A 55,723-nucleotide genomic window follows, 5' to 3' on the forward strand; every position below is an offset into this window, starting at 1 on the left:
CTGATCGCTAGTGAGCGTTTCCTTCTCGCTCATTCTTTTTCCTTCCCATAGCCGAGGTCACGCGCATAATCGGCGAGGAGTTCGCGCAGCTGGCGGCGTCCCCTGTGTAGGCGTGACATAACAGTTCCGATCGGCGTATCCATGATGTCGGCAATCTCCTGATAGGAGAAACCTTCAACATCCGCCAAATACACGGCAAGCCGGCGATCTTCAGGAAGCTTGGCAAGGGCATCGCGAATCTCGGAATCTGGCAGATTCTCGATCGCTTGCGCCTCGGCAGATTCCAGCCCACTGGACTGGTGTGTTGCTGCCTCGTATTCCTGCCAGTCCTCTGCCTCAGCAGCGTCTGCTTTCTTAGGCTGGCGCTGCGCCTTCCGATAATTGGAAATGAAGGTGTTGTTGAGGATCCGGTACAACCATGCCTTCAGGTTGGTGCCGGGCGTGTACTGGTGGAAAGCGGCGAATGCCTTTGCGTAGGTGTCCTGAACTAGATCTTCGGCATCCTGTGGATTTCGCGTTAGGCGCATAGCTGCACCATAGAGCTGATCAAGATAGGGCATGGCGTCACGCTGAAAGCGCTGGCCGCGCTCACTATCACTCTCAACCTGTGCAGGCTCTTGTGTTTCAGTGCTCATCAACATCTAGGGTAGCCGGTCTGTCTCGTTCACATACATAACGCAAGCACAGTTCAATCAATTCCACTCACTTTGAGTTGATTTGTGGTTATTAGGCGACATTTTCCGAAGTTTGCGGTAGTAATGGAATATGAGTATTTTGCGCGCACTTGCACGTCCACTACTGGCAACACCGTTTGCTGCTTCAGGGGTAGACGCACTCGTCAGACCCGCGGGCCATCGTGAGCGGGCGCGCGTATTGGAACCTGTAGCCGAAAAGGCTGGCCTCGAACTCACCGATCGCAATCTCGATCTTGCCACTCGCGCCATCGGCCTCACCCAAATCGTGAGTGCCGCGGGATTGGCCACGGGAAAGTTCCCGCGAGCCTGCGCTGGCGTCTTGGCTGCCATTCACATCCCACTCGCCCTCGCGAACAACCCCGTGTGGCTTCACACGGGTGATGAACGGCGCGAGGATCTCAAGGGCCTGGCAACCTCTGCTGGCCTCATCGGAGGCGCTGGGCTGGCCGCCGCCGATCTTGCAGGAAAGCCCTCCCTATCGTGGCGCCGCAACAATCGCGCCGCCACCCGCCACGAGGTTCGCGCCGCCCGCGAAAAGGAACGCGCCGCGAGCGCCAGCAAGCTCGCGAAGCTTGAGGAGCGCAACCGCGCCCTCGCCGCCAAGGCAAAGGGAAACCTCCCGTGAGTACGCCGGATTCATCCGGACAAAACCTCGCGTGGCCCGCACCCTTCCACGCGGAGCCACTGAACGCATCGGTTCGTATCCCCGGCTCGAAGTCTCTGACCAACAGGTTCATCGTGCTGGCTGCGCTGGGCGATCAACCCTCGGTTATCCGCGAGCCGCTCGTAGCCCGCGATACGATCCTCATGGCACGTGCCTTGGAGTCCATGGGAACGGGTCTGGAGTTTTACGACAATGCGCTGTTCGTTTACCCGGGTCCTCTCAAGGCAGCCTCGATTCACGCTGGCCTAGCCGGCACAATCATGCGGTTCCTGCCCGCAGTTGCCACCATCGCGAAGGGCGATGTCACCATCGATGGTGATGAAGCCGCCCGGGTGCGTCCGATGGACCCGGTGGTCCGCGCAATCAAGCAGCTGGGCGTGGAGATCGATCACGGCACGAATGCGGCCGGCGCAGCCACCCTCCCGGTCACGGTGCACGGCACTGGCACGGTGCGCGGCGGCCAGATCAACATTGATGCCTCAGAATCCTCTCAGTTCATCTCCGCCATGCTGCTGGCCGCCCCGCGCATGGCTGGCGGCCTCGAGCTGCGGCACACCGGCGGCACCGTCCCCTCCACACCTCATCTGGATATGACGGTGGACGTGCTGCGCGATGCAGGCATCGAGGTATTCACATTCCCAAGGGACGCCGGCCCCGTCCGCCCGGGCCATCCGGCCGTCCGCTGGCTCGTCCTGCCTGGCATCCCTGATGTTGGCAACGTTGAGGTGGAACCTGACCTGTCCAATGCCGGCCCGTTCCTTGCTGCAGCCATGGTCACTGGCGGATCAATCGAGATTCAGGGCTGGCCCCGCATCACCAAGCAGCCCGGCGATCAGCTCCGCACCATCCTTGCGAACATGGGCGCCTCAGTGGCGATGATGGCCGGGCGCCTGCAGGTCACGGGCCCCGATGAGATCCAGCCGATCAATCTGGACATGCACGATGTGGGCGAGCTGGTCCCCACAATCGCCGCCATCGCAGCCTTTGCCACCGGCACCTCCGTGATCCGCAACATCGGCCAGCTCCGCGGCCACGAAACGGACCGCCTGAACGCACTCACAACCGAGTTCGAACGGCTCGGCGGCAAGGCGTGGACCGCCGGGGATGATCTGTTCATCGAACCCTGCCCGCTCCACGGCGCCACGCTCCACACCTACGAGGATCACCGGATGGCAACGTTTGCCGCCATCATCGGACTTCGCGTTCCGGACGTCCACATCCAGAACATTGATACCACGGCCAAAACCCTGCCCCAGTTCCCGCAGATGTGGGCTGATTTGGCGGACGGCATCCCGGTGGTGCGCGCCGAAACGGCCAGTCTCCGGCTCGCTGGCGATGGGACAGGCGTTTGACGCGCGATATCGGAACGGATGATCCGCGCGTGCGGGTTCGTCCCGGCCGCGCCTCACGCCCCCGCACGAAGATCCGCCCGGACTATTCGGATCGTCCGCTCGCTCAGGTGATCACAGTAGATCGTGGCCGGTTCCGCCTCATCATGGAGGAGAACGGCATTGAGGTGAACGCTGTCAAGGCCCGCGAGCTTGGCCGCCGCGCCTTGGTTGTGGGCGATCGTGTGCGCGTGACAGGGGATATTTCTGGCGCGAAGGATACGTTGGCGCGCGTCGTCGTCGTCGAAAAAAGAACGTCCGAACTGCGCCGATCCACTGAAGAGGGCGATGGCCGCGATCGCGTGGTGGTTGCCAACGCGGATCAGCTCGCGGTGGTTGCTGCCCTCGCCGATCCGGGTCCTAAGCCGGGTATGATCGATCGCTGCCTCGTGGCCGCCTACGTGGCCGGCATGGACGCTCTGCTCGTCCTCACGAAGGGCGATTTGGCGGGACCGGAGGATCTGGTGGCCCGGTATGCTCCGCTCGGCCTCCCGTTCTACGTCACGTCACTTCCGGATGTTTTCGACGACGGCGAATCCTCCCCCGCCACCTCCCCCCAGCCGGATAACTCGGTCTCTCTGGAGCTTCGCGAGGCCCTGACTGAACACGAAACCGTGCTTGTTGGCCACTCGGGGGTTGGAAAATCAACGCTCATCAATGCACTGGTTCCGCAGGCAAATCGCACAACCGGGCACGTCAATGAGGTGACGGGCAAGGGCCGCCACACCTCAACCTCCGCCGTATCGTTTGGCCTGCCTGAGGGTGGGCGCATTATCGATACTCCCGGCATTCGCAGTTTTGGGCTGGCACATGTGGGTGCCGCCGATCTCCTAGCCTCCTTTTCGGACCTCAACGCGATCGCGGATGATTGCCCGCGCGGCTGCCCGCATACTGAGGGTGCTCTCGAATGTGCGCTGTCCGAGGTGACGGAAGAGCCCACGCTCTCCCGCGTGCAATCCTTCCGGAGGCTTCTGGATTCGATACAAACGGATTGGAGCTCATGATGAGCACACTGGCTGACGATCTACGCGTGGCATTAGATATCGCTGATCGCGTGGATGAACTGACCATGGCCCGTTTCGGGGCCAGCGATCTCGTGGTGGAGGAAAAGCCCGATCTCACGCCCGTCTCGGATGCGGACAAGGCCGCTGAGCAGCTGATCCGTGACACGCTGGCCACAGCCCGCCCCGAAGATGCCGTATATGGCGAGGAGCAGGGCGGCACGCTCTCCCACACTGGCCGGCGATGGATTCTGGATCCGATCGACGGCACCAAGAACTTCGTGCGGGGCGTGCCCGTGTGGGCCACTCTCATCGCCCTAGAAATCGATGGGGAGCTTTCCCTTGGCGTTGTCTCTGCGCCTGCCCTGGCCCGCCGCTGGTGGGGCGCCACAGGGCTTGGTGCCTTCACCTCGTTCGCAGGCGGTAGCCCCCGGGCGATACGGGTCTCGGCGGTCTCGGAGATCGGAAACGCTTCCCTGTCCTACTCCTCCCTCACCGGATGGGAAGAACGTGGGAAGCTTGACTCCTTTACCACGCTGGCCAACACGTGCTGGCGCAGCCGCGCCTACGGTGATTTCTGGAGCTACATGATGGTGGCCGAAGGAACCGTAGATATCGCCGCCGAACCCGAGCTGGAACTCTATGACATGGCGGCTCTGGTTCCCATCGTGCGCGAAGCTGGCGGAACCTTCACCTCACTCGAGGGTGGGAACGGCGCGAGCGGCACCTCGGCCATCGCCAGCAACGGACTACTACACGAAAAGGCGCGGCTGGCTCTGGCCTAGTAACGACGCGCCGCACATCACCCGTCCAAAATTGGTTGCGAACCGGCGAAGCTGCAAGAATACGTTTATGAGTGACGTGCGCGAAGTATTAACCTGGGAAACATTCGGCGAGGCATCTCGAGAGCTAGCAACGGAAGTCTGGGAATCCGGCTTCGAAGCGGACATCATCGTGTGCGTGGCGCGCGGCGGGCTGATTCCCGCCGGGGCGATCGCCTACGCGCTGGAGCAGAAGTCCATGCTGGTCCTCAACGTCGAGTTCTACACGGGCATCGGCACTACCCTGATGGACCCGCGGCTCGTGGACCCGGTTCCGGACAACCACGGCATGAGCGGCAAGAAGATCCTCATCGTTGATGACGTGGCCGATTCGGGCCGCACCCTCGAGTTCGTGCGCGGCATCTGCCAGCAGTACACCGATCAGATCAAGGTAGCCGTGCTGTACGAGAAGCCGCGCTCCACCATCCACTGCGATTACGTGTGGAAGGAAACCGCTGAGTGGATTTCCTTCCCATGGTCCTGCCTGCCCCCGGTCAACGGTGTGGGGAGCAAGGACAACTAGCCTCTCCCGCCGCTGTCAGTCCGACGTCTCCTCCGCAGAACCCTCTGCACCGGCGGATTCGGCAGAGCTGCTAACCGCCGCGACTGCTTCGGAGTGGGCGAGCCACTTGTCCGCTGTGGGGATGGAGCGGACGGCAGGAGATGCGAGTATCACGAGTCCCGCGAGAATGAAGAAGCTGCCCGCGATTGTCATCGCAACCAGCATCGAAAACTGCTGCACAAGGATTCCCATAACGGCAGGCGATATTGCGGCGGCCGTTCCGGCAAGCACGGTTTGTGCGGCACCAATCCTTCCCTGATAGTTGTTGGGGACGGACACCATGGTGACGCCCCCAACGATCGACCCGAGGAGGGGCCGACGAATCCTCCAATCGCAAGAATGATCAGCAACGCAATGAAGGAGGATGAAGCGAGTGCCGCAATAACATTTGTCCCGCCAACCCACACCGCCGCCATCGCCAAGAGCTTCCCAGCTGAGAATCTACGCACCAGTCTGGACACTAGGAACGACCCGATAATTGCCGTGATCGCTTGTCCTGCAACGACTAGACCAATCAATGCCGGTTCAGTACCTCGCGCGCTCAGTCCATAGACGACGGCGAGCGAGGCGCCGCCACCCGCGAATGCCATCACCCAGTTCATCAAGACGAGGCCGCGGACTACCTTGTGGCTGAAGATCCAGCGAATACCGGCACCCGCTTCCTTCCAGATAGAGGGACGTTGCTTTTCCCCGACCTCTTCAGGCTCTCCGTCCAAGCGAACGTTCGGCCTCAGATCAGCCTTAATCTTGACTGCAGAAACCCACTGAGTGAGGTACCCGAGAACCGTCCCAATGAACGCGAGCGGAGCCCACAGCCCGTAGAGCGCTCCGCTCAAGGGTTGCGAAACGAGCTCCAGCATCGAGTCCCGCGACTGGTTCGCCGCCATGGCCTCGGGGAAGCGCTCCTTCCCGGCGATGCGTTTGAGGCAAGCATCCGACGTGCCAGCGAGCATCCCTGCCCGCACCCCAATGAGCACCGCAACCACAATGAGAATCCACGACGGCAGAGAGTTCGCGGCCGCAATCACAGCGATGATTCCCCACACGAGTGCGCCGGTCAGCGCATTCCAGATCAGCAGCTTCCTACGGTCATATCGATCAATCATCACGCCAGAAAAGGGCACAAGTAGAACCGCAATCGCCATCGTGATGCTGTCAACGGTCCCGGCAAGAGCACTCGAACCTGTGGTGTGGACGATGAGAAGGGTCAGTGCGAAACTTCCAATGCCAGAGCCCAACGCCACGGTCGTGTCACCGGCAAACCACCAGCGATAGTCTGCGTCTGACCTGAGCTTTGGAAGTGGAATCTCGGCCACTTTGCCGCCTTTTCGCATCTGGTTACAGGCATCCGAATTCGGTGCCCACTTTTCGGTGTTTATCCAGCCTCAGTATTTACCCAATCGGGTCCGATCTAGGGGGACCAAAGTTCCCGCCCCGCCGAAAACCCTCCCCCACTACCTTTCATTCACGGACGCAACAGCCCTACTCCCATCCACGAATAGGCACTTTGCCCATCGTCCGACCACTCTCGATCAGCTCGTGCGCGTGACGCAGCACGCTGGCCGAATCGGGTGTCAGGCTTTCGATGGTCGTCGCTCGAATGCGGCCGTGGGACTCTGTGATTCCTTCGGTAGGTCCGCGAGAATGGAAGGCGAATAGGTGGAGGCGCAGTTATGGTATTTCAGGGTGAAGTACAGTCAGTCGCTGAGTTAATCGATGCTGCCGTCACTGCACCGGCCCCTACGCTGAGCAAGCATGTTGGTATCCATCACACGGCCGCTGACAACGCCGGACTGGGCCAATGACCCGTCACGCCGCACTAAGAACTGGTATCCGGCGGTTCCGATAATCTTCCGTGACGATGCTGACCGGGAAAGCCCCGCCGCTTTCCGAAAGCGCGGCATTCTCATCACCGATCGGTCGCTGGCGCGAGCATAAATTTGGGGAAACAACTCGATCAGAGCCATGTGCTCGCCCTGTTTTAAGAATTGCCCGAACGTCTCGCCAAAGTTGGCGTCTCGGCGCAGTTGTTCGTCGGCGGTAGCCGACCCTGAGGCCCATACCCAAATTATAGCGTTGCGATAGAATGCTGCTCGATCTAGCTGGAGGTGGCATCATGAAGAATCTAGTCGATGCTTTGGTAGCTTTGGGCCGGAATCTCGATCTCACAGATGACGACGTGGATGCCATCGAATCAGTGCGGGATCACACTCCGGCAGCGCCTCTGGAACTGCCATAAACAGGCATGATCGCGGTAGGCGTCTCGGACATCGCGAAGACCAGCTTGTATCAGCGCCCTGTAGCGCAACTGAGCTTGCTCGCCAAAGGCTGCCTGTGACCAGGAAAGAATCCCGGCGAGATCTTCTTTGGCAGATGATGAAATCCGAAGGACGTACTCCATCTACTCGCCTAAAACTTGGCGGCCAATACCATCAACGAACGCGTCGATATCCTCTTCTCGAACATCCACATATCGTCCCGCTGCAATGTCTTGCCATCCGATTTCCGCCGCCTCACGCAGCAATTGCAGTGCTTCGTCTGGTTCGTGCATGAGCGATCACTCCTTTTGCTTGCGCGCCACCCACACGCCAGATGCGGTATCCGATCCCGCCGAGTCTAGCAACACTGAGTCGCCACTTTAAGCGCACCTGTCAACCTTTGTGCCCTGTTCCCAAAGCTGAATCAGTAAGACAATAGATCATCGGCGCCAGTGGTCGAATGTCGTAAGGAGCAGTGGGATGAGTACGTGCAAAACATGCGTGGAGCGAGGTTTGCGCTAAGCGAGTCCCATAACCAGCCAGAACAGGAACTGCTTGACAACTGACGAGCACTAGCTCCCAACCCGCCCTCAGATTTTGTGGTGGAGGGTGCCGCTAGTGTTGGATCATGCGAATTCTTCACACGTCCGATTGGCACCTGGGCCGCAAGCTGCATGGGGCAGATCTCTCCGCGGCATCCGAGCTGTGGTGCCGTCACGTCATTGATCTGGTCCGTGAGCGCGGCATTGACGCCGTTCTCATCTCCGGGGACGTGTATGACAGGGGCGTGCCGCCCACCGAATCCGTGGAGCTCTTCGACGCCATGCTGCGCGAGTTGTCCGAACTGACCACCGTCATCCTGACATCCGGGAACCACGATTCGGCCCACAGACTGGGTTTCGGGGCTGGTTTGATGAAAGATAGCGTGCATATCCGCACTGATTCACGTAATTCGGGTACACCAGTCGAGGTCTGCGATAAGGAAGGAAATCTCGGGGCACTTGTCTACCCGATTCCGTATTTGGACCCGGACGTTGAGAGGCGCCGGCTCGCGCCGCAGATTATTGACGACGGCGGCTACCCATCCGCCGATTACCTCCCGCGCAGCCACGAAGCGGTTCTGGGCGCAGCACTCGATCTGATTGCCCGAGATATCGAGTCCGGCCCGCACGCTGGTGAGGACGTAGCCAGAATCTGCATGGCACACGCCTTCATCACGGGTGGAGAAGCCTCTATATCGGAACGCGATCTACATGTTGGCGGGGTCGATAGTGCGCCGTCGGGCCTGTTCAGGCTGGGCGCGACGGGTAGCGATCCCGGGCCGCTATCCTACGTGGCGCTCGGTCATCTGCACTCTCCGCAGGTGATCGGGCAATCCCATGACCCGCAGATGCGTTACTCCGGCTCGCCGATCGCCTTCTCATTCTCGGAGTCGCGGAAGAAGTCCTCTGTGCTGCTGGACATCACCGGAAACCGGGTGGACACCACGCTGATCGATGCGCCCGTGTGGCGGCCGGTCGTGACGATCGAGGGAACCCTCGAGGAGATTCTCAGCGAAGCCCATATCCCCGATCGGGAGAAGTTTGCTCGGATCATCGATACTGATCAGGCGCGTCCAACGGACCTGACCAGCAAGATTCGGCGAGTCTTCCCCTTCGCGCTGGATATCCAGCATCGTGCGGACGCACTGGAGAAACGGGACACGTTCACGCCCATCGCAGCACAGAAACCGATAGAAATACTGCAGGATTTCATGCGGATTGCGGGGAACCGCGAGCTGACGGGAACCGAAACGGAGCTTCTGACCAACACATGGGAGCACACCCGCCGAGCATTCGAAGGGGAATCAGCATGAGAATTCGACGCCTCGACCTTCAGGCTATCGGCCCATTCGCGGGCCAATGCTTCATCGATTTTGATCGGCTCGGCGCCAGCGGACTCTATCTGCTGGACGGGCCAACGGGTTCCGGCAAGTCCACGATCATCGACGCCATCACGTTTGCTCTGTATGGGAGCGTGGCCGGAGGGGACGATTCGAGCAACGATCGCATCCGGTCCACTCACGCCGAGCCAACCGTAGAGAGTTACGTGGATCTAGTGTTCACCGTCAGTGCTGGAACCTACCGGGTTCGCAGAACACCGAAGTGGTTTAAGCCCGGGAGGCAGAGCGCCGTCAACGCCACGGCGAAACTGTGGAAACTCGAGGATGGCGCTCTCGAATCTGGCGATATCGAGGCGGGACATGTGCTGGAGACCAAGGCGAAGGACGCAGGGACCGCCATCACGGACATCATTGGGCTCAACAAGGCACAGTTCGTTCAAACCATCGTCCTTCCGCAGGGAAAGTTCGCTGAGTTTCTCAAGCTCGGCTCGGTAGCGCGGACTAATCTCCTCGAGCAGATATTCGACACTTCGATCTATCGCGCCTTCGCTGAGGATCTGACCGCAATGGCCTCCAAAGCGGGCAAGACTATCGAAGCCAAAACCCGCGCGTTCCAGCAGGCCGCGGGAACGCTTATCAGTGTTCTGGACCCGGGGGCCGATACTGACGATGGGCCGGATCTGGAAGCAGCGATCGAATCACTGCCTAGTGCAGAGGATGCCGAGCCGCTCCTCGGAATGTTTGAGGACCGTGTTTCCGCAGCGGCGGAACGATCAAAGCGGGCTCAGAGTGTACGCAGCAGTGCCGAAGCTAAGTTGAAGGTTGCTGCCAACGCGCTCGTTGCGGAACAGGAACTCGCCACAAACCTTGAGCGGCGCACCGAGCTGATCAAACAGCAGAAAGTGCTCGATCACCAATTGGCGCGCATGCTCCGTTTTGGCCAAGATCTCGATAAAGATCGGCACGCACGCCAGATCCTGCCCTACGTGAAGGCCGCAGAGGAGGCCGCCAAGCAGAAGAGCGAGGCCACAAAGGCATTGGCGGACGCAACGAGTGCTGCCGAACACGAGGTAAACGATGAATACGCCGCCACGCTCACGCGGCATCTGAACGAGCTTCGGTCGCAAACTGGGTCCCTTCACGAGCTGGAGAGAATCGAACACTCAATCGCGAAGGATTCCGCGAAACAGCAGCAAGACTGCGAAAAGCTGGAAGATCTGAGCAAACAGGAGAAGGCAACAGCAGAAGCGGCTGGTGCCATCCCGGAAAAACTGAGAGCCACTCAAGAGGCGAAGGATCGGGCTGCCGCTCTGGCCGCAACCGTGCCTGCCGCAACCGCCGCCCTGGCCTCGGCCTCGGGCCGCGCAGAGGAGTTCGGCAAGCTTGTGAAGCTGCGCGCCGAGGTTACTAGCGCCAGTGCCGAGGCGGCCACAGCAGCCAAAGCCGTGGGTGACGCTCAGGAGGGGCTGGGCTGGGTGACGGAGATGTGGATCGCGTCCACAGCGGCCAACCTTGCTCTTGAGATGGAGGAGGGCCAGCCATGCCCGGTGTGTGGATCCACCGAGCACCCTGCTCCGGCACCACAATCTGAGGACTCGGCAAGCCGTCAGGACGTAGAGGCTGCAACCACACTGTTCAATCGAAAAAAGAGCGCGTTCGATAAGGCTACAAGCGCACTGGAGGCCCTGCGCGGGCGCGCCGCCACGATGGAAGAAATCCACGTGGGCGAAACGGAGGAATCGCTGGAGCAAGCGATCTCGGATGCCCGTGCCAGCCTCGCCGCAGCGCAGGAAGCCGAACGCGAGCAGCACACGCATAGCGCGCGTTTGACGCAACTCGCAAGCGAACAAGAGGAGCTCGCCGAACGGCTATCCACTCTCCGTTCCGGCATCGCTGCACTCAATTCCACAATCTCCTCCAGACGCGAGCAGATCGAAACCTCCATGGAACGTGTGGAGGCAGGGCGCGGGGAGCACCCGAGCGTGGCCGAGCGCTTGACGGAGCACGAGGCGCAGATAGAGGCGGCGGATACGGAACTGGCGGCCGTGCAGAAGCTGATCGCGGCTACTGAAGCCCAGGCTCAACGCGACGAAGAACTGGCCGGTACGCTGGCAAGTTCCCGGTTCACGAGCGGCCAGGAAGTCAAAGACGCACTGGTGAGTCCGGATGATGCAACGGCGTGGGAGCGCGAGATATCGGATCACCACGATCAGCAGCGCGATATCAACAACTCGCTGAAATCGGCTCCGCTGGCCGACCTCACCGGCGAGGAAATACCGAAGATTGCCGAAGCCACTGAGGCCAATAGTCAGGCAGAGGAAGCAGCACGGCAGGCACAAAGCGCTGCCGCAGATTCCGCGAGCCTCGCCACCCAGTCTCGTCTCAGATTTGAGGATGCAAAACAGAGCCATGCCACATGGGTAGCGGAGGAAGAGAAGGCGGGCCCGATCATTCGCCTCGCGGCTCTGGCCGCCGGCAACCGGCAGTTCTCCCTGACGGGAATCCCCCTTGCCACCTATGTGCTGCAGCAACGCTTCGAACAGGTGGTCCAACGCGCCAATGAGCATCTCTCTGAGATCTCTCTGGGCCGCTACGAACTCCAGACAACTGAGGAAAAGGAATCTGGCACACGCCAGCAGAAGGTCGGCCTCGGCCTACAGATACTGGATCACCAAGGCGAATCCGGCGGGGATTCCATCCGCGCCACCCGGACGCTCTCAGGCGGGGAAACCTTCTATGTGGCACTCTCGCTTGCGCTCGCTCTGGCGGACGTCGTATGCGCAGAAAATGGCGGAATTCAGCTGGACACGCTCCTGATCGATGAGGGCTTCGGTTCGCTCGACGAATCGACGCTCGATCAGGTTATGCAGGTCCTGATGGGTCTGGCTTCGGGAGGTCGCTCGGTGGGTCTGGTCAGCCACGTGTCCGAAATGAAGAAGATGGTGCCCGAACAAATCACCGTGATCCCGCAGCCGGACGGCTCCTCGAAGCTGGAGATCCGAGCCTAGTGCCGGGCTTCGGCTCGCTCAATCATCTCCCGGGCCAACAGGTCGCGTTCGGCCACGTCGTACCACATGAGGTCTTCCTCAGCCACACGTTCGAAGGCCTCATCGTCCCCGCCGCGGGCTAGTTGGACATCGGCTGCAACCTCGTCGCTATCCACGTGTATCGAATCCACTCTGTTCCACTCCAGTGGCACCTCGAGATAGCACGCCGTGGGCAACAGACCTTCCCCACCCGCTCGCGAGTGATCGGCACTAGCAGCTGCAAGCCCGCCCACTTCGGCCGCAATCACTACGCGGGCCGGCGCAGCCCCCGCATCGGCGCTGGCCAGCCGCAATGAGTCATCAGCCGCCGCGTTCATGGCCACGGCCTCCAAGTATTCGGGATCTTCGGGCCCGATTTCACGTTCGAGTTCGGGGGTTGCGGCATGCACAATCCGTGGCGTGATGGCCGCAGGCGTCAGGTCTGAACTAGTTGCTGGAATGAAAATCCTCACGCCATCATGCTAGCCGATTCGGCGGTGCCTTCCCGCGCCAGCTGACAACCTTTCGGATGGCAAACGCCCCGAGGTTCGAGTATTGTACCTACTATAGGTACAATGGAGTGACGGGAAGGAGACGATCATGGGCACCACCATCACCAGCCGCGAGTTCAACCGCGATGTCTCAGCCGCCAAGCGTGCTGCCGAACAGGGACCAGTTACGATCACCGATCATGGACGGCCCTCGCACGTGCTACTCACCGCCCGCGAGTTCGACCAGCTCTCGGGCGGGCAGGAGCCGATGGGCGATCGCCTCTGGAGGGATCAGGACCCGAGCATCGGGCTCGATCTGCCCGAACGCCGTGTAGCGCCCGAGAGACAGCTCGACCTGTGAAGTACCTGCTCGACACCAATGTTCTCAGCGACGCTCGCAGGCAGGCTTACCCCGAGTTCAACTCATGGCTGGCCACTCAACCACGGGCCGATCTGGCGATCAGCGTTGTGGTATTGCTAGAGCTCGAGCGCGGTGTCCTGCAACTAGAGCGCCGAGATCCGGTAGCCGGGGCGCACCTGCGCAGATGGTTGACCACGGACGTCCCGGCAGCCTTCGCCGGCTCGATCCTCACTATCGACGAACGCGTCGCGCGCCGAACAGCGCGCCTCCATGTACCAGATCCGATGCCCGAGATGGACGCACTCATAGCAGCCACGGCGCTGGAGCACCGCCTTACGCTCGTCACCCGCAATACCAAGGACTTCCAGCGCGCGGGCATCGACCTACTCGACCCCCGGTGGCTGTGACCAGATTGGGATGATCGGTAACATACCGTCACGCTAGCCGATTCTGCGGTGCCTGCCTGCGCCCAGCTTGGGTTGCCCAGCTGGCTCAGGCAGAGCAGGCGTCACGGGCAGAAGTTCCTTCGCCCGATCGAGTTTCCCCTTTCGGTTCGGATTTTTTCGACGACGACGAGCCTCCCTTGCCCGTCCCTCCTGCAACAGATCGGATCCGCAGGCACGGGCCACTGCCGCAATGTCGCGGAGGGCCGCGGATTTCGGTACCGCCTCGGCAAGCAGCTGGCCGGACTCCACGGCCGAGCACATGGCACCCGTATCTTCGCGCACCCACAGAATCTCCGAGGTCCCGTATTCGTGAAGGAGCTGGCTGATAGCCGCGCGGTCACGGGGCGCCCGATTGATGAGCACACGCGCATTGACGCCAAGCTCCGCGGCAACGTCGCATTGATCTAATAGGCGGCGGATGCCTAGCGCTCCGGGCTGGCCCACGAGGAGTACCTCGTCCGCTTGCTCCAGAAGGGACAGGGTGAAGCCATCGCGCTGGTTCTGATAGGCGTATTCATCGCGCTGGGCTTCAGACGCGCAGTCCACCACGCTCCAGTCCCATCCTTCGCGAAGGATCGGCCAGAATTCGGCGGCAACCGATTCGGGCAGCTCGCGCCATCGGGCCGCTGAGTTGAGCCCTGCCAAGAACTGAAATCCGGCTACCCCGGCGCATGCCCGCTCCACTAATTGGTGGCCGCGCTCGCCCGCATTCAACGCGCGGAATGCGGCCACAATCGCGGAGGTCTCTTGGCCTAGCGCGAGCATTTGGGCGACCGAGGGCTGGTAAATATCCCCGTCCACGAGCAGAGTTCGCCCAGACCCGGCAAAGGCGTTCGCGAGATCACGCGCGATGGATGACCGCCCAGGACTTCCACTGCTCCCCCACACCGCGATCACCTTGCCGCCACGTCCGGCGGTGGGCACAATCGCTGGCTGCTGTGGCTCATCCATCGGCTCCAAGGAGAGGTTGCGAATACACGCGGCAACCTCAGGTGCGAACGGCGATGCCAGTTGATCGCAGCCGCGATTGCCGTCCGTGCCTTCAGCGCCCGCAATCCCAATGATCCGCACACCGTGAGTATGTAGCTCGGCGGCAGTCACCAGATCCATATCGGATACCACCGCCACAGAACCCAGCCCAGCCGCCGCGCTTGCTAAGAGCTCCACGGTGTCAGCGCATCTTCGCGTGATGTCAATGGGTGGATCGAGCGTTGCGAAGTGCTCAATGATTTCGATTTCTAACGGGCCGCGCACGCTGAGCAGAACGGTCACTGGCCACCGCCCTGAACAAGTACTAGGCCATCCGGCGAGCCGAGGACGGCAAGCACATCGGGGACATATCGATTGTCCACTCGGATTTCCGCACTGTATTGATCGATGCGCATCGAATCGCTACTTGCGATGGACACAATAACAAGATCGCTAGCTATCCGCTCAGCCCCTGAAGCCTCGCCTCCCACCTGCTCTTGGGTCACCCGCCACAGTTCGGCGGGGCTGCCCTTGCCAAGTCCCGCGGGAGCGGGTGCCACCAGCGGAACCACGAGATGGGTATGGCCAGCGCTTACCTCATCTGGCTCCATTAGTCTGTCACTGATGAGCTCGCCCTCCCCCACAACCTGTGAGATCCGGCGGTCTTCCACTCCGTCGGATGGGCCAATGTAGGATTCACCCACATGCGCAGGAACGTCAACAACCTCTAGGTTCGCGGACGAGAGCTCGGTTCCCGGGACAATCGATTCGTTGGCACGGTATACGGCGCGGGTTTCCGGTCCCGCCATGAGAAAGCTCCCGGCCACTGCCGATGCCGCGATGAGAAGAACGCCAAGGGCAAGCCTCGGGTCTTTCCACCGCGAAAAGCTTATTCGTTGTGCTTGTGCCATTGATGATCCCGCCCCTTCGCTAGATGACAGTGATTGTCACACGCGCGAAGGCCTCTTGCAGGAACTATCCACAGGGCTGTGGATAGTCTCAATCATCCTCCCAGACGTGCCAAGATGGATGACATGGGAAAGTTTCTAACGATCGCCGATGTGGCCGAGCTACTCAACGTATCTGCCGGCCAAGTCCGCACTCTTATTCACAGTGGCGAGATTCCGGCCATCCAAGTGGGTGGCCGCGGCCAGTGGCGGATAGATGAGGTTGAGTTGGAGAAGTACATCCAAGCTGGCTATGACCTCACACGCCAACGGATCGCCGAGCAGCAGTTCTAACTCACCCAATCGCTCTCGTGAACTGGCGCCGCCGAGTCTGAAAACTCCTTGTCCTAGATTCCAAGAGAAATAGAAACTACAGAGTTCATGGTGGCACGATTCGTTATCAGATAAAGTTATATGTAGACGAAATGTACCACAGCGGAGGTGAACAGATGTCAACAGTAACTCCTAGAACGGCTGAAGAGGCTGGCTTGTCACGCAGCGGACTGTATCGTGCGTCCAGTGTGGGGCGGATGGAACGGATCGCGCGAGGCATTTACCTACCGATAGATACGCCGGCGGCGGACTGGGATTGGATCGAGGCCGCGACACGTCGCCCGGAGGCGACGATTTGCTTGTCGTCAGCTCTCGCCTACCACGAGCTGACCGATGTCATTCCTTCCGCGCTGGATGTCGCAATCCCGCGCGGAACACGAAATCCGGTGAGTACGGGTGCTATCAAGTGGCATCAGTTCGACCGGGCTACATTCAGCATCGGTAGGGAGGAAATCTCGATCCCGGGCACCGATCAGTCAATCTGGATCTACTCATCTGAGCGATCAATCGTGGACGCGTTCCGGCTGACCGGAACTGTTGGGTACGAACTGCCGCGTGAGGCACTTAAGGAATGGCTACGTCGCGGTGGCAAACCCGCCCGACTGGTGGATATCGCCTATTACCTTCCTCGGGCGAAGGCCCCCTCCTACGGACATTGGAGGCGCTCACATGACCAGAGGCGACGAGGTATTCAGGCGCGCCCGAGAACACGATCGCGGAGAAGGGTGTCACCATTCTGGAACGAGGAATAACAAGCACTCGGTGGCGTGACTACGTCGACATCGTCCAGCTCGCCGTTCGAGGTATCAATGCCGACGAATTGCTCCGCGCTGCGCGATCAGTGGCCCGCTATCGCGGCGTGATCCTCGGCCCCATCGCACCACACGTCGTCGGATATGGGAAGATCGGTCAGGCCAAGTGGGCGGCATGGCGCCGCAAGGAACATCTGGAGGCTGTCTGCGAAGCGGACCTCGACGAGCAAATAGCGCTGGTGGCCTCCTATCTGGATCCTATATTTGGCCGTGACGACGTTCCACCTCTGTCGGACACCAACTAGGCCTTAGCCAGATATGCGGTCTACCCGCCGGACTTGATCCAACCTCACCAACACGCACTCACCGTGAGCGTCGAGCTCAACCCAATCGGCACCAACTGCTTTCACCCGGCCGCGATAGGCCGCGCCTACCGTCTCCAGGCCGATCGGCCCTACACCGCCCATAGCCCTGATCCGCGAACGCAGGCTCAAAGAGGAACTCAGGGAGCCGCCAAGCGGCTGCGTGCGCGCCGTTAGCCCGCGCGCCGCCTCAATCTGGCCGAGAGGTATCAGGGACTGGCCTCGCGCTGTGCGCCCGGCAACCCATGTGGCTCCAACGGCGGAGACTTCCATGGCGATGTATTCCACGGATCCCACCAAACGGAGGCTTATCTCGCCTCCGGTGCTCGCCTGAAGGCGTCCCACCAGCTCCACGCCCTGTTCTTCCGCCTGAAGAAGCTCACTCGCCTCCGCGCGCACCACGCTGAAGGCCTCAGCCGCCATGCGGCTCTCCACATCGGAGATTTCTTCCCAGACGCCCTCGTGGCGCGGGCGGCGATTCGAGTTCATAGCGCGAGCCTAACAAGCCATGACTTGACCAGTAAGTTATCCACAGTTTCCCCGAAATTCCGAGCCCCTCAGAGTTTTCCCCAGCCCTAGGGACTCTCGGCTCACGCAACACTCCGACGAAAGTAGGAGCGCCACCCCCTACCAAAGTAGGAAGCCGTGTATACCCGGCGGAAGGTCCTCACAGAACGCACTCAAACTGTATCTACCGATATCAAACGGCATCATACGTGAAGGTCAGGGGCATGATTCCATGAAAGCATTAGCCACGAGCGTCGCTAGCTTCATCGTTGCTGCCCTCTGCGCCTTCGGAACGATCCGCAGCATCGAGCAGTTTCAGGCAGCGGACACATCCGCAGACCAGCTCACGTGCCTTGTTGTGGCCGGATGCGCCGCGCTCGGATCGATCAGCGCGCTGTGGCTGTTTGTGTCCTATGCGGCGCTGGCCTACGCCACGCTGGCCCCGGCCTTACGGTTGGAGCCTCGCTCGCGGTTCACGAACCCGTCACCGCTACTCCGCTTCGCGGCAGTATTCGGCACGCCAGCAGTGCGCCGTTCCCTCGCGATCATCGGAGTCATGAGCGCCACGGCCCTGCCCGCAAGCGCCGATACGGGTGCCACTGACCTTGGGTGGGGCGCACCGGTAGCGCCGGAAAGAGGCAGTGCGCCCGCCGTCGTCGCCATCAATACTCACACCGTCCAACCGGGAGATTCTCTGTGGTCCATCGCGGCGAACTCCCTCGAACCGGATGCGACTCAAAGCGACATTGCGGCCGAATCCGCGCGCTGGCTTCAGGCCAACCCCGAATCGATCGCCGATCCCAACCTCATATTTCCCGGCCAAGTCCTCAACGCACCACTTTCATCTCAGGATTACTCATGAGCGCTCTCGCAACAGAAACCAGTCCCCTCCACGTCAAGCGGCTCCCTCCCGCCAGGCTAGTACCGGTGCGGGAAACGCCTCCGCCTCCTGCAACGTCTCCTATGCCCGTGACCTCACCGGAGAAGCCATGGGACCGGGTGGCGATCCACGCGGCGGATGAGCCGGTTCCATTCTGGCTGCGTGACGATTTCAATGCCGATTCGCCACTGCCTAAAGATCTGGAGCTGAGCCGGCGGGTGGTGGCGATGCTGCTGGTTCATTCCGTGGAGGTGTTGCTGGGCCATCGCCCGTGCTCACAGCTACGCAATTGGTTGAGCCCTCAGGTGTTTTCCGCGCTCTCCCGGCGCGCCGGCCTAGCCGTGCGAATCAACGGGCGCGCTCCGAGAACCTCTGCCCCACGCGTGCGCCACGTCCAGATATGCAGGCCCCGCGAGCGCGTGGCCGAGGCAATCGTGGTGATCCACGATGGGCAGCAGATCCGCGCCGCCGCCCTGCGGTTCGAGTTCATTCGCGACCGCTGGCGCGTGGTTGCCCTCGAGATTGGCTAGCATCCACGCGCCGTAGGGTCCCGCGTTACTTCTTTTTTTTCTTTGCTGCTGCGCGGCGCTGAGCCCGGTTCATTCCGTCCTGTCCACCGGACCCGCTAGTTCCACCGGCCTTAGGTGCCTTCCCAGTGGTGGACTTGCCAGCAGCATTCATTGTTTGAACTGCGCCGCTTCCGTCCTTCGAGGCGGCGGAGTAGGACACGGGGGCCGTGCGCTTAGGCTGAGTGATTCCGAGGACGGTTTCCGCGTCCACCCGATCGCCCGATTCCTTCGTGGCAGCAACGCTCGCGGAACTCGCGGCCCCAGCAGCATTGGCAGCTCCGGCCACCGCACGCTTGGACCCAGCCCTCGCCATACGCGTGGCCGTGGCTGCCTGGGCGGCGGCCGTAGCCTCCTCGCTGGCGGTGGCAGCTTCGCGGGCCTTGCGCTCACTCGGCAACTCGAAGTTGAACAGGTAGCGGACCGTTTCTTCCTTGATGCCATCGTTCATGGCTTGGAACATGCGGTAGCCCTCGGACTTGTACTCCACCAAGGGGTTGTTTTGGGCCATGGCCCGCAGCCCGATGCCCTCCTTGAGATAGTCCATCTCATAGAGGTGCTCGCGCCACTTGCGGTCCAGCACGGAGAGGAGGACTTGGCGCTCCAGCTCACGCATGGCCTTTTCCCCTACCTCAGATTCACGATCCTCAAAGTTCGCGTGAATATCGGTGGTCAGCTCGGAAAGCAGAGCCTCGTGCTCAAGCTTGTTCTTCCCTCCCACTTCCTCCAGCAGTTCATCTGGCTCGAAGCCGGGGCGGTAGAAAGTGCGTAGATCAGTCCAAATACCTTCAAGATCCCACGAATCGCCGTCAGTGTTGTGGGCATTCACAACATCCTCGGCCACGAAATCGAGGAATCCGCGAACCATCGGATCAATATCTTCACCCTCAAGGATGCGGCGGCGCTCGTCATAAACAACCGTGCGCTGCTCGTTCATCACATCGTCATACTTCAGCACGTTCTTTCGCATCTCCGCATTGCGGGATTCGATGGCGCTCTGGGCACGTTCGATGGATTTGCCCACTACCTTGAATTCGAGCGGAATATCCTCGGGGTAGCGGGATGGATCGAGCGCTCGCGCCGCCATACCGGAAGCAAACAGGCGCATGAGATCGTCTTCAAGCGACAGGTAAAAACGGGATTCGCCAGGATCGCCCTGACGCCCAGAACGCCCGCGTAGCTGATTATCGATACGGCGCGATTCGTGGCGCTCCGAGCCCAAAACATAGAGCCCGCCGAGTTCCACAACCTCATCGTGTTCAGCCGCCACGGCCTCCTTGGCCGCAGCCAGCGCCTCATCCCACGCTGCTTCGTATTCTTCTGGAGTCTCCTCCGGATCCAGCCCCTTCTTCTTCAGGGCATCAACGGCGCGATGCTCGGGGTTGCCACCCAGCATGATGTCCGTACCACGGCCTGCCATGTTGGTTGCCACGGTCACGGCGCCCCTGCGCCCGGCCTCGGCCACAACCGTTGCCTCGCGTTCGTGCTGCTTCGCGTTGAGCATCTCGTGATCAACCCCCGCGCGGCGCAGCAAGGATGAAAGCTCCTCGGACTTCTCCACGCTGGTGGTGCCGATGAGGATCGGCTGTCCCGCCTCATGGCGCTCCTTGATATCGTCCACGATCGAATCGAGCTTCGCGCGCCGCGTCGGGTACACGAGATCCGTGTTGTCCTCGCGGATCATCGGCTTGTTCGTGGGGATCGGGACAACGCCAAGCTCGTAGGTGCTGGAGAATTCCTCGGCCTCCGTCTCGGCTGTACCCGTCATGCCGGACAGTTTGTTGTACAAGCGGAAGTAGTTCTGGAGGGTGATCGTGGCCAGAGTCTGATTCTCCGCCTTGATCGTTACACCTTCCTTGGCCTCAATGGCCTGATGCATACCCTCGTTGTAACGGCGCCCGGCCAACACGCGCCCCGTGTGCTCATCAACGATGAGGACCTCGCCGCTCGTGACGATGTAGTCCTTATCGCGTTCGAACAGTTCCTTGGCCTTGATGGCGTTGTTGAGATATCCGATCAGCGGGGTGTTGAGCGATTCGTACAGGTTATCGATGCCCAGCAGGTCCTCCACCCGGTCAATACCGGGCTCCAAGATGCCCACGTTGCGCTTCTTCTCATCAACCTCATAGTCCGTATCGCGGCGCATCTGGCGCGCCACCCGCGCGAACTCGGTGTACCACTTGTTCGCATCGCCCTCAGCAGGACCCGAGATGATCAACGGGGTTCGCGCCTCGTCGATGAGGATCGAATCCACCTCGTCCACGATCACGAAGTTGTGCTCGCGCTGAACCAAATCAGCGGTCTTCCACGCCATGTTGTCGCGAAGGTAATCGAAACCAAACTCATTGTTCGTCCCGTACGTAATATCTGCCGCATACTCCTTGCGGCGCTGTTCGGGGGTTTGGCCGGACAGGATACAGCCGGTTGTCAGCCCGAGGAACCGGTGAATACGGCCCATCAGCTCAGACTGGTAGGAGGCGAGGTAATCGTTGACCGTCACCACGTGCACGCCCTCGCCAGTGAGAGCATTGAGGTAGGAGGGTAGCGTGGCCACGAGGGTCTTGCCTTCACCTGTCTTCATTTCGGCGATGTTGCCCAAGTGAAGAGCAGCGCCACCCATGATCTGGACATCGTAGGGCCGCTGGCCGATCGTTCGTTGCGCGGCTTCCCGCACGGTCGCGAACGCCTCTGGCAGTAGCGCGTTCAACTCCTCACCATCGGCAAGACGATCCTTGAAGAGTTGAGTCTGCTCCTTCAACTCCTCATCGCTCATCTCAGCGAAGGTTTCCTCGAGCAGATTGACCTGCTTGGTCAGGCCCTCGAGCTTCTTTAGGGTTCGGCCTTCGCCAGCGCGAAGAATCTTATTGAGGAACTTTGGCACGGATACAGTCTCCTTTGTAGGACAAACGATTCCAGACTACCGCCATTGTATGCGCCCGGTCATTTCGCCTTGCGATTAATCCACCACAGGTAGGGGAGTTCGCGGGAGCGTTCGTCGTCGTCGTAAAACGATGTGGGACGACGACGAAGCTCCCGCCAGCGCAAGCCCGCTATCCGCTAACTCTTCAACCGGCGGCGTGCAACCAACATGAGCCCGGCGGCAACCAACAAGACCGCGGCGAAAGCAACTCCGGCAATCTGCGCTCCGGTGTTGGGGAGTTCCTCGCCCGGATCGCTGGGTTGGCCTGAATCCGTGGGCACGCTCGGATCGGTTGACTGATCAGGGCCGGTGGGATCAGGATCTCCCGGCTGAGTGGGCTGGCTGGGATCGGTCGGGTCAGTGGGGTCAGTGGGCTCCCCGGTCGGATCGGTCTCATCCTGCGGCTCGGTGATGAGCTCCCAATTCTCAGTGAAGAAGTTTGCCGGATCGATCACGCCTTCGGCTTCGGCGTATTCGATCATGAGCTCGCGGATCTCTAGTTGCTCGTCCCAGATCGTTTCGTAGGTGGGGTATCCGCCTCCGCCGTTCTGGCGGTAGTTGTTGACGGCCATGACGAACTGATCCGTATCTTCCACGGGCGTTCCATCGGGCATCGTCAGCTCAACGATGCGTTCGCCCACGGGCTTGGTGATATCGATCTTGTAGTTCACACCAAGCAAGGCATCGAAGTTGTAGTCCGGAATGCCACGCGTGGCACCCGGGTACAGGGCGTTCGTGTGAGTATCTGGGTTCCACGGGTTATCAGGGGTTGCCTGAACGAAGAAGCGTGCCGAGTACTCGAGGTAATCCTTGACGTCGCTGCCGGTCAGAAGGGATGCGGCTAGCGTGTTGTCGTAGATGTACAGGCTGGCAATATCCTTGATCGTCAAGTCACCCTCGGGGAACACTGAGGTGCGTGAGAACGGGGAAGTCTGGGCGATCACCGGGAGATTCTCGTATTCGGTGCCCACCAACGATTCTTCCACCTGATCGGTCATCACCTTACCGATGATGTCCAAGATCGGAGTGTCCTCGTAGCGCGAGGTATCGGTGGTCATCAACTCCTTGTTTTGTGCCACCACGGTGTTGACGTATTCGATGGTCTCATCGTGGGCTGCCTGGAGATCGGGATCGTTGAGAATTCTCTCGGAATCTGTGACGTCTTCGCTGTAGTTGGCACTGACCAGATCCTTGATGGCCTCATCGCTTTCCGGCCAATTCACTTCATAATCGGTGGCGGAATCGCCCTCTGTTGCGGTCAGCGGCAGGTCTACCTGCGATACGGAACGAGCCCAAAAGTAGGGCTGGGTGAAGAGAACCGGATCTCCATTCGGAGCTTCGAATAGGTCAACCGGGATGTCCACGTGGGAGTGCCCACCAATCACGAGGTCAATATCATCTACGTTGCTGGCAACGGAGGAGGCAATATTTTCCTGCAGCAATGCGGGATCCCATTGAACACCTTCGGCGTCCTGACCAGAGTGTACGAGGGCCACTACCACATCGGCGCCCGCGGCCTTCATCTCGGGCACATATTCTTGGGCGGTCAGCACAAGGTCACGGAACTCGAGCGTTCCCTCCACGTTGGCCTTGTCCCAGATACGCACTCCGGGCGTGACGAGGCCCAGAACGCCCACGGTCACCTTGTTGCCGTCAATTTCACGGTCCAACATCGTGTAGGGCTCAGTGTAAGGTTCGTCCGTGCCGGCCTTCACCACATTTGCTCCGAGCAACGGAGCATCAGTCTGGTCCGCGTATGTATTCAGGGTCTCGAGCCCGTAGTTGAACTCGTGGTTGCCGAACACTTGGGCATCGTAGCCCACGAGATTAAACGCTGTTGCCATGGGGTGGTTCTCAGGGTTCTTCGCGGCGAGCGAGGTCAGCGGGGTTCCCTGAATGTAATCTCCGTTGTCCAAAACAACAACGGAATCCTCGCCCTTGTCCTCGCGAACATCATCCACGATGGTCGTGACCCGTGAGAGGCCGAGTTCGTTTGGATCCTCAGCGCCACCGGCCGGATACGGCGCGTCAGTGAAATAGTCCCAGTTATAGATGTGACCGTGCACGTCGGTAGTTCCGAGCACGGTCAACTCAATATCGTCTTCTGCTGCATACGCCGGCACCGCAGGTACCAGCACCGCGGCTCCGAGCAGAGCCGCGGCGAATCGCTTGAACATCAAGCCTCCTGTAAATTCATGTGGTCCACGAATTCTATATGAGGCCGCGTTAACGGATGATGAAAACTATGCCGTGCGATTAATCGAGTAGTGCGCGTAGTCCGTGAGGGAATCACGAACGTCGCCTTCGGGAACGCCGTCCAGATAGGCCAGCCCCGATTCCATCCACTGGCGTGCCATCTCCTGAGTTTCCTCCAAGACGGCGTGCTTGCGGAGCATGCCCACAACTTCTTCGAGCGCCTCATCAGATGAGAGATCGGCGTTTTCCAGCCGGTCGAGGATCTGGGCGCCTGCGTCATCGAGCGTGCCAGCTGCCGCGCGCTCACGCAGGAGGATCGTTGGCATAGTATCCACGCCCTCACGAAGGTCAGTGCCCGGTGTTTTACCCGTGGCATCACCCGAGGACATGATGTCAATGACATCGTCTGCGAGCTGGAAGGCTACGCCCACGCGCTCGCCGTACTGGGCCACGATCTCGGCCAGATCTTCGCTACCGCCCGAGGAGAGAACGCCGTAACGCGCGGAGGCGGCGATCAGCGAACCGGTCTTGTCAGCAAGCACGGAAAGATAATGATCCTTCGGGTTGTCACCTGCTGCCAAACCGATCGTCTCATGCAACTGGCCCGTACAGAGCCGCTCAAACATGGTGGCGTGTAGCTCAACGGAGCGCGGGCCCAGCCCGGCAACGATCGTGGAGGCGCGGGAGAACAATATATCCCCAGCCAAGATCGCTACCGTATTGCTGAAAGCCAGCTGTGCTGATTCCACACCGCGGCGCATGGGAGCTTCATCCATGACGTCGTCGTGGTACAGCGACGCCAGATGAGTCAGCTCCACCGCCACGGCGGAATCGTAGACGGCCTGCGCCTCGGGATCTGGCCCGAGTTCGGACGTCAGGAACACAAGGGCGGGGCGGAGGCGCTTACCTCCGGCCTTCGCCAAGTGGGACGTTGCCGGATCGATCTGGAGATCGTCCATGCGGACGTGCTCATCCAGCATCGATTCAACGCGTTCCATCCGGGTGCTGAGCCGATCACCGAGGGCACCTAGGCTGTTCGAGGTACTCACAGCATGAACACCGCGGCTTCACCAAGGAAGTCGAGGATTGGCTGAGGGAACACACCCAGTGCCACCGTGAGGATCGCACAGGCGATGATCGCCACGATCGAGAAGCCTTCGGAGGCGACCGTTTGTGAGCCTTCCACAGGATCCCGGAAGAACATGTAACTGATCAAACGGAAGTAGAAGAACGCGGTTGCGGCGGAGGCCAGCACGGCCAACACCACCAGAACGGTGCCACCGTTAGCCACACCTGCCGAGAAGGCCGCGAACTTTCCGATGAAGCCGGACGTGAGCGGGATACCAGCGAAGGAGAGAAGGAAGATCGCCATCGAGGTGGCAAGCAGGGGGTTGGTTTTGCCCAAGCCCTGCCACTTCTCAAGCGTTGTCGCTTCGCCCAGAATGTTGCCCTCCGTATCGGTTTCCCGAACCAGAGTGACAATCCCGAATGCTCCAACGGAGGCGATTCCGTAGGCCAGAAGGTAGAACGCCGTGGCGGAGATGCCCTGCTGGCTAAAGCTGGCCACACCGATCAGGATGAAGCCCGCGTGCGCGATGGAGGAATATGCCAACATGCGCTTGATATCGGTCTGAATCAACCCCATCACGGTGCCGATCGCCATGGTCACGATGATGACGGTCCACAGGACAGGAGTGATCTCCCACTGAACGCCAGAGCCAATCACGTAGAGGAAGCGAAGCATCGCAGCAAAGGCGGCAATCTTGGTGCCCGCAGCCATGTATCCCGTGACCGGGGTTGGTGCGCCCTGATAGGTATCTGGGGTCCACGCATGGAACGGCGCCGCGCCCACCTTGAAGAGCAGGCCCACAAGCACCATCGTCACGCCGGCGATGAGCAGCATGTCCATGCCGGTGCCCGTCGCAATCTTGGTGCCGATGCCGCGGAACGTCAGCGCTCCGGAGTATCCGTACAGGAGCGCTGAACCCATGAGGAAGAATCCGGAGGAGAAAGCGCCAAGCACGAAGTACTTCATCGCGGCCTCTTGGGAGAGGGCGCGCCGGCGGCGTGCGGTTGCCGTGAGAACGTACAGAGGCAGGGAAAGGACTTCCAGTGCAATGAACAGCGTCAGAAGATCGCCGGCCGATGCGAAGGTGAGCATGCCACCCAAGGAGAACAGCATGAGCGGGAACACTTCAGTTTGCTGAAGGTTCGCGGTGGTTGCCTCGCGCTCATCGCTGGATCCTGGCTGTGTGGCCGCGGAGGCCACGAAGGCGCCCTCGCCGGTCTGCGTACGATCGGCGATCACGAGAAGTGCCACGAGCGCGCAAACCAAGATGATGAGCTGGAATGCCAACGCCGCACCATCTTCCACGAAGGTTCCAACATCGGTTGAACCATCGGGAGCCATGGCGATAGAGGTGGGGCCGTCAGCCGAAACCACGGTCCAGCGCCATACAACGCTCACCACGGCGGCAGCAATGGCGATCATCGACAACACCACTTGCACGCCTCGGCGTGCTTGGCGAGGAATGAACGCCTCAAAAATGACGGCCAATACCGCAGAACCCAGAATGATAAGGATGGGTGTGAGCGCGGCCCAATCGATCATAGGCGAATTCACTTCGCGCTCCCTTCCGCGGCCACAGTGGCCGCATCGTCCGCGTATTCACCGATGGCAACCGGTTCGTCTTCCACGAAGAGAACCTGAGCGTGGTTCTCGGCAACTGGGCGCACCATGTCCAACACCGGTGCCGGAGCGAAACCGAGGAACAGCATCGCTGCGATAAGAATGCCAGACACTGTCTTTTCACGCCCGTTGAGGTCCGGCTTCTCGATCTCCGGCCGTGAGCCAGTGAAGATTCGCTGGTAGGGCCACAGAATGTACAAAGCTGCGAGGATAACTCCCAGAACGGCTACGATCGCTAGCCCCGCATTGACCTGATAGGTGCCCACGAGGATGAGGTATTCGGGAACGAACCCAGAAAGTCCGGGCAGGGCAACGGAAGCCAAGCCCGCAATCAGGAACGAACCGGCGATGAGTGGGGTAACGCGCTGCCAACCACCGTAATCGGCGATCTTGTGCGATTCACCTCGCTTGGCCAAGAAGCCAACCGTCAGGAAGAGCGCACCGGTTGCCACGCCGTGGGCAACCATGTACAGGATCGCACCGGTCATGGCCACGGAGCTTCCGGAGAAGATACCCAAAACCATGAAGCCGAAGTGGCTGACGGATGTGTAGGCGATCAGCCGCATGAGATCCTTCGAGGCGATGGCCATGAAGCCACCCCACAGGATGGAGACAACAGCCAACACCATGATCACGGGAGCGGCGTCGCGTGCCGCCTGCCCAAACAGTGGCAAGCAGAAAGCGATCATGCCGTAGGTGCCGATCTTATCCAGCACACCAACGAGGAGTGTGGATACCCCAGCTGGGGCTTCCTCCGTTGTATCCGGGAGCCAGGTGTGGACCGGGAACATCGGGGCCTTGATCGCGAACGCGATGAAGAAGGAGAGGAACAGGGCCATCTGAACACCGGCGGAACCGGATACGGCACCTGCCAGATTCTCCAGAAGGAAGCCCTGCGGGCCACCGGGGCCCTGAATGTACACGGCCACAACGCCCACCAGCATGATGAGCCCGCCAACCAAGGAGTACAGCAAGAACTTGATCGCTGCTCGCTGGCTGTTCTTCCCGCCGTAACGGCCAATCAGGAAGAACATCGGGACCAGCATGATCTCGAAGAGCAGGTAGAACACGAACACATCACGCGCGGCGAACAGGCCGATCATGATGGCTTCGAGCAGCAGGATCCATGCAACAAAACCTGCCCCGCGGGATTCGGACTGGCCATCAAAATCGGCCCATGAGGCCAGAAGAACCAGCGGCACCAACAGGGTAGCCAAGCCAATCATCACGGCGCCCATCCCGTTGACACCCCACGCGATGGAGGTGCCAATCGCGGGGATCCACGAGTAGGTTTCGGCCAGCTGCGTGGTTCCAGCAGCTCCAAAATCGAAGCTTGTCAGGGCAACGATGAACAGCACGAAGATGAGTGTAGAGGTGCACAGGCCGAACGGCATTGCCGCTTTGTGTAGCGGCTTGACAAGCCACAGCACCAGCGCGGCAATAACAGCCAGCACGATGAGTAGGGTCAGCCAGGGAAAGGCTGCCTCGTTCACGGAAAGCATCTAGTTTTTATCCTTCCCCGTCAGATCCGCGTAGCCAAAGCGATGATGAGGGCGATAACCACACCCACCAGCATGTAGCTTGCATAGGTCCGGACGTAACCGTTCTGCAGATGGGCAACGATCTTGCCTATCCCGGTTGTTGCCTTGGCAACGCCGTTCACGGCGCCGTCTACAACGTATTCGTCAACCACGGCAACGCCGGTGGTGATTGCACGTCCACCATCCATGAAGATGCGTTCGTTCACAGTGTCCTGATACAGATCCTCGCGCGCGGCCTGCGTCAGAGCATTGCCCTCAGGCGCGATCGTGGGTACTGGCTTGGACAAGTACATGAACCATGCAACGGCAACGCCCACGGCAACGAGTACCAGAGTGAGCCCGGTGATAACCGGAACGGACAGAACGGGTTCGCCGTGTTCGCCATGTCCAATGGCTGGCTCAAGCCACTCAACGAAGCTGAAGTGGTTGAGGAGGAAGCCCAGAATGAGCGACCCCACGGCCAGCACAATCTGCGGCACGTACATGGATGCGGGTGCCTCGTGAGGGTGCTTGGCGTTCGGACCCTCCTCGGAGAAGCGCTCCTTGCCATGGAAGATCATGAAGAACATGCGGGACATGTAGAAGGCCGTCAGGCCCGCAACCAGCAGTGTGAGTGTTCCAAACACCCACGGCTGCCAGCCATCGCCCACGAATGCGGTTTCGATGATCTTGTCCTTGGAATAGAACCCTGACAAGAACGGGAAGCCGATGATCGCCAGATAGCCGCACAGGAACGTAGCCCACGTGATGGGCATGTGCTTGCGCAAGCCACCGAAGCCGCGCATGTTCACTTCGTCGCCCATCGCATGCATCACGGAGCCTGCACCAAGGAACATGTTGGCCTTGAAGAAGCCGTGCGTGACCAGATGGAAGATAGCGAAACCTGCACCAACCGGCCCCAACCCAGCGGCCAGCATCATGTATCCGATCTGGGACATGGTCGAGGCCGCGAGGACCTTCTTCATATCGTCCTTGGCGGCACCAACGATGGCACCAAATACCAAGGTGATCACGCCAATGACGGCCACGGTGAGCTGTGCCGCCTCGGACACCGCGTACACGGCGCCGGAACGAACCATGAGGTACACGCCGGCCGTCACCATCGTGGCGGCGTGGATGAGTGCCGAAACGGGCGTTGGGCCCGCCATCGCATCGCCCAACCATGCCTGCAGCGGGAACTGAGCAGATTTACCACAGGCAGCCACCAGCAGGAAGATTCCAATCGCTGTGGCGGTTCCTTGGCTGACGCCCTCGAGTCCAGCGTTCACACCGTCAAAGGCGACGGTCCCGAACGCGTTGAACATGATCATCATCGCGATGAGCATGCCCATATCGCCCACACGGTTCATGATGAAGGCCTTCTTACCGGCCGCGGCGTTCTCCGGCACCTGATTCCAGAAGGAGATGAGAAGGTAGGAAGCCAGTCCTACGCCTTCCCAGCCCACGAAGAGGACCAGATAGGAGTTGCCGAGCACCAGAAGAAGCATGGAGGCAACGAATAGGTTGAGGTAAGCGAAGAAGCGGCGCCGATCAGGATCGTGCTTCATGTACCCAACCGAATAGATATGGATGAGGGTGCCCACGCCGGTCACCAGAAGGAGGAACGTGAGCGATAGCGGATCCACGCGCATGGCAAGATCGATTGAAAATTCGCCTGCCGGGACCCAGCGGTACACAACCGTGTCAAGGACACGTTCGCCCGTTGGCTGGCCGAGAACCTGGAACAACGCGGCAACGGCTACCGCAAAGGATGCCGTTGACGTGGCAATACCAAGCCAGTGGCCCCACGCGTTTGCCGCTTTGCCTGCGAGCAGGAGAATTCCCGCACCGAATAGCGGCAGAGCAACACAAAGCCAGATCACACTGGAGGGACCGGTTGCTTCGATAGCACCGGACGCAGCAGTAACGCTGACTGGAGAAAGACCCAGAGTCAATTTACACCTGCTTCCGTCAGTGCTTGAGCTGGTTCGCGCCGTCGAGCGAAGTGGACCGGTGAGTTCGGAAAATGGATACAACGATGGCTAGGCCAACCACAACTTCCGCGGCGGCCACCACCATGACGAAGAAGGCGAAAACCTGCCCCTCGACATTGCCCCACATTCGTGAGAATGTCACGAGTACGAGGTTGCATGAGTTGAGCATGAGTTCTACGCCCAGCAGCGCGATGATCGCGTTGCGCCGGGTCAGAACGGCGATGGCACCGATAGTGAACAGCACCAGCGCAAGAATCACGTAGTACGTGAGGTTCACTTGGATTCCTCCTCGCCTTGTTCGATGTTGTCGCCCGGTTCGATAGCGGGCTTGTTCTTGCCCGGTTTGATTTGGGACGACGACGGGTACTGCGGCGCTGCCTCACCCGGCATTCCGGGTAGCCCTGAATTGGGGACATCTGCCTTGGGACTCTCAAATTCGCCGCGGCGGATACGATCTGCCGTGGCAGGTGAGATCTGGCCAACATGCCGGGCCTGCCCGCGAACACGCAGTACGCGAGGAACGGAATCCTCGACTTCTTTGCCACCTGCTGTCAGGGCCGGGTTAGTTGCAGAGTTGGACTCCGCATACACGCCCGTTGGCGGCTTCTGTCCAATGTGGCGGCCGGTGGAAGCGTAGGCCTCCATCTTGGCATCCGCCAGTTCCGGCTGAGTGATCTTGCGCCGGGTGCGTTCGCGATGCGTCAGAGTCATGGCTCCCAGTGCGGCAACCACCAGCAGGGTTCCCACAAGCTCGAGGGCCAGCACGTGATTTCCGAAGATGGAATGCGCGATAGCTTCCGGGTTGGTGGGTGCGTTCGCTTCCTTCATGCCCACCGCTTGCGGTGTCACTGCACCAAGAATCGCGCCAATCGCGATTGCGATGAAGCCCAGCCCGCCCAGAATGGCAACGGGACGCTGCCAGTTGAGCGTTTCGTGTGTGGTGTCCGAAGAATCTACGCCGATCATCATGAGAACGAACAGGAACATCATGAGGATCGCGCCCGTGTACACGGCCACCTGAACCACTCCCATAAAGGGCGCTTCAAGCATCGTGTAAAGGAAGGCCAAGCACACCATGACGGCAATCATGCAGCCGGCCGAATACACGGCGCGGCGTGTGATGAGCAGCCCGAATACGGACAGCACCACCATGACAACTGCAAGGGCGGCAAAGAGGAGGGTTTCGCCAGTGGAAATCTCAAGCGTTCCCATCATGCACCTCTCTCAGCATTTGGAAGTGTCGGATCGTCGGGGCGATGCTCGCGAACCCAATCAACCTGTTCGGAGACTGGGCCGGTCACTGATCCGCGGTAGTAATCGGCATCTGAGGTGCCCGGCACCATCGGGTGCGGGGCGGCGAGCATGTTCTCGCCCATGGGGGCCAGAAGATCTTGCTTCTCGTAGATCATTCCTTCGCGCGTGGGCCCGGCCAACTCGAATTCGTTGGTCATGGTCAGGGCGCGGGTTGGGCAAGCCTGAATGCAATATCCGCAGAAAATACACCGCAAATAGTTGATTTGGTACACCTTGCCGAAGCGCTCACCCGGTGAGTACTGGGCATCGGGCGTATTGGCACCGGCCTCCACGTAGATGGCGTCAGCAGGGCACGCCCATGCACACAGCTCACAGCCGATGCATCGTTCCAGCCCATCCGGGTAGCGGTTGAGGTGGTGACGGCCGTGGTATCGGGCCTGAGTTGGGACCTTTTCCTCCGGGTATTGTTCCGTGGATGTTGGGCGGAACATGGTGGAGAAAGTGACTCCGAAACCTGCAACGGGAGCGAAGAACTGGCCCACTGAGCCTTTTTGTGCCGGTCCCCAGAGCGCGGGATCCGGATCTGTGAACTGATTCTCAGACAAGTTCGCCCTCCTGAGTGGTCTGTAGCCGCGAAGCCCGCGGCGATGGTGGAAGCGATTGGCCGGGCATCGGGGGTACCGGGAAGCCTCCGGCCATCGCATCGAATTCTTCTTCCGGGCGAACAAATCCCGATTCTTCCGGGTCCTCGCCCGTATCTGATTCCTTATCGCCGAATATCCAGATGAGGACTATGGCGATGAGGAAGATAACCCCGATCCCGATGAAGAGGGTTCGCTGGGACAGATCTGTGAAGGAGGTGACGGCCCGGATAACCGCAACGCACACCACCCAACCCAGTGCCACTGGGATGAGCACCTTCCATCCCAACTTCATGAAGTGGTCATACCGCATACGCAGAAGCGTTCCTCGTACCCACACCATGACGAACATGAACACCCAAGTCTTGAGGAAGAACCACAGCATGGGTATCCAGCCCTGGTTGGGATCGCCGCCCCATAGGGAGTAGATCCCTGTCATGATCGGACCGGCTTGCCAGCCGCCAAGGAACATCGTGGTGGCGATCATCGACACGTTGAGCATGTTGATGTACTCGGACAGGTAGAACCACGCGAACTTCATCGATGAGTATTCGGTGGTGTGCCCAGCAACCAGTTCTCCTTCTGCCTCTGGCAAATCGAAGGGGAGGCGGTTGGTCTCACCAAACATACAGACCACGTACACGCAGAACGCCGGGAACAACGTGATGATGTTCCATACGCCCGCCTGTGATTCCACGATGCCGGACGTTGACATCGTGCCCGATGCGAGAAGCACTGTGACCAAAGAAAGCCCGAGTGCCAGTTCGTAGGAGATCATCTGGGTGGCCGAACGGACGGAGCCGAACAACGGCAACGTGGATCGGCTGGACCAGCCGCCGAACACCAAGCCGTATTCTCCGAGCGCCGCAACGGCGAGCAGGAACAAGAGTGCAACCGGCGAATCCGCTAGCTGAAGTGGCGTGTTGATCCCGAATATGGAGACCTCAGGACCCATCGGCAATACGGCCATCAGTATGAAGGCGCATGCCGCGGCAAGCACGGGCGAAACGAAGTAGATAATCTTATCCGCGCCCTTGAGCCAGAAGTCCTCCTTGATGATGAGCTTCAAGGCGTCAGAGAACGCCTGACCGAAGCCCAGAGGCCCAACACGGTTGGGACCCAAGCGGTTCTGCATGAAACCCAAGCCACGGCGTTCCACCCACAGGGCGAGAATCACCGAAAGGATGAGGTACAGGACGATGAAAACGGCCTTGATGACCCAGATCCACCATGTGTCCTGTGAGAAATCGGCAACCTGACCGGCTGCCACGATTGAAGGATTCACTTTGTTACCTCCAAAGCGACCTGCTCACCAGCGCGAACGCCGAGAGCCGAGATCTGACAGCCCACCGAATTCTGTGGGACCCACACAACACCTTCTGGCATCGGTCGGATCACCGCGTCAAGGGTGAGTTCCCCGGATGGTCCGGAGAGTGTCAATTGTGAGCCGATTCCCGCGGCCTTGGCTGTTGCAGCGTCCATGACGGCAACGGGCTTACGTGCGGTTCCGGCAAGATGTGGCTCGAAGGCCTGCAGCGATCCGGCGCCCAGCATCAGGCTCCAGCTTGCGAGCACAGCGTGCCCGGCGGCAGGTGTGGACGTCGCGGCAGCACCCACGCTGGGAGCTTTCAGGCGCGCGCCATCCCAGCCGTGGAATTCGCTGATCTCGGTGACTGCATCGGCTAGGGAGCCGAGTCCGAGGTCTGTTCCCATCTCGAGGGCCAGTTCGTTCAGCACCGTGCGATCCGGGCGCTGAACGGAAGTGAGCACCTGCCCGAAGGGGCGAATGCGCCCCTCCCAGTTCACGAAGGAGCCGCCCTTTTCGGCTGGCGGAGCAACGGGAAGAACAACGTCTGCCCTATCGGAGATCACGGTTCCGCGCACTTCCAGCTGCACAACAAATCGCGCAGCGTTGATTGCATCGCCCGCCCCTTTGGGAAGGTCAGCAAGCTCAACGCCCGCGAGTAGGAGCCCGTCCAATGATCCATCGGCCGCAGCGTCCAGAATCTGCTGGGTGTTGCGTCCGGGAGTCTCAGGAAGCGAGTCAACGCCCCACACTGCAGCCGTATCAACGCGAGCAGTCGATTCAGCAACCGGGCGCCCGCCCGGAAGCAGCGCACCAAGCGCACCGGCTTCAATGCTGCCACGATCACCGGCACGGCGCGGGATCCACGCGATGCGTGCACCCGTTCGTTCGGCAAGCCGCAGCGCGGCGGATAGTGCGCCAGGGGCATCTGCTGCGCGCTCGCCCACAAGGATGATGCCGCCTTCTGCCAAGCCGTCAAAGCTGGGATCGCCGGAGGCGAGTCCATCGAGCAGAGAAGCTTCACTGCCGGGAGCAGCTGGGATAAACCGGGCACCCATCTTCGAGGTTCCGCCAGTCTCATAAGCGGAAACAACGGATACGTTCACGGTTCCGGCCAAGAAGCCCTTGCGCAGGCGCAAGAACACGGTGCCGCATTCCTCTTCGGCCTCAAAACCAACGGTCAACACGTGGCCGCCAGTTTCCAGATCCTTGTAGGTGACACCTAACCCCGAACCCGCAACCGTGGAGCCGATGAAGGAATCTTCTTCGGCTGTCACTGGCCGCGTGCGGAAATCAATATCGTTCGTGCCAAGAACCACGCGGGCGAACTTGGAGTACGCGTAGGCATCTTCCATCGCCAAACGGCCACCTGTCAGAACGCCAACGCCGTTGGCTTCCTTGAGGCCGCGCGCAGCAACGCTCAGAGCGTGTGGCCACGATGTGGGAATAAGTTGGCCCGATGCCGCATCGCGTACCAGCGGAGCCTTGAGGCGGTCAATGCCATCCTGCCACGGGAACGCGAAGCGATCCTTATCGGTGATCCACTCCTCGTTGACCTCAGCATCCTCACCGGCCATGCGGCGAAGGATTGTGCCGCGGCGGTAATCGATGCGGATGGCAGAACCCGAGGCGTCGTGTTCAGCAACAGAGGGCACGGACACGAGATCAAATGGGCGCGAACGGAAACGGTAGGACGCGCTGGTCAAGGCTCCCACGGGGCAAATCTGGATGATGTTGCCGGAGAAGTAGGAGCTGAAGGGACGGCCCGTGGCATCCTCTTCGGAATCGGCCACGGGGCCGGCTGAGAAGCCACCCTCGAAGCCCAACGTGCCGAAGGGGCCGGCGTACTGAGCACTCACGGCGGCCGGCGCATTGCCGTCGCTCTCCGTGAATCCAAGAACGCTCGAATCGAAGTTTCCGATCTGGGAGCCGTTAAGCGAGTGCACGCCGTATCCCGGTGTGCCGCCACCGCGGCCCTGCAGCTGGATGAAACGGTCGCCAGCAATCTGACTCTGGAAGCGCGTGCAGCGCTGGCAGAGAATGCAGCGATCGCGATCCAACAGGATCTGCGAGGAAACCTGAATCGGCTTCGGGTAGGTGCGCTTGACATCAATGAAGCGGGACTTGGCCCGGCCTTCCGTCATCGCTTGATTCTGGAGCGGGCATTCGCCGCCCTTATCGCATACCGGGCAGTCCATCGGATGGTTGATCAGCAGGAACTCCATGATCCCGTGCTGGGCTTTGAGTGCCACATCCGATGTGTGCTGGGTATAAACCTCCATGCCAGGCGATACAGCTTCCGCACACGATGCCGCAGGCTTGGGCATTTTGGCTAGATTGCCATCGCGCCCCGGACGCGCCACTTCCACCAAGCACTGGCGGCAGGCGCCTGCAGGCTTGAGAAGAGGATGGTCACAGAAACGCGGGATGCGAATTCCCGCCTGCTCAGCGGCACGGATGATCATCGTTCCCTTGGGAACGGACACTTCCTTGCCGTCAACCTTGAGCGTTACGAGTTCACTCATCGAACACCCACCTCACTGAACAACGTAGATTTCTCATGGGGGAAGAGTTCGCGCGCTGGCGTTGTGTAGCCAGCCTCGAACTCATCACGGAACAGCTCGATACCAGACTTGATCGGAGTAGCCGCTGCATCGCCCAGAGCGCAGAATGACCGGCCCTGAATGTTTCCGGCGATTTCGTAGAGCAGGTCAACATCTCCGGGCTGGCCCTTGCCTTCTTCGAGGCGGTGCATGATCTGGCGCATCCAGAACGTGCCCTCACGGCAAGGCGTGCACTTTCCGCATGATTCGTGCTGGTAAAAGTCAGTCCAACGGGAGATCACGCGAACAACAGAGACGGTTTCATCAAACATCATGAGGGCACGGGTGGCCAGCATGGAGCCGGCCTCCTTGACCGAGTTGTAATCCAGCGGCACGTCCAAATGATCGGGCGTGAACAAAGGCGCGGAAGAACCTCCCACAGCCCAGAACTTCAGGTTATGGCCCTCGCGGATACCGCCAGCATATTCGAGTAGCTCGCGTCCGGTGATGCCCAGAGGAGCCTCGTACTGGCCGGGGTTTGTTACATGGCCCGACAGGGAGAAGAACCCATGTCCATTGGCTGATTCGGTTCCCAAGTCCTGGAACCATTCCTTGCCGTGGCGCACAATGCCCGGTACAGAGGAAATGGTTTCAACATTGTTAATCACCGTGGGGCGTGCGTACAAGCCCTCGGCAGCAGGGAACGGAGGCTTCAAGCGTGGCTGGCCGCGCTTGCCCTCAAGGGAATCGAGGAGTGCCGTTTCTTCGCCGCAGATGTATGCGCCAGCGCCGGCGTGAACCGTGATATCCAGATCGTAATCACCGTTCGGGCCCACGCCCTTGCCGATCAGCCCAGCTTCCTTGGCTTCACGCACGGCCGCCATGAGGCGCCGATACACGTGAACAACTTCGCCGCGCAGGTACACGAAACCATGATGCCCGCCTACGGCGAGAAGGCAGATCGCCATTCCCTCAAGAAGCGTGTGCGGGTTCGCCATGAGCGCCGGGATGTCCTTGCAGGTGCCAGGCTCTGATTCGTCCGCGTTCACCACAAGGTAGCGCGGGCCACCGTCCGGTGCTGGAAGGAAGGACCATTTCAGCCCGGTTGGGAAGCCTGCGCCTCCGCGCCCGGCAAGCCCGGCATCCTTCATCAGCTGGGTGAGTTCACCTTCGCCGTAGCCCCAGGCCGTCTCCAACGCTTCGTAGCCGTGGTTCTTCTTATAGGTCTCGAGAGTCCAAGAACGCTCCTGATCCCAAATCTCTGAGATCACTGGTGTGAGAGTCACTTCGCCTGCCCTCCGTTTCCATGAGCGATCCTTATACCCGCGAGTGAGGCGTGGCCAGCCGATGGGCCTTCGTCCACGTGTCCATCTTCGAAACCGGCAAGCACGCGCTCGGTTTCCTTGAAGGTGTGCACCTTGTCCGCACCACGCGTGGGGTGAATATCTTTGCTATCGCGAATATCGTCAACGATCTGCCGTGCACTCGCCGGGGTCTGATTATCGAAGAATTCCCAGTTCACCATGACAACCGGTGCATAATCGCAGCCCGCGTTGCATTCGAGGGCTTCCAGAGTAATCTTTCCGTCCGCCGTGGTTTCATCGGAGCCGATTCCTAGGTATTCGGTCAGATCGTCCCAGATCGTATCTCCGCCCATGACCGCACACAACGCATTCGTACACACGCCCACGTTGTATTCGCCGTTTGGATGGCGGCGGTACTGGCTGTAGAAGGTTGCCACGGCGGAAACTTCTGCTCGGGTCAGCCCAAGGATGTCCGCCGTCAGGACGATGCCCCGTGGGGAAACGAACCCATCCTCAGATTGAATGAGGTGGAGGATCGGCATGATTGCTGAGCGTCCCTGAGGATAGCGGCCCAGAATCTGTGCCGCCTCATCACGCAGCCGTTGCTCTACGGCTGAGTCAAAATTCTGTTCCATTAGCGGTCAACACCTCCCATAACCGGATCGATCGATGCCAAGCATACGATGGCATCAGCCAGTAGCCCGCCTTCCGCCATCATGGACAATCCCTGAAGGTTGCGGAAACCCGGATCGGACACATGAGCGCGGTAGGGCCGCGTGCCGCCATCGGACACGAGGTGGCATCCCCATGTGCCCTTGGCGTGCTCAATGATTGTGTAGGACTGGCCGGCCGGCACGCGGAATCCCTCGGTCACCAGCTTGAAGTGGTGGATGAGCGATTCCATCGATTGGGTCATGATCTCTTCCACGTGTTCGTGGGAGGTTCCCTGGCCGTCGGAGGCGATGGACAGCTGAGCTGGCCATGCGATCCGCTTGTCCTCAACCATCACCGGCTGGCCCTCACTTGCATCGAGGCGATCGAGCGCCTGATAGATGATTCGAAGGGACTGGTGGCACTCCTGCACACGCACCCACGTGCGGTTGTAGGCGTCCGATTTATCTGCGGTTGGCACGTCAAACGTGTACTGCTCGTATCCGCAGTATGGCGCCGATTTACGCAGGTCCCACGGGAGGCCCGCAGCCTTGAGCGCCGGGCCTGTTTGCCCGAGAGCCATGAGGGCGGGCATGGAGAGAACGCCAACGTTCTGGAAACGCTTCTTGAAGATTGGGTTCTCGCCCACGATATCCCACATGTCCAGCAGAGCCTGCCGAACGTTCGGGAGCACTTCGCGTGCGTAATCGGTTGTACCGGGAGTGAGGTCCTCGGCTACACCACCGGGGCGAATGTACTCATTGTTCATTCGCAGGCCAGAGATGCGTTCGATGATACGGAGCAGATCTTCGCGGCCACGGAAGCCGGCGGTCATCATGGAGGTCGCGCCCAGCTCGTTCAAAGCGGAGCCGAAGGCGATCATGTGAGAAGCCATTCGCGAAAGCTCCATCATGAGAACGCGAATTTCTTGGGCGCGCGAAGGGATTTGATCCTCGATGCCCAGAAGCTTTTCAATTCCCATGCAGTAACCGACTTCTTGGAAGAAGCAGGCCGTGTAATCCATGCGGGTGACGAAGCTGACGCCCTGAGTCCAGGTGCGGTACTCCATGTTCTTTTCGATACCCGTGTGGAGGAAGCCCGTGGCGCCGCTAATCTGGCGAACGTATTCGCCGTCCAGCTCCATCAGGAGGCGGAACACGCCGTGCGTTGAGGGGTGAACGGGGCCGATGTTGACAACAATGCGTTCTTCGGCGATTTGGGCCGCCTCGGAAGCGATGTCAGACCAATCGCCACCAACCGCGTCAAACCCGGGAAGGCCGTCCATATCCGCTTCGGTAGCACCACTCGTAGCGTGGAATGGTTGTGAGGTCATTAGTTGTATTCCCTCCGTGTATCCGGTGGCGGAATAACCGCGCCCTTGTATTCCACTGGGATGCCGCCTAGCGGGTAATCCTTGCGCTGGGGGTGGCCCACCCAATCATCGGGCATGGCAGAACGGGTAAGTCCGGGGTGACCGTCATAGATAATCCCAAGGAGATCCCACGCCTCGCGTTCAGGCCAATCATCACCGGGATAGAGGGGAACAATGGAGGGCATGTGAGGATCATCGTCCGGGCATGTCACCTCAATCCCGATCAACCGGTTGTGGGTGATGGAGAAGAGCGGGAAGTATGAGTGAAGCTCGCGGCCATGATCGTTCGGGTAATGAACGCCTGACACGCCTAGGCACATTTCGAACCGGAGGTCCTGATCATCGCGCAGATACTTCATGGCGGCCAGAAGATGCTCGCGCGCAACAAAGATCACCAGTTGTCCGTTTTCTACAACAACCTTTTCGATTGCTTCCTGCGGAGCAATGCCATCAGCCGTATACAGCTCGATCAGGATGTCCACAACTTCATCGAACCAGCCGCCGTATGGCCGGCTGGAGGGCCGTGCCATGACTTCGGTGTGCTGGAGCCCGCTGAACCCTGAGGTATCCCCAGATCCTTGAACTCCCCACATGCCCTTCACCTCGCGAAGGACCGATGGCTGGGGGCTACCGGGCGTCAGCGCGCCCTCGTTGTTTTCGCTCACGCGAGCAACCCCTTCATCTCGTGCGTTGGTGTTGCGGCCATCGCGGCAGCCTCTGCCGCCCGCGCCGCCGCCAAACGCCTCTTCTTTGTAATCTTGTGCTCGTGCTGGACGTGCTTACGCAGCTCCAGCACGGAGTTGATCAGCATTTCCGGACGCGGAGGGCATCCCGGCAGGTAGATATCCACTGGAACGATGTGGTCACAACCCTGCACGATGGCGTAGTTGTTGAACATTCCGCCGGACGAGGCGCATACGCCCATCGAAATAACCCACTTGGGATCTGCCATCTGGTCATACATCTGGCGTACAACTGGTGCCATCTTCTGGCTCACACGCCCGGACACGATCAGCAAATCGGACTGGCGTGGGGAGGCACGGAAAACCTCCATGCCGAAACGCGAGGCGTCAAACCTAGGCGTACCGAATGCCATCATTTCGATGGCGCAGCACGCCAATCCCATGGTCACAGGCCACTCGGAACGTGTCACGGCCCAGTTGGCAACCTGTTCGACCGTGGTCATCATGATCCCGGATCCATCATCTTCATGTGCCATGTGTTACCTCCTCAGTCCCACTCGAGCCCACCGCGGCGCCATTCATAAACGAATGGCACGGTGATAAGAAAAATAAACGTCAACATAGCCACAAGCCCGAACATGCCCACCGCTTCGAAGGAAACGGCCCACGGGTACATGAACACAACCTCGATATCGAAGATAATGAAGGTCATGGCCGTCAGGTAGTACTTCACAGGGAAGCGGCTGGTTGGGCCGGCCGAAGGCGTCGCCTCAACGCCGCACTCGTAGTTTTCCAGCTTGACCCTGTTGTAGCGGTTTGGACTCAGAATCGCGCTCAGTACCAAACCCACAATGGCCAAGAAGAATGCGGCAACGATCATCACCAGCAATGGAACATATGCGTTCACCGGTTCTCCACCTGCTCTCTACCCTTACAACACACTAATTGAATACTGTCACAGATCATGCTTTAGGAACTGCCTTTGCCAAAGAAGCAATCGTTCGGTCCATCCAATCGCCACCGGTTCTGTCATAACAATCCGATAGGAGCTTCATGACGAACCGCATGAGGGTGGGCCTTGGTAATCCGTACTTCACGCATAAATGCATGATTTCCGGCCGTTCAATGAGGGCGGCAAAAATCCTCCCCATGGAGTAATAGCCGCCCAATTCTTCGCGCAATTCCCGCGGATACTCGGACATCGCCGCATCCTGGGAGCTGACGGTTGGGCGTTTGAGTGCCTGACTGATCGCATCCGCGGCAAGCCGCCCGGACTGAAGCGCGTAGGCAATGCCCTCACCGTTGAATGGGGAAACCATTCCGCCCGCGTCCCCAACAAGAAGGAGTCCGGCATCGTAATGAGGTTTGCGGTTGAACGCCATGGGCAGCGCCGCCCCGCGCAGCGTCCCCACCTGATTTTCTTCCGTGAAGCCCCACTCGGACGGAACGTTAGCCATCCAGTTGGCAAACATGGCCCGGTAATCCAAGCCCGATGGCTTCGCCGTGGAGGAGAGCGAACCCAGCCCTACGTTGACGAGCCCATCGCCCACGGAGAAGATCCAGCCGTATCCCGGCATAAGATCGGAGGCCCCGGGCTTGCCCTCCCAGAGCTCGAGATGGGATTCCATCATCGAATCCCCCGCACGCGGGGAGCGGAAGTAGGTTCGGTGGGCAACGCCCATCGGGCGCCCCAGATCCTTCTGCCTGCCAGCATTGGTGGCAAGGCGAGCCGATACTCCCCCGGCGTCAATAACGAAACGTGCGCGGTACTCGCGCGGTTCGCGGCCAGCGCCAGCCTTTGCGGCTACGCCAACAACGCGGCCCGTGCGTTCGTGCCGGATCGGCGCTGTGACCGTCACGTTTTCTTCGAGCCGCGCACCCGCTTCCTGTGCCCTGCTCATGAGGATCGCATCAAGCTTTTCGCGCGGTGCGGCTAGCCCGTAGTTTGGCATGCTGACCAGTTCGGGCCACGGCACCTCGACGCAGTGCCCGCCACCGTAGGTTCGTAGCCCGGTATTGCGCGCCCAGCCCGTGGTATCCACACCCATTCGGATGAGTTCGGCTACAGCGCGCGGAGTCAGGCCGTCACCGCATATTTTGTCGCGCGGGAACGAGGATTTCTCCAGTACTAGAACGTCGCATCCTAGGTTGGCTAGATAGTAGGCTGCAGCGGCACCTGCCGGTCCACCGCCGACGACGACGACCTCCGCCTCGTTCGCCATCTCGCCTCCATCGTTCTCCTAAGCGTGCGTCTTGGCACACGGCCCTCATCCTACGCGGCAAGCTGAAGGGAAGAGAAACGAAAAAGCACGCATTTACGTCAGTGTTTTGTTGCGAAATACGTTTGATAGCGTGATGTCACACACGTGTAGCACGATGTAACGCTACAATCCCCCCGGAAAGGTTGCGGTAGCCAACCTGACGCCAACCAGCGGCCTGAATGTTGCGGGCAAGTTCCTCTTGGGCCGGCCATGCACGGATTGATTCGATGAGGTAATCATAAGCGGCGTTATCCGAGGAGAATCCCTGACTGAGGGCGGGCAGTGCCGTGTTCAGATAGAAGTTGTAGAGCGATCGGAACGGCGGCCATGTAGGTGTTGAGAATTCGGCGATCACGAGCCGGCCTCCCGGCTTGGTGACCCGGCGCATTTCTTCTAGCGCCTTCTGTGGATCGTTCACATTGCGCAGGCCGTAGGAGATGGTGGCCACATCAAAGTACTCATCCTCGAACGGAAGATCCATGGCGTCACCTTCCACGAAGGTGAGATCGGGATAGCGCCGCCGCCCTTCAGCGATCATGCCTTGAGAAAAATCGCACGCCACAACGTCCGCTCCCTTGGCGGCGTAGGCGGCTGATGATGTGCCGGTGCCCGCCGCTAGGTCGAGAACGCGCAGCCCTGGCTGCGCGTTGATCGCAACGGTCACGGCCTCCCGCCACACACGTACCTGCCCTATTGTCATGAGGTCATTCATGATGTCGTACCGCGCCGCGACTTCGTCAAACATTCCTGCGACTTCGGTTGGCATCTTCTTCAGCGTTGCTCGGCTAGTCATGATGGTATTCAACCACGGCCACCGGCTTTCCCCGAACTACATGCCATGCAATAGGCTGTATGTAGACAGTGGGAGGAACAACTCATGACCGCATACCCCTTTATTCCGCGCAACACACGCTTTTCTGGACGCACGTGGTTAACAGCCTTGCTGGTGCCGATCTGCGCACTACTCATCGCATATCTGCTCACCGTCGTGTCCCTCGCGTTGTTGCCCAACCTCATGGATCTCCTTGAGATGGACGATTCGATGGACGATATGGGGCTGATGCTTGAGGACGCAGTTGCGTCCGCAACCGCAGACCTTCCGGGAATCTGGCAACGGGCCTTCTTGATTCTTGTAGCCAGCCTTGGCGTTCCCATCACGCTAGCCGCGCAGATGTCAGTGAGTATCGGATACCCCGGAATTCCTGACGAACAGGCCACGATGGACGCCTCGATGTGGGCGATGCCCCTCACCCTGACGGTCATCATCGCGTCAACAATCGTGTGGGCACATCGCCGCGAAGGCCGCAGAATACGCAACTCCCAGCCACTCGTGTGGCTTCCGGCCCTCATCAGCGGTGCCGTCACTGGGTTGGTGGGGGTTCTTCTCACTCTTCCAAAGTTTGTGGACGTATCGATCGATCAGCTTGATCTATCTGATCTCATGGGTTCCATCGGTGCTCCATCTGATACCGCTGATATCGCCCCAACGTTAAGCGCATCGCTCACCGTTGGCCCGAGTGCTGTGTACGCACTGCTTGGCGGTTTCGCCGTTGGGTTCCTCGCTGCGGCGCTCGGGCGCCTATCCAGCGTTCCAGCAAAACGGGAGCTCTACGCCGTTTCGTCCATCCCTACTTTGGGCCCCACGGTTGTTCAGGCCATCAGAATCACGTTGGGAACAATTCTGGGGGGAACTATCATCTCTGGTGCCTACCTCACCACGTACGCACTGTTCAATCTGGACGGAGCTCCCGCTTCGATCATCTTCGCCCTGTTCCCCTTCTTCATCAATCTCGGGTTGATCGGGATGATCGGTGCGCTCGGAGGCTCGGGTTCTGCCGTCATCGATGTGATGGATGAATATGACTCGGCTAGCGGCCTCCTCTTTGAGAGTGCCTCGTGGTACATCCAAGTGCCCATGGCGCTCCTTATCATCGCGATTGTGATAGGTGCTGGCCTGAAGTGGGCGCGAACGCGCGATCCGCGTTTCGAGCGCAACGTACTGGGACACTTCTTCCTTCCCGTGTTCTTCCTTCTCGCTGGCACATGCGCCATCGCGCTCAACCAGCTAGCCATGTCCCTATCGGCGGATATGTCCGGTGAAGCCGCCTCTGCCACCATCAGCGCTCAGGTTTCGTGGACTGGGTTGCTCTGGTATCTAGGCATGGGTCTCATCATCGAAGGCATCGCTACCATTTCCCGCCCGAGCCCGCTCGTTCCCACCTATATCCCACAGGAATCACGCCATGCCTGAGCACGTGTCCGAACTATTCGATCCGCGCGTGTGGCGTCAGGTGGAAGGCTTCACTTTCACTGACATCACCTATCACCGCGGGATTGGCCCTAACGGGGATCTCCCGGTTGTGCGTATCGCATTCGATCGCCCAGAGGTCCGCAACGCTTTCCGCCCCGAAACGGTGGATCAGCTTTACACCGCCCTCGATCATGCCCGCCTCACATCCGATGTGGCGGCCGTGATTCTCACAGGCAACGGCCCCTCGCCTAAAGACGGCGGATGGGCATTCTGTTCCGGCGGGGATCAGCGGGTGCGCGGCCGGGACGGCTATCGGTACTCGGACGGGCAGAAACCCGACCCGGCTAGGGCCGGCCGGCTCCACATCTTAGAGGTCCAACGCCTCATTCGGTCCATGCCGAAAATCGTGATCGCCGCTATCCCCGGTTGGGCCACCGGAGGCGGGCATTCCCTCGAGGTGGTGTGCGATTTGGCCATCGCTTCCGCGGAGCATGCGCGATTCAAACAGGTGGATGCCAACGTGGGATCCTTCGATTCTGGGTACGGCTCGCAGTTGCTTGCGCGTCAGGTAGGTGACCGGCGTGCCCGCGAGATCTTCTTCCTTGCGCGCGAGTACTCGGCACAGCAAGCCGAATCGTGGGGCGCGATCAACGAGGCCGTTCCACATGCCGATCTGGAAAAGAAGGCGCTGGAGTACGCCAGAATCATCGCCTCCAAGTCCCCTCAGGCTATCCGCATGCTCAAGTTCTCGTTCAACGCCCTAGATGACGGGATGGCGGGCATGCAGATGTTCGCGGGCGAATCCACGCGGCTCGCCTACATGACTGATGAGGCGCGCGAAGGCCGCGATGCCTTCTTGGAACGCCGCGATCCCGATTGGTCCGATTTCCCCTACTATGCCTGAGATCCTTATCGGGCCAACGCTAGAGCAAACGGCAGCCGCGCTGGCCAGCTGGGACAGTGGCATCCTGGCTCTTGCCCCCGCAAGTGCGAATCCCCACCAGTTCCACGAGGCTATCGCCAGCGCCCAGGCGCAGGGCCTACCGGACGAGGCCTGCGCCATCATGCCCACCTCAGGAAGCTCGGGCAACGGGAAGCTTGTTGTGCTCCCCCGCAGCGCCTTGACCTATTCGGCAACGGCCACCAACGCCACGCTTGGCGGACCGGGAAACTGGGCCGCCTGCCTTCCCACGCACCACATCGCGGGATTCCAAACGCTGGCCCGGCCAGCACTCACCGGCCACCGGGTCCTCAACGCGGGCCGCGGCACACCCGAGGAGATCGCCGCACTAGCCAGCCGCCTACCTCAGGGCGAACGCACCTACCTCTCTTTGGTCCCCACTCAGCTGGCGCGCCTGCTCGAATCCGCCCATGCCGGATCAGCCCGAGCATTCTCCGCGATCCTCGTGGGCGGGGCCTCCACACCCAGGCACACCCTTGACAAGGGCCGGGCTGCCGGCCTCAATCTGGTCACGACGTATGGGATGACGGAAACATGCGGCGGCTGTGCCTACAACGGCATTCCCATCGGTGACACGCAGATGTCCACCGAACTAGGCGGCCGGGTCATCATCTCCGGCTCTGTGGTGGCGCACGGCTACCTCGGCCACACGCCCTTCGCAGGCACCTACACCACCAACGATGCCGGCACCTTCACCGGTGGAAAGCTCCAAATCACAGGCAGGCTTGATCGGGCCATCACATCCGGCGGGCTAACCGTGCTGCCGGAACCAATCGAACGTGTACTGGAAGATGTGGGCGCGGGAGAATCCGTCGTCGTCGGTATTCCCGATACTCAATGGGGCGAACGAATCGTAGCCGTCACGTCTTTCAAGCTCGAAGCACCCAAGCAACGCCTGAAACCGCTCCTCGAAGCCCTACCCCACGAATTCCTTACCCCATCCGATCTGGGCCTCACCTCTCTGCCCTACCTCGAATCCGGCAAACCGGACAGGGTGCGTGTGTCCAAACTGGTTGCCCAGCACGGGTAGAATCAACGCTCGTGGCAACAGTCAGTGATTGGATCGAAGGAGCGCGGCTGCGCACACTCCCCGCGAGCGTGGCACCCGTGCTGGCCGGCACCGGAATCGCCTTCTGGATGGGGGGCGGATCGGCAGTTCGCGGGATACTCGCAGCCGTTGTGGCGCTCGCCTTCCAAGTGGGGGTGAACTTCTCCAACGATTACTCGGACGGCATCCGCGGAACCGACGATGTCCGCACGGGCCCACCACGCCTGACCGGCGGCGGGAAAGCCAAGCCCCGCACGGTCAAACTTGCGGCCTTCGCCTGTTTTGGGCTCGGCTGCCTAGCTGGCCTCATACTCGTGGTGCTGGCCCACACGTGGTGGCTGATTATCGCCGGGGCGCTGGCCGTGATCGCCGCATGGTTCTACACGGGCGGCAAGCACCCCTATGGATACTCCGGCCTAGGCGAAGTGTTCGTGTTCATCTTCTTCGGCCTGCTGGCCACCGCCGGGACAACCTACACTCAGGCCCTGAACGTCACGTGGCACGTGTGGGTGAGTGCGGCTGCGATCGGCCTGATTGCCTGCGCCCTCCTCATGGTCAACAACATTCGCGACATTCCCACCGATGAGATCGCCGGAAAAAACACGCTGGCTGTACGCCTTGGAGAGCTTCCAGCGCGCCTGACGTATGACGCAATGATCACACTTCCACTCCTCATGGCGCTGGCCTTCACCCCCGAACTGGGATGGTGGTTAGCGTGCCTCATCCCAGCCGCCGGGCTCACGATCCACAACCTCGTGCGCATTCATGCCCGCCACGCCACGGGAATGGCGCTCATCCCTGTTCTCCGCGATACGGGATTCCTCGAGCTTGCCTACGGGCTCGGGCTTGGCCTAGCATTCGCGATGAGCTAAGCACTTAGGAATTAGGCAGACACGTCTACTAGGATTGAAACATGGCAAGGATTGTGCCCATCGTTTTGGCCGTTGCAGTGTGGATTTTCGCGATCATCGATTGCGCACGCACTGACCGCGCATTGATGCCGGGGAAACTCTCCAAGGGCGCATGGATGGCACTGGTGATCGTCCTTCCCGTTATCGGGTCCTTCCTGTGGCTGTGGCTCTCGTGGAACACCAAGCATCCCGATGGTTTCGGAGATCTTGGCGGGACGCGCCGCCAGCCACCCAAGGGCCCCGTTGCCCCGGATGATGATCCCGAGTTCTTGGCTAGGCTTGACGCTGAAAACCGCTTCCACGAATGGGAGCGTAAGCGCCGCGAGGAAGAGGAAGGCGAAGAGGAGGCCTAGTTGGCCTTCACTTTCCCTTGTTTTCAGCGGCGCGGGACTGGCCCGGCGTGACGTCGCGTGCCGATGCCAACAGCGCAGCGGCCGGTTCCTCATAGCCAACTGCGGTGAGCTGACGGTCAATGAAGGTCAACGTAGTGACCGAACACAGCGCGCACTGCCGTTTGCGCGGATCGTGTGCCAGTGACCAACCCTCAACAAAGCTCCGCATCGTCCAGATCGGAAGCTGATGGGACACCAGCACGGCCTCGCCGCCTTCCGCCAACGTGAGTGCACGCCGGATAGCGCCGGAAAAGCGATCAACGATCTCCGTATACGGTTCTCCCCACGAAGGCTCGAACGGATTCGTGTACCACGGCCAATACTTCGGCGAGGCGAGTACTAGGCGGTTCTTATTGACATTGACGCCCTCAAACTTGTTGCCCGCTTCGATGATGCGTTCATCGGTCAGAATGGGCAATCCGGTGGCCTTAGCCGTTGGGGCGGCGGTTTCGCAGGCCCGCTCAAGAGGCGAAGCGATGATCGCACGAATATCATGGCCCGCAAAGTGCTCCGCCACTACCTCGGCCATATCGTGACCGAGCTGGGTCAGGTGGAAGCCCGGCTGGCGCCCATACAGTTCGCCTGACGGGTTATCTACCTCTCCGTGGCGAACCAAGTGGATTCGGGTGAGCTCACTCATGCGGTTTCATCGCTTTCTGCGCTTTGATCGCTTTCATCACTTTCGGCCAGCACGGCGCAGAGCTCTCCAAGCTGCACCATCTTCTCGTGCCCCAACTTATCCACGAGGTGCTTGCGCACAGACTGAACGTGGATAGGCGCGATCTTCACAAGGAAGTTATAGCCTGCTTCCGTGAGGGTGCAGTTCACCCCGCGCCGGTCATCTTCGCACGCCGTGCGCTCCACCAGATCAACGGATTCGAGCCGGCGCACCGTGTGGGTGAGCCGTGAGCGCGAATGGACTAGCCCATCGGCCAGCGTGGACATTCGCATCGTGTGACCGTCGGTTTCCGAGAGCTGGGAGAGCACCTCGTATTCGTTGAGTGATATCCCGGCTTCCTCAATGAGGTCATGGTTGAGCGCTTCGGCCAGCGTGGCCACAGCGCGCAGGTAGCGGCGCCATGCTTGTTGCTCGGCTGAATCCAGCCACTGAAACTCTGTCATCTCACGTCCTCTAACACGTGATGGGCGGTGCTATACGCAAAGGGCCCGGATCTCCGGGCCCTTAGTGTCACTTCTTGTTGCGGCGCTGGTGGCGCGTCTTACGAAGAAGCTTGCGGTGCTTCTTCTTGGACATACGCTTGCGACGCTTCTTGATAACGGAACCCACGGATTACCTCCGGACGTTGGAAAGAGGGGGCACCCCTCATATGAACAGTGATTATCGTACAGGCTAGCTAAGCTCGGGCGGAACTTCCCCGTATGGGGAATCGCGCCACATTACGCTATTCGCCGGCGGCCCTCTGATCTTCCGGGGCCTCGAACGCGCCGAGCAGCTCATCAACAGCGGATTTGGGCACACGATAAGAGTTGCCCACCCTGACCGCCGGTAAATCGCCTGAGTGCACCATTCGGTACACCGTCATGCGAGATACACGGGTCAGCTCGGCCACTTCTGCCACCGTATAAAACTGTGGCGCTGAGCGCGGTAGCTGCGTCATTAATCCGTCCTGATCAACCATCAACTAAGCCCGGCTCCAAGCCGGGACAATGCCACGATACATGACTCGGCAACAATAAGCCCGCATTTCATCGTGAATGGACGAAAACATCACCCCCCTTATCTCGGCAGGCTGAGTACTCTAGTGCCTATGCGGGATACTCATAACACGCCGGTGGCGCCGGTTCCCCACCGGTCCACTTGGCACAGGCTGCGGGACGGCGTAGATCACATCGCGCGCGAATCGCCAGCCCGGTTGGCGCTTGCCGTGTTTGTCATCATTATCTTGACTCTCACACTCCTGCTTCAGCTACCGGCCACCACCACAGCCGGTGTGCGCGCACCGTTCATCGATTCGCTATTCACCGCAACATCGGCCGTATGCGTGACGGGACTGGTGACCGTTGAGACGGCCGTGTTCTGGTCACCTCTGGGCCAATTCTTCATCGCGATTGGGATGATGGTGGGCGGCCTTGGGGTGATGACTCTGGCTTCGATCCTCGCCATCGCCGTGTCGCGGCACATCGGGCTGACCCAGCGCTTTCTGACCGCCGAGGAAACGCACACGCGCCTGGGCGAAGTCGGTTCCCTCGTGCGCGCCGTGGTGGTTGTTTCCCTGTCCGCCCATGCCGTCCTCTTCGTCTCCCTTCTGCCCTTCTTCCTGCGCCAGGGCGAAGCGCTGCTCATGGCCTGCTGGCATTCGTTTTTCATGGCCGCCTCCATTTTCAACAACGGCGGCTTCGTCATCATGCCCGAGGGGCTCGCCCCTCACGTTGGGGATTGGAGCCTCACACTGCCCATCATTCTGGGTACCGTTGTGGGGGCGATCGGCTTCCCCGTGCTCTTGGACATGTGGCGCAACAGGCGCCGGACGTCGCGCTGGAATCTCACCACGAAGATCTCGCTGGTGACGTACGGAGCGCTGCTCCTGTTGGGTGCCTTCGCGATTGGCGCCACCGAGTGGGGCAATTCCTTCCAGAATCTCTCCATGCCCGAAAGCATCAACGCCGCCCTCGTGCAAAGCACCACCGCTCGATCGAGCGGTCTTGCCACCGTCCCCATCGAATCCATGAACGAAAGCACATGGTTCATTCTTGACGCCCTCATGTTTGTGGGAGGAGGTTCGGCATCGGCTGCAGGCGGCATCAAGGTCACCACACTCGCCATCCTTGTCCTCGCGATCGTTGCCGAAGCCCGGGGAGATCGCGATACCGAGGCCTTCGGCAAGCGCCTTCCCCCGGATGTACTTCGCCTCGCGATTGCTGCCACCTTCCTTGGGGCCAGCCTTGTCGGGTTGGGCACGCTCGCACTCCTTCACATCACGGGCCTACCGCTGTCCAACGTGCTGTTCGAAGTGGTGTCCGCCTTCTCCACCAGCGGCCTGTCCACGGGAATCACGGCGGGCCTGCCGGACGCCGGCAAATGGGTACTGGTTATCATGATGTTCGCTGGGAGAACCGGCACGATGACGCTCGCAGGAGCGTTGGCGCTTCGTCACCGGCGGCGCGTTATACGCTTGCCTGAAGAACGTCCGGTCATTGGTTAGGAGAATTCATGGCGCAAGCTGATGGAGCTGCCCTTATCGTGGGGCTCGGCCGTTTCGGTTCGGCCATCGCCTCCACCCTCGATGATCTGGGGCGCGATATCCTCGCGATTGAACGGAACCCGGACATCGTGCAGCGATGGTCACACCGCTTCCCCATCATTCAGGCCGATTCCACGAATCTGGACTCCCTGGAGCAGGCGGGCGCTCGCGAGTTCTCCGTTGCGGTTGTTGGGGTGGGAACCGATATCGAATCCTCCGTACTGGTCACTGCCAACCTTGTGGATCTCAAGATCGGGCAGATATGGGCGAAGGCTATTTCGCGTTCACACGGCCGGATCCTGCGCAGGATTGGCGCCCACCACGTGGTGTACCCGGAGTTCGATGCGGGAGCGCGCGTGGCACACATGGTGTCCGGCAAGATGCTCGATTACATCGAAATGGAGGACGGCTTCTCCATTATCAAGATGCACCCACCGCGCGATGTTCAGGGCTTCACGATCGCCGAATCCAAGATTCAGGAGCGCTTCGGCGTGACTATCATCGGCGTGAAGTCCCCCGGCCAGCCCTTCGAATACACGCGCCCGGAAACCCGGGTGAGCCCGGAAGATATCATCATCGTTTCGGGGGATTCCGAGCTTCTGGAGGCTTTCGCGAACCGGTAGTTTTTCGGCGACGACGAGGTTCAATGTCAGGACTTTCATCCCGTTTCCTCGAATATTCTCTACATATCACACCCAAATCTATAGATGAACGAAGGAGCTTGGGCTACAGTTGTCTTTAACAAGACCCGCCAAGGCTAGTCTTACTGGAAGCAGTAGATCCTCAAATAGGCGGGTTATTTTTGTCTCGAGTACCGTTCAACAAACCTGAGCTATCGATAGCCCAGCAGGTCACACTCTTGCAGCAACGGGGCCCGCAAGCCGAAACTCCTCTGCTTACTCAGACCCTTCATCGAATGAGCTACTACCGCTTCTCAGGCTACCTTTGGTGGTTCTACGAGCCTGACCAGTGGGAGAAAGTACGTACCGGTACCACACTGCAGGATATTCTCAACCTCTATGCCTTCGACGCTACTTTACGTAGTCACATCATGAGACTGGCTCACTCGATTGAGGTTTGGCTCCGTGCTTCTTTTACCAATCACGTTGCTGAGAGGCACGGACCGATGGGCTACCTGAATCCAGCTATTCACGTTAGTCCAACATCCTTCGAGAAGGATCGTTCAAAGCTGGATGCCATGCTCGGAACAGACTCCACCGAACGTTTTGTTGTTGCTTTCACGCAGAAATACAGCGATCCACGACCGCCTGTCTGGATGGCCTGTGAGCTTATGAGCATTGGCTTGCTCTCGAAGTGGTACGACAATCTGAAGGAGGCAAGCTTACGGAAAGCGATTGCGAGCGAAGCAGGACTGAACCACCACGTCTTGTCGAGCTTCTTGAGGATGTTCACTGTCTTGCGTAACGGCGCCGCACACCATTCTCGCGTGTGGAATCGCCAGACTCCACTGCGTGGCGTCACTGTGAAGAGTCCGCCCAAACTGCTAGAGACAGCACTGGACGGAGCGGATGAATCACGAATTCATTACGTGCTTGCGATCGCCGCATATATAGTTCAACGTGTTGATCCGACGTCCCGCACCGTCGCAAGCTTACGAGACCATCTCCTCACAGCAGAAGACGAATGGCTAGAAGAAATGGACTTTCCATTCAATTTTGAGAACGATCCACTCTGGAATTCCGCTCCGAAGGCTTTCGCGAACCTGTAGTTTTTTGACGACGACGAAACCCACACCTTCCCAATCACACATCCTCCTTGTACCATTTCTGGTCGCGCCGGATTAACGCAGCGAACCGGCTGATCTACATCGTGACCGGCGATACGCTGTGCATACTGTCCGCTAGGGATCACTACGCCTGACGTGTGGGAGGGCGCCCGTATGCTTGAGGCATGGCAAAAGCACCTGCGATCACCTACACATGCACTGAATGCGGCTGGACAACGCACAAGTGGGTGGGCCGCTGCGCGCAGTGCGGCGCTTGGGGATCGCTCGATGAGGAAAACGTAGCGCGTACGCCGCAGGCTCTTGCCCCGGCAAGCCCCGCCAAGCCCATCACAGACGTGTCTGCAGAAGCCTCGGTGAAGCAGGCTACTGGCGTATCAGAGCTGGACCGCGTTCTCGGGGGCGGTCTGGTGCCGGGCGCGGTGATCCTCATGGCCGGCGAGCCAGGCGTTGGCAAATCCACCTTGTTGCTGGACGTTGCCGCCCGGGCCGCGCATCAGGCCAAAAGCGAGGGAAAGGCACCCGTCCTGTACATCACAGGAGAGGAATCAGCCTCTCAGGTGCGGCTTCGCGCCGAACGTATCGGAGCCATGGATCCGAACCTGCTCCTCGCAGCCGAATCCGATGTTTCGCGCATCATCGGGCATGTGAAGCAGGCCAAGCCCTCGCTACTTGTTATCGATTCGGTTCAGACCATTGCAGATTCCGGTGTTGATGGAGCCGCCGGTGGTGTGGCACAGGTTCGCGCAGTCTCGGCCGCATTCGTCGCGCTGGCGAAAGAAGCCTCGCTACCCATTCTCCTTGTGGGCCATGTGACCAAGGACGGCTCCATCGCCGGGCCACGCGTGCTTGAACACGTGGTTGATGTTGTGTGCCAGTTCGAAGGTGACCGCCACTCCCCTCTTCGTATAGTCCGCGCCGTGAAGAATCGTTACGGGCCAACCGATGAGGTGGGATGCTTCGAACTCACAGAGGACGGCATTGTTGGGCTTTCCGACCCCTCCGGCCTGTTCCTCTCCGCCCGGAACCGCACGGTTCCCGGCACATGCGCCACCATGACGCTCGAGGGCCGGCGGCCCATGCCCGTTGAGGTACAGGGGCTGGTTGTCCCGTGCGCTGGTCCTCCCCGCCGCACCACCAGCGGTGTGGATTCCCCGCGGGTCGCCATGATGGTGGCCGTACTGCAATCCCGCCTTGGTTTCGAACTGGACCGCCGCGACATCTTTGCTTCTACTGTTGGCGGAGCAAAGGCCAGCGAGCCAGCGGCCGATGCGGCCATCGCACTATCTCTCGCATCCGCATACCTTGATCTTCCCCTCGCTCCCGGCGTGATCGCCATTGGAGAGGTATCGCTCACCGGAGAGCTCCGGCCCGTGTCCGGGTTAAGCCATCGCCTATCGGAGGCGGCTCGGCTGGGCTTTACCGTGGCACTAATCCCTCAAGAAGGTGGCACCGGTAAGGCTGGTTCCTCCAAGCTTCCCCATGGGATTCAGGCCCGGCCGTGTGCGGACATCGTTGATGCTATGCGTTCAGTTCTGCCAGTGGACCAATAATCTACTCCAGCACAAACACGGCGCTCTCTTCGCCCGCCGCCTCATCGCCGAATGTGAGGGTTGCCTTGTAGGTTCCCGCTTGAGCGAGGTTGCTGGCATCGCACCCGCGGCCGCCTAGCCAGGAGAGGGTAAAGGACGTTTCTAGATCGCGATCCAGCAGCAGCTGCTTGCTTTCCTCACCCATCTCGCAGGTTTGGCTGGAAACGATCTGGTCATCTCCCGATGTCACCTCAATGTCCACATTGTCCCAGCCCACGTCCACATAGCAGGGCTTGGCATTCGAGGTGTTGTGGAGGTTGACCTTGAGAGGAATCTCCGAGCCAACGGCAGATGATTCAGGAATCTCTAATTGAGCATCAAGCATGCTGGTAGTGCACGCGACGGGCGCCCAATCCTTGACCGGATCTTCCCGCGGGACAGCCGCCGAAGAACCGCGCCCGTTCAACAGGTACAAGGCAGCACCCGCTAGTAGCACGATCCCGGCTAACATCGCCACGAAGATGATGATTCTGCGCCTGTTCTGAGCCTTCAGCGCAGGTGACTGCGTGGGCTTCTGGCGCTCGCGGGGTAGGCCCTGCCGCTTGTGTGGCTGTCCACTTCGCTGCATCTGCCCGCTGGGCCGCCGCGCCTGACCGCTGCGTTGTGCTGGTTGCCCGCTGCGTTGTGTCGGTTGCCCGTTGCGCTGGACTGGACGCCGCTGGCGCTTCTGTTGCTGGCCACCGCGCCGTGCAGGTTCCCCAGCTGCCGCCCTACGCCCCTGACCTTTGCTCGCGGCCGGTTTGGCCCTGCGTTGCTGTTGCTTCGCTCCGGTACCCGATGGCCGGGGCCGCCTCGCTTTCGGCCTTCCTGAACCCTCGCCTTGGGTGACGTGCACATCCGATGGACCGGGCAAATTCGGCCATCTGTCATTCCGCTTGGGCTGTTTTCTGCGCGGGCGCGATTCACCACGGCCCCTGTTCGGGCCCTTCTTCGATGGCTCATCGCGTTCGGAATTCACGCATCCCACGTTAGCCGATTCGCAGAGCCGGTTCGATTGGGGCACACTGAAACGGTGTTCTTCACCCTCATCGAATGGTTTGCCCGCCACGGCAGGCCCCTGCCATGGCGGGAGCCGGGATGTTCGGCGTGGGCCATACTCGTGTGTGAAGTGATGAGCCAGCAAACCCCCGTTTCCCGGGTGCTGCCTCGATGGCATATGTGGATGGAACGGTGGCCAGAGCCCAAGGATCTTGCGGCAGCCTCCCCTGCGGAGGTTCTCGTGGCATGGGACAAGCTGGGATATCCGCGCCGAGCACTTCGCCTGCGCGAATGCGCAATCGAGGTAACCACACAGCACGGCGGAAGCCTCCCACGCGATCGCGATGGCCTCCTTGCTCTGCCAGGGATTGGACCGTATACCGCAGATGCCGTCATTG

General features: G+C 60.2%; 60 protein-coding genes (2 of these 60 only partly in view). 27 read left to right on the plus strand and 33 right to left on the minus strand.

Features of this window, described 5'->3' with window-relative positions; genetic code table 11:
* Together rsrA and ACTHV6_RS00505 are read right to left on the minus strand one after the other, a co-directional pair.
* Positions 1-33 carry the beginning of a mycothiol system anti-sigma-R factor gene (rsrA, locus tag ACTHV6_RS00500; protein WP_441385292.1) on the minus strand. Its footprint begins 282 nt before the window's first position, so only the first 33 of its 315 coding nucleotides appear in the window; the start codon lies at positions 31-33; the stop codon falls past the left edge of the window.
* Entirely contained in the window at positions 30-635 is a 606-nt protein-coding gene (locus ACTHV6_RS00505) for a sigma-70 family RNA polymerase sigma factor (protein ID WP_441385293.1), read from the minus strand. The genes rsrA and ACTHV6_RS00505 overlap by 4 nt, the downstream gene beginning before the upstream one ends.
* 130 nt (positions 636-765) lie before the next feature.
* Between ACTHV6_RS00505 and ACTHV6_RS00510 the strand changes: the two genes are divergently transcribed.
* The 5 genes from ACTHV6_RS00510 to ACTHV6_RS00530 all read left to right on the plus strand — a co-directional run bounded on the left by ACTHV6_RS00510 (position 766) and on the right by ACTHV6_RS00530 (position 5,092).
* Positions 766-1,320: a DoxX family protein gene (locus ACTHV6_RS00510; RefSeq protein ID WP_441385294.1), complete on the plus strand. Its 555-nt coding sequence runs from the start codon at positions 766-768 to the stop codon at positions 1,318-1,320.
* Entirely contained in the window at positions 1,317-2,711 is a 1,395-nt protein-coding gene (aroA, locus tag ACTHV6_RS00515) for a 3-phosphoshikimate 1-carboxyvinyltransferase (RefSeq protein ID WP_441385295.1), read from the plus strand. The genes ACTHV6_RS00510 and aroA overlap by 4 nt, the downstream gene beginning before the upstream one ends.
* A complete protein-coding gene (rsgA, locus tag ACTHV6_RS00520) occupies positions 2,708-3,751 on the plus strand; it encodes a ribosome small subunit-dependent GTPase A (protein ID WP_441385296.1) in 1,044 nt (347 codons plus the stop codon). The genes aroA and rsgA overlap by 4 nt, the downstream gene beginning before the upstream one ends.
* The gene (gene hisN, locus ACTHV6_RS00525) at positions 3,748-4,533 is read left to right on the plus strand and encodes a histidinol-phosphatase (RefSeq protein WP_441385297.1); all 786 of its coding nucleotides are present in this window, start codon (positions 3,748-3,750) and stop codon (positions 4,531-4,533) included. Before rsgA ends, hisN begins: the two co-directional genes overlap by 4 nt.
* 67 nt (positions 4,534-4,600) lie before the next feature.
* Positions 4,601-5,092: a phosphoribosyltransferase gene (locus ACTHV6_RS00530; RefSeq protein ID WP_441385298.1), complete on the plus strand. Its 492-nt coding sequence runs from the start codon at positions 4,601-4,603 to the stop codon at positions 5,090-5,092.
* 15 nt (positions 5,093-5,107) lie between these two features.
* On the opposite strand, the gene ACTHV6_RS00535 is transcribed toward ACTHV6_RS00530, so the two are convergent.
* Both ACTHV6_RS00535 and ACTHV6_RS00540 read right to left on the minus strand, forming a co-directional pair.
* Positions 5,108-5,323, minus strand: a complete 216-nt coding sequence (locus ACTHV6_RS00535; protein WP_441385299.1) for a hypothetical protein — start codon at positions 5,321-5,323, stop codon at positions 5,108-5,110.
* Positions 5,281-6,447, minus strand: coding sequence for an MFS transporter (locus tag ACTHV6_RS00540; RefSeq protein WP_441385300.1), 1,167 nt, complete (start codon positions 6,445-6,447; stop codon positions 5,281-5,283). The genes ACTHV6_RS00535 and ACTHV6_RS00540 overlap by 43 nt, the downstream gene beginning before the upstream one ends.
* A 439-nt stretch (positions 6,448-6,886) precedes the next feature.
* On the opposite strand from ACTHV6_RS00540, the gene ACTHV6_RS00545 reads away from it, so the two are divergent.
* Complete coding sequence (locus tag ACTHV6_RS00545) at positions 6,887-7,069, plus strand: hypothetical protein (protein ID WP_441385301.1); 183 nt, start codon at positions 6,887-6,889, stop codon at positions 7,067-7,069.
* A 178-nt stretch (positions 7,070-7,247) separates the two neighbouring features.
* Entirely contained in the window at positions 7,248-7,370 is a 123-nt protein-coding gene (locus ACTHV6_RS00550; protein ID WP_441385302.1) for a hypothetical protein, read from the plus strand.
* 162 nt (positions 7,371-7,532) lie between these two features.
* On the opposite strand, the gene ACTHV6_RS00555 is transcribed toward ACTHV6_RS00550, so the two are convergent.
* Positions 7,533-7,682 carry a hypothetical protein gene (locus ACTHV6_RS00555; protein WP_441385303.1) on the minus strand — a complete coding sequence of 50 codons (150 nt, stop codon included), beginning with the start codon at positions 7,680-7,682 and terminating at the stop codon, positions 7,533-7,535.
* A gap of 335 nt (positions 7,683-8,017) precedes the next feature.
* On the opposite strand from ACTHV6_RS00555, the gene ACTHV6_RS00560 reads away from it, so the two are divergent.
* Together ACTHV6_RS00560 and ACTHV6_RS00565 are read left to right on the plus strand one after the other, a co-directional pair.
* Positions 8,018-9,244 carry an exonuclease SbcCD subunit D gene (locus ACTHV6_RS00560; RefSeq protein ID WP_441385304.1) on the plus strand — a complete coding sequence of 409 codons (1,227 nt, stop codon included), beginning with the start codon at positions 8,018-8,020 and terminating at the stop codon, positions 9,242-9,244.
* A complete protein-coding gene (locus ACTHV6_RS00565) occupies positions 9,241-12,279 on the plus strand; it encodes an AAA family ATPase (RefSeq protein ID WP_441385305.1) in 3,039 nt (1,012 codons plus the stop codon). The genes ACTHV6_RS00560 and ACTHV6_RS00565 overlap by 4 nt, the downstream gene beginning before the upstream one ends.
* Here the strand turns inward: ACTHV6_RS00565 and ACTHV6_RS00570 are convergent.
* Entirely contained in the window at positions 12,276-12,770 is a 495-nt protein-coding gene (locus ACTHV6_RS00570) for a DUF6912 family protein (RefSeq protein WP_441385306.1), read from the minus strand. The two genes, ACTHV6_RS00565 and ACTHV6_RS00570, sit on opposite strands and share 4 nt — an antisense overlap.
* A 127-nt stretch (positions 12,771-12,897) precedes the next feature.
* On the opposite strand from ACTHV6_RS00570, the gene ACTHV6_RS00575 reads away from it, so the two are divergent.
* Positions 12,898-13,149: a type II toxin-antitoxin system prevent-host-death family antitoxin gene (locus ACTHV6_RS00575; RefSeq protein ID WP_441385307.1), complete on the plus strand. Its 252-nt coding sequence runs from the start codon at positions 12,898-12,900 to the stop codon at positions 13,147-13,149.
* Positions 13,146-13,556 carry a type II toxin-antitoxin system VapC family toxin gene (locus ACTHV6_RS00580; protein WP_441385308.1) on the plus strand — a complete coding sequence of 137 codons (411 nt, stop codon included), beginning with the start codon at positions 13,146-13,148 and terminating at the stop codon, positions 13,554-13,556. Before ACTHV6_RS00575 ends, ACTHV6_RS00580 begins: the two co-directional genes overlap by 4 nt.
* Before the next feature lie 33 nt (positions 13,557-13,589).
* On the opposite strand, the gene ACTHV6_RS00585 is transcribed toward ACTHV6_RS00580, so the two are convergent.
* Both ACTHV6_RS00585 and ACTHV6_RS00590 read right to left on the minus strand, forming a co-directional pair.
* Complete coding sequence (locus ACTHV6_RS00585; RefSeq protein ID WP_441385309.1) at positions 13,590-14,867, minus strand: AAA family ATPase; 1,278 nt, start codon at positions 14,865-14,867, stop codon at positions 13,590-13,592.
* Positions 14,864-15,475 carry a hypothetical protein gene (locus ACTHV6_RS00590; protein WP_441385310.1) on the minus strand — a complete coding sequence of 204 codons (612 nt, stop codon included), beginning with the start codon at positions 15,473-15,475 and terminating at the stop codon, positions 14,864-14,866. The genes ACTHV6_RS00585 and ACTHV6_RS00590 overlap by 4 nt, the downstream gene beginning before the upstream one ends.
* 123 nt (positions 15,476-15,598) lie before the next feature.
* On the opposite strand from ACTHV6_RS00590, the gene ACTHV6_RS00595 reads away from it, so the two are divergent.
* From ACTHV6_RS00595 to ACTHV6_RS00605, 3 genes are all read left to right on the plus strand, one after another.
* Positions 15,599-15,805 (plus strand): helix-turn-helix domain-containing protein, encoded by a 207-nt coding sequence (locus ACTHV6_RS00595; RefSeq protein ID WP_441385311.1) that lies wholly within the window; start codon positions 15,599-15,601, stop codon positions 15,803-15,805.
* Positions 15,806-15,960: 155 nt separating this feature from the next.
* Complete coding sequence (locus ACTHV6_RS00600) at positions 15,961-16,596, plus strand: type IV toxin-antitoxin system AbiEi family antitoxin domain-containing protein (RefSeq protein WP_441385312.1); 636 nt, start codon at positions 15,961-15,963, stop codon at positions 16,594-16,596.
* Positions 16,593-16,901, plus strand: a complete 309-nt coding sequence (locus tag ACTHV6_RS00605) for a hypothetical protein (protein ID WP_441385373.1) — start codon at positions 16,593-16,595, stop codon at positions 16,899-16,901. The genes ACTHV6_RS00600 and ACTHV6_RS00605 overlap by 4 nt, the downstream gene beginning before the upstream one ends.
* Before the next feature lie 3 nt (positions 16,902-16,904).
* Here the strand turns inward: ACTHV6_RS00605 and ACTHV6_RS00610 are convergent, their stop codons facing one another.
* The gene (locus tag ACTHV6_RS00610; RefSeq protein ID WP_441385313.1) at positions 16,905-17,447 is read right to left on the minus strand and encodes a hypothetical protein; all 543 of its coding nucleotides are present in this window, start codon (positions 17,445-17,447) and stop codon (positions 16,905-16,907) included.
* 250 nt (positions 17,448-17,697) lie between these two features.
* On the opposite strand from ACTHV6_RS00610, the gene ACTHV6_RS00615 reads away from it, so the two are divergent.
* Positions 17,698-18,327 (plus strand): LysM peptidoglycan-binding domain-containing protein, encoded by a 630-nt coding sequence (locus ACTHV6_RS00615; protein ID WP_441385314.1) that lies wholly within the window; start codon positions 17,698-17,700, stop codon positions 18,325-18,327.
* Positions 18,324-18,875, plus strand: coding sequence for an Rv3235 family protein (locus tag ACTHV6_RS00620; protein ID WP_441385315.1), 552 nt, complete (start codon positions 18,324-18,326; stop codon positions 18,873-18,875). The genes ACTHV6_RS00615 and ACTHV6_RS00620 overlap by 4 nt, the downstream gene beginning before the upstream one ends.
* Positions 18,876-18,900: 25 nt before the next feature.
* On the opposite strand, the gene secA is transcribed toward ACTHV6_RS00620, so the two are convergent.
* The 19 genes from secA to ACTHV6_RS00715 form a co-directional block, all read right to left on the minus strand.
* Positions 18,901-21,792: a preprotein translocase subunit SecA gene (gene secA, locus ACTHV6_RS00625; RefSeq protein WP_441385316.1), complete on the minus strand. Its 2,892-nt coding sequence runs from the start codon at positions 21,790-21,792 to the stop codon at positions 18,901-18,903.
* Positions 21,793-21,968: 176 nt separating this feature from the next.
* Positions 21,969-24,008, minus strand: coding sequence for a bifunctional metallophosphatase/5'-nucleotidase (locus ACTHV6_RS00630; protein WP_441385317.1), 2,040 nt, complete (start codon positions 24,006-24,008; stop codon positions 21,969-21,971).
* Positions 24,009-24,074: 66 nt separating this feature from the next.
* Positions 24,075-25,076: a polyprenyl synthetase family protein gene (locus ACTHV6_RS00635; protein WP_441385318.1), complete on the minus strand. Its 1,002-nt coding sequence runs from the start codon at positions 25,074-25,076 to the stop codon at positions 24,075-24,077.
* Positions 25,073-26,638, minus strand: a complete 1,566-nt coding sequence (gene nuoN / locus ACTHV6_RS00640) for an NADH-quinone oxidoreductase subunit NuoN (protein WP_441385374.1) — start codon at positions 26,636-26,638, stop codon at positions 25,073-25,075. The genes ACTHV6_RS00635 and nuoN overlap by 4 nt, the downstream gene beginning before the upstream one ends.
* An 8-nt stretch (positions 26,639-26,646) precedes the next feature.
* Positions 26,647-28,218, minus strand: coding sequence for an NADH-quinone oxidoreductase subunit M (locus ACTHV6_RS00645; protein WP_441385319.1), 1,572 nt, complete (start codon positions 28,216-28,218; stop codon positions 26,647-26,649).
* Between the two features lie 20 nt (positions 28,219-28,238).
* Positions 28,239-30,191: an NADH-quinone oxidoreductase subunit L gene (nuoL, locus tag ACTHV6_RS00650; protein ID WP_441385320.1), complete on the minus strand. Its 1,953-nt coding sequence runs from the start codon at positions 30,189-30,191 to the stop codon at positions 28,239-28,241.
* Positions 30,192-30,207: 16 nt separating this feature from the next.
* Positions 30,208-30,507, minus strand: coding sequence for an NADH-quinone oxidoreductase subunit NuoK (gene nuoK, locus ACTHV6_RS00655; protein WP_441385321.1), 300 nt, complete (start codon positions 30,505-30,507; stop codon positions 30,208-30,210).
* Positions 30,504-31,445: an NADH-quinone oxidoreductase subunit J gene (locus ACTHV6_RS00660; protein WP_441385322.1), complete on the minus strand. Its 942-nt coding sequence runs from the start codon at positions 31,443-31,445 to the stop codon at positions 30,504-30,506. The genes nuoK and ACTHV6_RS00660 overlap by 4 nt, the downstream gene beginning before the upstream one ends.
* Positions 31,442-32,089: an NADH-quinone oxidoreductase subunit NuoI gene (gene nuoI, locus ACTHV6_RS00665; RefSeq protein ID WP_441385323.1), complete on the minus strand. Its 648-nt coding sequence runs from the start codon at positions 32,087-32,089 to the stop codon at positions 31,442-31,444. Before nuoI ends, ACTHV6_RS00660 begins: the two co-directional genes overlap by 4 nt.
* Positions 32,082-33,410 (minus strand): NADH-quinone oxidoreductase subunit NuoH, encoded by a 1,329-nt coding sequence (gene nuoH, locus ACTHV6_RS00670; RefSeq protein WP_441385324.1) that lies wholly within the window; start codon positions 33,408-33,410, stop codon positions 32,082-32,084. Before nuoH ends, nuoI begins: the two co-directional genes overlap by 8 nt.
* Positions 33,407-35,956: an NADH-quinone oxidoreductase subunit G gene (locus tag ACTHV6_RS00675; RefSeq protein ID WP_441385326.1), complete on the minus strand. Its 2,550-nt coding sequence runs from the start codon at positions 35,954-35,956 to the stop codon at positions 33,407-33,409. The genes nuoH and ACTHV6_RS00675 overlap by 4 nt, the downstream gene beginning before the upstream one ends.
* Complete coding sequence (gene nuoF / locus ACTHV6_RS00680; protein ID WP_441385327.1) at positions 35,953-37,260, minus strand: NADH-quinone oxidoreductase subunit NuoF; 1,308 nt, start codon at positions 37,258-37,260, stop codon at positions 35,953-35,955. The genes ACTHV6_RS00675 and nuoF overlap by 4 nt, the downstream gene beginning before the upstream one ends.
* Positions 37,257-37,913 carry an NADH-quinone oxidoreductase subunit NuoE gene (gene nuoE / locus ACTHV6_RS00685; RefSeq protein ID WP_441385328.1) on the minus strand — a complete coding sequence of 219 codons (657 nt, stop codon included), beginning with the start codon at positions 37,911-37,913 and terminating at the stop codon, positions 37,257-37,259. Before nuoE ends, nuoF begins: the two co-directional genes overlap by 4 nt.
* Positions 37,913-39,262 (minus strand): NADH-quinone oxidoreductase subunit D, encoded by a 1,350-nt coding sequence (locus ACTHV6_RS00690; RefSeq protein ID WP_441385329.1) that lies wholly within the window; start codon positions 39,260-39,262, stop codon positions 37,913-37,915. Before ACTHV6_RS00690 ends, nuoE begins: the two co-directional genes overlap by 1 nt.
* Complete coding sequence (locus tag ACTHV6_RS00695; protein ID WP_441385330.1) at positions 39,262-39,966, minus strand: NADH-quinone oxidoreductase subunit C; 705 nt, start codon at positions 39,964-39,966, stop codon at positions 39,262-39,264. The genes ACTHV6_RS00690 and ACTHV6_RS00695 overlap by 1 nt, the downstream gene beginning before the upstream one ends.
* A complete protein-coding gene (locus tag ACTHV6_RS00700) occupies positions 39,963-40,520 on the minus strand; it encodes an NADH-quinone oxidoreductase subunit B (RefSeq protein ID WP_441385331.1) in 558 nt (185 codons plus the stop codon). Before ACTHV6_RS00700 ends, ACTHV6_RS00695 begins: the two co-directional genes overlap by 4 nt.
* 11 nt (positions 40,521-40,531) lie before the next feature.
* On the minus strand, positions 40,532-40,891 hold the full coding sequence (locus ACTHV6_RS00705) for an NADH-quinone oxidoreductase subunit A (RefSeq protein WP_441385332.1): 360 nt from the start codon (positions 40,889-40,891) through the stop codon (positions 40,532-40,534).
* A gap of 55 nt (positions 40,892-40,946) precedes the next feature.
* Positions 40,947-42,206, minus strand: a complete 1,260-nt coding sequence (locus tag ACTHV6_RS00710; RefSeq protein ID WP_441385333.1) for an NAD(P)/FAD-dependent oxidoreductase — start codon at positions 42,204-42,206, stop codon at positions 40,947-40,949.
* Between the two features lie 136 nt (positions 42,207-42,342).
* The gene (locus ACTHV6_RS00715; RefSeq protein ID WP_441385334.1) at positions 42,343-43,038 is read right to left on the minus strand and encodes a demethylmenaquinone methyltransferase; all 696 of its coding nucleotides are present in this window, start codon (positions 43,036-43,038) and stop codon (positions 42,343-42,345) included.
* 84 nt (positions 43,039-43,122) lie between these two features.
* Here ACTHV6_RS00715 and ACTHV6_RS00720 point away from each other — a divergent pair, with 84 nt between their 5' ends.
* The 5 genes from ACTHV6_RS00720 to ACTHV6_RS00740 are packed head-to-tail and all read left to right on the plus strand — an operon-like array spanning position 43,123 to position 47,769.
* The gene (locus ACTHV6_RS00720) at positions 43,123-44,496 is read left to right on the plus strand and encodes a hypothetical protein (RefSeq protein WP_441385335.1); all 1,374 of its coding nucleotides are present in this window, start codon (positions 43,123-43,125) and stop codon (positions 44,494-44,496) included.
* Entirely contained in the window at positions 44,489-45,400 is a 912-nt protein-coding gene (locus tag ACTHV6_RS00725) for a 1,4-dihydroxy-2-naphthoyl-CoA synthase (protein WP_441385336.1), read from the plus strand. The genes ACTHV6_RS00720 and ACTHV6_RS00725 overlap by 8 nt, the downstream gene beginning before the upstream one ends.
* Positions 45,393-46,487, plus strand: coding sequence for an AMP-binding protein (locus tag ACTHV6_RS00730; RefSeq protein WP_441385337.1), 1,095 nt, complete (start codon positions 45,393-45,395; stop codon positions 46,485-46,487). The genes ACTHV6_RS00725 and ACTHV6_RS00730 overlap by 8 nt, the downstream gene beginning before the upstream one ends.
* Before the next feature lie 11 nt (positions 46,488-46,498).
* Positions 46,499-47,377, plus strand: coding sequence for a 1,4-dihydroxy-2-naphthoate polyprenyltransferase (locus tag ACTHV6_RS00735; RefSeq protein WP_441385338.1), 879 nt, complete (start codon positions 46,499-46,501; stop codon positions 47,375-47,377).
* 41 nt (positions 47,378-47,418) lie between these two features.
* On the plus strand, positions 47,419-47,769 hold the full coding sequence (locus ACTHV6_RS00740) for a PLD nuclease N-terminal domain-containing protein (RefSeq protein WP_441385339.1): 351 nt from the start codon (positions 47,419-47,421) through the stop codon (positions 47,767-47,769).
* A gap of 7 nt (positions 47,770-47,776) precedes the next feature.
* Here the strand turns inward: ACTHV6_RS00740 and ACTHV6_RS00745 are convergent, their stop codons facing one another.
* The 4 genes from ACTHV6_RS00745 to ACTHV6_RS00760 form a co-directional block, all read right to left on the minus strand.
* Positions 47,777-48,448 (minus strand): histidine phosphatase family protein, encoded by a 672-nt coding sequence (locus ACTHV6_RS00745; protein WP_441385340.1) that lies wholly within the window; start codon positions 48,446-48,448, stop codon positions 47,777-47,779.
* Complete coding sequence (locus tag ACTHV6_RS00750; RefSeq protein WP_441385341.1) at positions 48,445-48,930, minus strand: MarR family winged helix-turn-helix transcriptional regulator; 486 nt, start codon at positions 48,928-48,930, stop codon at positions 48,445-48,447. The genes ACTHV6_RS00745 and ACTHV6_RS00750 overlap by 4 nt, the downstream gene beginning before the upstream one ends.
* A gap of 67 nt (positions 48,931-48,997) precedes the next feature.
* Positions 48,998-49,096, minus strand: a complete 99-nt coding sequence (locus ACTHV6_RS00755) for a 30S ribosomal protein bS22 (protein ID WP_005504750.1) — start codon at positions 49,094-49,096, stop codon at positions 48,998-49,000.
* Between the two features lie 115 nt (positions 49,097-49,211).
* Complete coding sequence (locus ACTHV6_RS00760; RefSeq protein WP_441385342.1) at positions 49,212-49,427, minus strand: helix-turn-helix domain-containing protein; 216 nt, start codon at positions 49,425-49,427, stop codon at positions 49,212-49,214.
* A 150-nt stretch (positions 49,428-49,577) separates the two neighbouring features.
* On the opposite strand from ACTHV6_RS00760, the gene ACTHV6_RS00765 reads away from it, so the two are divergent.
* From ACTHV6_RS00765 to radA, 5 genes are all read left to right on the plus strand, one after another.
* Complete coding sequence (locus ACTHV6_RS00765; RefSeq protein ID WP_441385343.1) at positions 49,578-50,972, plus strand: potassium transporter TrkG; 1,395 nt, start codon at positions 49,578-49,580, stop codon at positions 50,970-50,972.
* Positions 50,973-50,980: 8 nt separating this feature from the next.
* Positions 50,981-51,634: a potassium channel family protein gene (locus tag ACTHV6_RS00770; protein ID WP_441385344.1), complete on the plus strand. Its 654-nt coding sequence runs from the start codon at positions 50,981-50,983 to the stop codon at positions 51,632-51,634.
* Positions 51,635-51,927: 293 nt separating this feature from the next.
* Positions 51,928-52,740 (plus strand): Abi family protein, encoded by an 813-nt coding sequence (locus ACTHV6_RS00775; protein ID WP_441385345.1) that lies wholly within the window; start codon positions 51,928-51,930, stop codon positions 52,738-52,740.
* Between the two features lie 47 nt (positions 52,741-52,787).
* Complete coding sequence (locus ACTHV6_RS00780) at positions 52,788-52,892, plus strand: type II toxin-antitoxin system YoeB family toxin (protein WP_441385346.1); 105 nt, start codon at positions 52,788-52,790, stop codon at positions 52,890-52,892.
* A gap of 30 nt (positions 52,893-52,922) precedes the next feature.
* Positions 52,923-54,308, plus strand: a complete 1,386-nt coding sequence (gene radA, locus ACTHV6_RS00785; RefSeq protein ID WP_441385347.1) for a DNA repair protein RadA — start codon at positions 52,923-52,925, stop codon at positions 54,306-54,308.
* 1 nt (position 54,309) lies between these two features.
* Here radA and ACTHV6_RS00790 read toward each other — a convergent pair whose 3' ends face one another.
* The gene (locus ACTHV6_RS00790; RefSeq protein ID WP_441385349.1) at positions 54,310-55,305 is read right to left on the minus strand and encodes a hypothetical protein; all 996 of its coding nucleotides are present in this window, start codon (positions 55,303-55,305) and stop codon (positions 54,310-54,312) included.
* A 54-nt stretch (positions 55,306-55,359) separates the two neighbouring features.
* Here ACTHV6_RS00790 and ACTHV6_RS00795 point away from each other — a divergent pair, with 54 nt between their 5' ends.
* Positions 55,360-55,723, plus strand: partial view of an A/G-specific adenine glycosylase gene (locus tag ACTHV6_RS00795; RefSeq protein ID WP_441385350.1) — the start only. The gene runs 506 nt beyond the window's last position; the window shows 364 of its 870 coding nt (coding positions 1-364); its start codon is at positions 55,360-55,362; its stop codon lies beyond the right edge, outside the window.

It is taken from the genome of Ancrocorticia sp. (assembly GCF_052089425.1).
Taxonomy (GTDB): domain Bacteria; phylum Actinomycetota; class Actinomycetes; order Actinomycetales; family Actinomycetaceae; genus Ancrocorticia.

What these genes read in the sequence shown, in the direction of transcription:
- ACTHV6_RS00750 (WP_441385341.1), bottom strand. Translation starts at nt 48,930, where the DNA reads ATGACAGAGTTTCAGTGGCTGGATTCAGCCGAGCAACAAGCATGGCGC.
- ACTHV6_RS00700 (WP_441385331.1), bottom strand. Translation starts at nt 40,520, where the DNA reads ATGGCACATGAAGATGATGGATCCGGGATCATGATGACCACGGTCGAA.
- ACTHV6_RS00575 (WP_441385307.1), top strand. Translation starts at nt 12,898, where the DNA reads ATGGGCACCACCATCACCAGCCGCGAGTTCAACCGCGATGTCTCAGCC.
- ACTHV6_RS00645 (WP_441385319.1), bottom strand. Translation starts at nt 28,218, where the DNA reads ATGCTTTCCGTGAACGAGGCAGCCTTTCCCTGGCTGACCCTACTCATC.
- ACTHV6_RS00530 (WP_441385298.1), top strand. Translation starts at nt 4,601, where the DNA reads ATGAGTGACGTGCGCGAAGTATTAACCTGGGAAACATTCGGCGAGGCA.
- ACTHV6_RS00535 (WP_441385299.1), bottom strand. Translation starts at nt 5,323, where the DNA reads ATGGGAATCCTTGTGCAGCAGTTTTCGATGCTGGTTGCGATGACAATC.
- ACTHV6_RS00725 (WP_441385336.1), top strand. Translation starts at nt 44,489, where the DNA reads ATGCCTGAGCACGTGTCCGAACTATTCGATCCGCGCGTGTGGCGTCAG.
- ACTHV6_RS00510 (WP_441385294.1), top strand. Translation starts at nt 766, where the DNA reads ATGAGTATTTTGCGCGCACTTGCACGTCCACTACTGGCAACACCGTTT.
- ACTHV6_RS00545 (WP_441385301.1), top strand. Translation starts at nt 6,887, where the DNA reads ATGTTGGTATCCATCACACGGCCGCTGACAACGCCGGACTGGGCCAAT.
- ACTHV6_RS00560 (WP_441385304.1), top strand. Translation starts at nt 8,018, where the DNA reads ATGCGAATTCTTCACACGTCCGATTGGCACCTGGGCCGCAAGCTGCAT.
- ACTHV6_RS00620 (WP_441385315.1), top strand. Translation starts at nt 18,324, where the DNA reads ATGAGCGCTCTCGCAACAGAAACCAGTCCCCTCCACGTCAAGCGGCTC.
- ACTHV6_RS00690 (WP_441385329.1), bottom strand. Translation starts at nt 39,262, where the DNA reads ATGACCTCACAACCATTCCACGCTACGAGTGGTGCTACCGAAGCGGAT.
- ACTHV6_RS00675 (WP_441385326.1), bottom strand. Translation starts at nt 35,956, where the DNA reads ATGAGTGAACTCGTAACGCTCAAGGTTGACGGCAAGGAAGTGTCCGTT.
- ACTHV6_RS00710 (WP_441385333.1), bottom strand. Translation starts at nt 42,206, where the DNA reads ATGGCGAACGAGGCGGAGGTCGTCGTCGTCGGCGGTGGACCGGCAGGT.
- radA (WP_441385347.1), top strand. Translation starts at nt 52,923, where the DNA reads ATGGCAAAAGCACCTGCGATCACCTACACATGCACTGAATGCGGCTGG.
- ACTHV6_RS00720 (WP_441385335.1), top strand. Translation starts at nt 43,123, where the DNA reads ATGACCGCATACCCCTTTATTCCGCGCAACACACGCTTTTCTGGACGC.
- nuoE (WP_441385328.1), bottom strand. Translation starts at nt 37,913, where the DNA reads ATGGAACAGAATTTTGACTCAGCCGTAGAGCAACGGCTGCGTGATGAG.
- ACTHV6_RS00770 (WP_441385344.1), top strand. Translation starts at nt 50,981, where the DNA reads ATGGCGCAAGCTGATGGAGCTGCCCTTATCGTGGGGCTCGGCCGTTTC.
- ACTHV6_RS00765 (WP_441385343.1), top strand. Translation starts at nt 49,578, where the DNA reads ATGCGGGATACTCATAACACGCCGGTGGCGCCGGTTCCCCACCGGTCC.
- ACTHV6_RS00600 (WP_441385312.1), top strand. Translation starts at nt 15,961, where the DNA reads ATGTCAACAGTAACTCCTAGAACGGCTGAAGAGGCTGGCTTGTCACGC.
- hisN (WP_441385297.1), top strand. Translation starts at nt 3,748, where the DNA reads ATGATGAGCACACTGGCTGACGATCTACGCGTGGCATTAGATATCGCT.
- ACTHV6_RS00730 (WP_441385337.1), top strand. Translation starts at nt 45,393, where the DNA reads ATGCCTGAGATCCTTATCGGGCCAACGCTAGAGCAAACGGCAGCCGCG.
- ACTHV6_RS00555 (WP_441385303.1), bottom strand. Translation starts at nt 7,682, where the DNA reads ATGCACGAACCAGACGAAGCACTGCAATTGCTGCGTGAGGCGGCGGAA.
- ACTHV6_RS00745 (WP_441385340.1), bottom strand. Translation starts at nt 48,448, where the DNA reads ATGAGTGAGCTCACCCGAATCCACTTGGTTCGCCACGGAGAGGTAGAT.
- ACTHV6_RS00660 (WP_441385322.1), bottom strand. Translation starts at nt 31,445, where the DNA reads ATGATGGGAACGCTTGAGATTTCCACTGGCGAAACCCTCCTCTTTGCC.
- ACTHV6_RS00615 (WP_441385314.1), top strand. Translation starts at nt 17,698, where the DNA reads ATGAAAGCATTAGCCACGAGCGTCGCTAGCTTCATCGTTGCTGCCCTC.
- ACTHV6_RS00715 (WP_441385334.1), bottom strand. Translation starts at nt 43,038, where the DNA reads ATGACTAGCCGAGCAACGCTGAAGAAGATGCCAACCGAAGTCGCAGGA.
- ACTHV6_RS00760 (WP_441385342.1), bottom strand. Translation starts at nt 49,427, where the DNA reads ATGACGCAGCTACCGCGCTCAGCGCCACAGTTTTATACGGTGGCAGAA.
- ACTHV6_RS00740 (WP_441385339.1), top strand. Translation starts at nt 47,419, where the DNA reads ATGGCAAGGATTGTGCCCATCGTTTTGGCCGTTGCAGTGTGGATTTTC.
- ACTHV6_RS00550 (WP_441385302.1), top strand. Translation starts at nt 7,248, where the DNA reads ATGAAGAATCTAGTCGATGCTTTGGTAGCTTTGGGCCGGAATCTCGAT.
- ACTHV6_RS00630 (WP_441385317.1), bottom strand. Translation starts at nt 24,008, where the DNA reads ATGTTCAAGCGATTCGCCGCGGCTCTGCTCGGAGCCGCGGTGCTGGTA.
- ACTHV6_RS00565 (WP_441385305.1), top strand. Translation starts at nt 9,241, where the DNA reads ATGAGAATTCGACGCCTCGACCTTCAGGCTATCGGCCCATTCGCGGGC.
- ACTHV6_RS00610 (WP_441385313.1), bottom strand. Translation starts at nt 17,447, where the DNA reads ATGAACTCGAATCGCCGCCCGCGCCACGAGGGCGTCTGGGAAGAAATC.
- ACTHV6_RS00775 (WP_441385345.1), top strand. Translation starts at nt 51,928, where the DNA reads ATGAGCTACTACCGCTTCTCAGGCTACCTTTGGTGGTTCTACGAGCCT.
- nuoN (WP_441385374.1), bottom strand. Translation starts at nt 26,638, where the DNA reads ATGATCGATTGGGCCGCGCTCACACCCATCCTTATCATTCTGGGTTCT.
- ACTHV6_RS00595 (WP_441385311.1), top strand. Translation starts at nt 15,599, where the DNA reads ATGGGAAAGTTTCTAACGATCGCCGATGTGGCCGAGCTACTCAACGTA.
- ACTHV6_RS00590 (WP_441385310.1), bottom strand. Translation starts at nt 15,475, where the DNA reads ATGGCACAAGCACAACGAATAAGCTTTTCGCGGTGGAAAGACCCGAGG.
- ACTHV6_RS00505 (WP_441385293.1), bottom strand. Translation starts at nt 635, where the DNA reads ATGAGCACTGAAACACAAGAGCCTGCACAGGTTGAGAGTGATAGTGAG.